At 63.1% G+C, this 55162-nt stretch carries 57 protein-coding genes and 1 tRNA gene (2 of these 58 cut by a window edge); 30 read left to right on the top strand and 28 right to left on the bottom strand.

All coding sequences use genetic code 11. From position 1 onward, the window contains the following. The 5 genes from NLY42_RS12955 to NLY42_RS12975 all read right to left on the bottom strand — a co-directional run. A protein-coding gene (locus tag NLY42_RS12955; RefSeq protein ID WP_031244332.1) for an amino acid ABC transporter permease crosses the window boundary here: on the bottom strand, nucleotides 1-827 show its 5' portion. The gene continues 298 nt to the left of window position 1, outside the view; the window shows 827 of its 1125 coding nt (coding positions 1-827); its start codon is at nucleotides 825-827; the stop codon falls past the left edge of the window. Nucleotides 828-845: 18 nt separating this feature from the next. Continuing rightward, entirely contained in the window at nucleotides 846-1994 is a 1149-nt protein-coding gene (locus NLY42_RS12960) for an amino acid ABC transporter permease (protein ID WP_353623134.1), read from the bottom strand. A gap of 210 nt (nucleotides 1995-2204) precedes the next feature. Beyond that, nucleotides 2205-3218 carry an amino acid ABC transporter substrate-binding protein gene (locus NLY42_RS12965; RefSeq protein ID WP_023671115.1) on the bottom strand — a complete coding sequence of 338 codons (1014 nt, stop codon included), beginning with the start codon at nucleotides 3216-3218 and terminating at the stop codon, nucleotides 2205-2207. A gap of 165 nt (nucleotides 3219-3383) precedes the next feature. Next, nucleotides 3384-4343, bottom strand: coding sequence for a LysR family transcriptional regulator (locus tag NLY42_RS12970; protein ID WP_023671116.1), 960 nt, complete (start codon nucleotides 4341-4343; stop codon nucleotides 3384-3386). A 301-nt stretch (nucleotides 4344-4644) separates the two neighbouring features. After that, a complete protein-coding gene (locus NLY42_RS12975; protein ID WP_023673385.1) occupies nucleotides 4645-4848 on the bottom strand; it encodes a CsbD family protein in 204 nt (67 codons plus the stop codon). Between the two features lie 101 nt (nucleotides 4849-4949). On the opposite strand from NLY42_RS12975, the gene NLY42_RS12980 reads away from it, so the two are divergent. After that, nucleotides 4950-5147 (top strand): hypothetical protein, encoded by a 198-nt coding sequence (locus NLY42_RS12980; protein ID WP_156933714.1) that lies wholly within the window; start codon nucleotides 4950-4952, stop codon nucleotides 5145-5147. Between the two features lie 567 nt (nucleotides 5148-5714). Here the strand turns inward: NLY42_RS12980 and NLY42_RS12985 are convergent. Further along, a complete protein-coding gene (locus NLY42_RS12985; RefSeq protein WP_023755061.1) occupies nucleotides 5715-6113 on the bottom strand; it encodes a hypothetical protein in 399 nt (132 codons plus the stop codon). 508 nt (nucleotides 6114-6621) lie between these two features. Here NLY42_RS12985 and NLY42_RS12990 point away from each other — a divergent pair. Continuing rightward, nucleotides 6622-7074, top strand: a complete 453-nt coding sequence (locus NLY42_RS12990; RefSeq protein ID WP_023683173.1) for a BA14K family protein — start codon at nucleotides 6622-6624, stop codon at nucleotides 7072-7074. A gap of 232 nt (nucleotides 7075-7306) precedes the next feature. Here NLY42_RS12990 and NLY42_RS12995 read toward each other — a convergent pair. After that, nucleotides 7307-7396: transfer RNA gene (locus NLY42_RS12995), tRNA-Ser, on the bottom strand. A gap of 359 nt (nucleotides 7397-7755) precedes the next feature. On the opposite strand from NLY42_RS12995, the gene NLY42_RS13000 reads away from it, so the two are divergent. The 3 genes from NLY42_RS13000 to NLY42_RS13010 all read left to right on the top strand — a co-directional run bounded on the left by NLY42_RS13000 (nucleotide 7756) and on the right by NLY42_RS13010 (nucleotide 10184). Continuing rightward, the gene (locus NLY42_RS13000; protein WP_023755060.1) at nucleotides 7756-8502 is read left to right on the top strand and encodes a hypothetical protein; all 747 of its coding nucleotides are present in this window, start codon (nucleotides 7756-7758) and stop codon (nucleotides 8500-8502) included. 116 nt (nucleotides 8503-8618) lie between these two features. Beyond that, nucleotides 8619-8942 carry a hypothetical protein gene (locus NLY42_RS13005; protein ID WP_023755059.1) on the top strand — a complete coding sequence of 108 codons (324 nt, stop codon included), beginning with the start codon at nucleotides 8619-8621 and terminating at the stop codon, nucleotides 8940-8942. 252 nt (nucleotides 8943-9194) lie between these two features. After that, a complete protein-coding gene (locus NLY42_RS13010) occupies nucleotides 9195-10184 on the top strand; it encodes a BMP family lipoprotein (RefSeq protein ID WP_023683177.1) in 990 nt (329 codons plus the stop codon). Between the two features lie 291 nt (nucleotides 10185-10475). Here NLY42_RS13010 and NLY42_RS13015 read toward each other — a convergent pair whose 3' ends face one another. Together NLY42_RS13015 and NLY42_RS13020 are read right to left on the bottom strand one after the other, a co-directional pair. Continuing rightward, entirely contained in the window at nucleotides 10476-10889 is a 414-nt protein-coding gene (locus tag NLY42_RS13015) for a hypothetical protein (RefSeq protein WP_023755057.1), read from the bottom strand. 13 nt (nucleotides 10890-10902) lie between these two features. Further along, entirely contained in the window at nucleotides 10903-11109 is a 207-nt protein-coding gene (locus tag NLY42_RS13020; protein WP_196813704.1) for a SlyX family protein, read from the bottom strand. A 217-nt stretch (nucleotides 11110-11326) separates the two neighbouring features. Here NLY42_RS13020 and NLY42_RS13025 point away from each other — a divergent pair, with 217 nt between their 5' ends. From NLY42_RS13025 to deoA, 6 genes are all read left to right on the top strand, one after another. After that, nucleotides 11327-12859 (top strand): ABC transporter ATP-binding protein, encoded by a 1533-nt coding sequence (locus NLY42_RS13025; protein ID WP_023755056.1) that lies wholly within the window; start codon nucleotides 11327-11329, stop codon nucleotides 12857-12859. Further along, the gene (locus tag NLY42_RS13030; protein WP_023686470.1) at nucleotides 12856-13995 is read left to right on the top strand and encodes an ABC transporter permease; all 1140 of its coding nucleotides are present in this window, start codon (nucleotides 12856-12858) and stop codon (nucleotides 13993-13995) included. The genes NLY42_RS13025 and NLY42_RS13030 overlap by 4 nt, the downstream gene beginning before the upstream one ends. Before the next feature lies 1 nt (nucleotide 13996). Beyond that, on the top strand, nucleotides 13997-14968 hold the full coding sequence (locus NLY42_RS13035; RefSeq protein ID WP_023683182.1) for an ABC transporter permease: 972 nt from the start codon (nucleotides 13997-13999) through the stop codon (nucleotides 14966-14968). 107 nt (nucleotides 14969-15075) lie between these two features. Beyond that, nucleotides 15076-15468, top strand: a complete 393-nt coding sequence (gene cdd, locus NLY42_RS13040) for a cytidine deaminase (protein ID WP_023683183.1) — start codon at nucleotides 15076-15078, stop codon at nucleotides 15466-15468. Between the two features lie 12 nt (nucleotides 15469-15480). Continuing rightward, entirely contained in the window at nucleotides 15481-16296 is an 816-nt protein-coding gene (locus NLY42_RS13045; protein ID WP_023735052.1) for a purine-nucleoside phosphorylase, read from the top strand. Continuing rightward, nucleotides 16296-17615 carry a thymidine phosphorylase gene (gene deoA / locus NLY42_RS13050; protein ID WP_023733522.1) on the top strand — a complete coding sequence of 440 codons (1320 nt, stop codon included), beginning with the start codon at nucleotides 16296-16298 and terminating at the stop codon, nucleotides 17613-17615. Before NLY42_RS13045 ends, deoA begins: the two co-directional genes overlap by 1 nt. 9 nt (nucleotides 17616-17624) lie before the next feature. Here deoA and NLY42_RS13055 read toward each other — a convergent pair whose 3' ends face one another. From NLY42_RS13055 to NLY42_RS13065, 3 genes are all read right to left on the bottom strand, one after another. Next, nucleotides 17625-18188 (bottom strand): TIGR02281 family clan AA aspartic protease, encoded by a 564-nt coding sequence (locus NLY42_RS13055; protein ID WP_023683186.1) that lies wholly within the window; start codon nucleotides 18186-18188, stop codon nucleotides 17625-17627. 129 nt (nucleotides 18189-18317) lie between these two features. Continuing rightward, the gene (gene upp / locus NLY42_RS13060; protein WP_023671129.1) at nucleotides 18318-18947 is read right to left on the bottom strand and encodes a uracil phosphoribosyltransferase; all 630 of its coding nucleotides are present in this window, start codon (nucleotides 18945-18947) and stop codon (nucleotides 18318-18320) included. Nucleotides 18948-19075: 128 nt separating this feature from the next. Continuing rightward, complete coding sequence (locus tag NLY42_RS13065) at nucleotides 19076-20047, bottom strand: adenosine deaminase (protein WP_023683187.1); 972 nt, start codon at nucleotides 20045-20047, stop codon at nucleotides 19076-19078. A gap of 133 nt (nucleotides 20048-20180) precedes the next feature. Here NLY42_RS13065 and ubiE point away from each other — a divergent pair, with 133 nt between their 5' ends. The 3 genes from ubiE (at nucleotide 20181) to coaBC (ending at nucleotide 24097) form a co-directional block, all read left to right on the top strand. Continuing rightward, nucleotides 20181-20957, top strand: a complete 777-nt coding sequence (gene ubiE, locus NLY42_RS13070) for a bifunctional demethylmenaquinone methyltransferase/2-methoxy-6-polyprenyl-1,4-benzoquinol methylase UbiE (protein WP_023737606.1) — start codon at nucleotides 20181-20183, stop codon at nucleotides 20955-20957. 31 nt (nucleotides 20958-20988) lie between these two features. Further along, a complete protein-coding gene (ubiB, locus tag NLY42_RS13075; RefSeq protein ID WP_023755055.1) occupies nucleotides 20989-22563 on the top strand; it encodes a 2-polyprenylphenol 6-hydroxylase in 1575 nt (524 codons plus the stop codon). Nucleotides 22564-22630: 67 nt separating this feature from the next. Next, nucleotides 22631-24097, top strand: coding sequence for a bifunctional phosphopantothenoylcysteine decarboxylase/phosphopantothenate--cysteine ligase CoaBC (coaBC, locus tag NLY42_RS13080; protein ID WP_023755054.1), 1467 nt, complete (start codon nucleotides 22631-22633; stop codon nucleotides 24095-24097). Between the two features lie 121 nt (nucleotides 24098-24218). On the opposite strand, the gene NLY42_RS13085 is transcribed toward coaBC, so the two are convergent. The 8 genes from NLY42_RS13085 to NLY42_RS13120 all read right to left on the bottom strand — a co-directional run bounded on the left by NLY42_RS13085 (nucleotide 24219) and on the right by NLY42_RS13120 (nucleotide 30416). Further along, nucleotides 24219-25655, bottom strand: coding sequence for an MFS transporter (locus NLY42_RS13085; protein ID WP_023755053.1), 1437 nt, complete (start codon nucleotides 25653-25655; stop codon nucleotides 24219-24221). Between the two features lie 194 nt (nucleotides 25656-25849). Beyond that, nucleotides 25850-26329: a DUF992 domain-containing protein gene (locus NLY42_RS13090; RefSeq protein WP_023671135.1), complete on the bottom strand. Its 480-nt coding sequence runs from the start codon at nucleotides 26327-26329 to the stop codon at nucleotides 25850-25852. Nucleotides 26330-26418: 89 nt separating this feature from the next. After that, complete coding sequence (locus NLY42_RS13095; RefSeq protein WP_023671136.1) at nucleotides 26419-26892, bottom strand: DUF992 domain-containing protein; 474 nt, start codon at nucleotides 26890-26892, stop codon at nucleotides 26419-26421. Between the two features lie 258 nt (nucleotides 26893-27150). Further along, nucleotides 27151-28005, bottom strand: a complete 855-nt coding sequence (locus NLY42_RS13100) for a tetratricopeptide repeat protein (protein WP_023700994.1) — start codon at nucleotides 28003-28005, stop codon at nucleotides 27151-27153. A 203-nt stretch (nucleotides 28006-28208) separates the two neighbouring features. After that, nucleotides 28209-28487, bottom strand: a complete 279-nt coding sequence (rpsU, locus tag NLY42_RS13105) for a 30S ribosomal protein S21 (protein WP_023671138.1) — start codon at nucleotides 28485-28487, stop codon at nucleotides 28209-28211. A gap of 176 nt (nucleotides 28488-28663) precedes the next feature. Further along, nucleotides 28664-29050 carry an SET domain-containing protein gene (locus tag NLY42_RS13110; RefSeq protein WP_023755052.1) on the bottom strand — a complete coding sequence of 129 codons (387 nt, stop codon included), beginning with the start codon at nucleotides 29048-29050 and terminating at the stop codon, nucleotides 28664-28666. 104 nt (nucleotides 29051-29154) lie between these two features. Then, complete coding sequence (locus NLY42_RS13115) at nucleotides 29155-29913, bottom strand: SDR family oxidoreductase (RefSeq protein ID WP_023756309.1); 759 nt, start codon at nucleotides 29911-29913, stop codon at nucleotides 29155-29157. A gap of 134 nt (nucleotides 29914-30047) precedes the next feature. Further along, nucleotides 30048-30416, bottom strand: coding sequence for a YrdB family protein (locus tag NLY42_RS13120; RefSeq protein WP_023671141.1), 369 nt, complete (start codon nucleotides 30414-30416; stop codon nucleotides 30048-30050). A 201-nt stretch (nucleotides 30417-30617) separates the two neighbouring features. Here NLY42_RS13120 and NLY42_RS13125 point away from each other — a divergent pair, with 201 nt between their 5' ends. The 6 genes from NLY42_RS13125 to NLY42_RS13150 are packed head-to-tail and all read left to right on the top strand — an operon-like array spanning nucleotide 30618 to nucleotide 36467. Beyond that, nucleotides 30618-31871 (top strand): sarcosine oxidase subunit beta, encoded by a 1254-nt coding sequence (locus NLY42_RS13125; protein WP_023755050.1) that lies wholly within the window; start codon nucleotides 30618-30620, stop codon nucleotides 31869-31871. Then, on the top strand, nucleotides 31871-32293 hold the full coding sequence (locus NLY42_RS13130) for a hypothetical protein (protein ID WP_023700996.1): 423 nt from the start codon (nucleotides 31871-31873) through the stop codon (nucleotides 32291-32293). The genes NLY42_RS13125 and NLY42_RS13130 overlap by 1 nt, the downstream gene beginning before the upstream one ends. Nucleotides 32294-32305: 12 nt before the next feature. Next, nucleotides 32306-32617 (top strand): sarcosine oxidase subunit delta, encoded by a 312-nt coding sequence (locus NLY42_RS13135; RefSeq protein ID WP_023683197.1) that lies wholly within the window; start codon nucleotides 32306-32308, stop codon nucleotides 32615-32617. Continuing rightward, the gene (locus tag NLY42_RS13140; RefSeq protein ID WP_023755049.1) at nucleotides 32614-35607 is read left to right on the top strand and encodes a sarcosine oxidase subunit alpha; all 2994 of its coding nucleotides are present in this window, start codon (nucleotides 32614-32616) and stop codon (nucleotides 35605-35607) included. Before NLY42_RS13135 ends, NLY42_RS13140 begins: the two co-directional genes overlap by 4 nt. Next, nucleotides 35600-36184, top strand: coding sequence for a sarcosine oxidase subunit gamma (locus tag NLY42_RS13145; protein WP_023755048.1), 585 nt, complete (start codon nucleotides 35600-35602; stop codon nucleotides 36182-36184). Before NLY42_RS13140 ends, NLY42_RS13145 begins: the two co-directional genes overlap by 8 nt. Nucleotides 36185-36236: 52 nt before the next feature. Further along, the gene (locus NLY42_RS13150; RefSeq protein WP_023691851.1) at nucleotides 36237-36467 is read left to right on the top strand and encodes a hypothetical protein; all 231 of its coding nucleotides are present in this window, start codon (nucleotides 36237-36239) and stop codon (nucleotides 36465-36467) included. Between the two features lie 140 nt (nucleotides 36468-36607). Here the strand turns inward: NLY42_RS13150 and NLY42_RS13155 are convergent, their stop codons facing one another. Both NLY42_RS13155 and NLY42_RS13160 read right to left on the bottom strand, forming a co-directional pair. Then, a complete protein-coding gene (locus NLY42_RS13155; protein ID WP_023671148.1) occupies nucleotides 36608-36841 on the bottom strand; it encodes a DUF680 domain-containing protein in 234 nt (77 codons plus the stop codon). 185 nt (nucleotides 36842-37026) lie between these two features. Then, nucleotides 37027-37671 (bottom strand): TetR/AcrR family transcriptional regulator, encoded by a 645-nt coding sequence (locus NLY42_RS13160; protein ID WP_023744166.1) that lies wholly within the window; start codon nucleotides 37669-37671, stop codon nucleotides 37027-37029. 26 nt (nucleotides 37672-37697) lie between these two features. On the opposite strand from NLY42_RS13160, the gene NLY42_RS13165 reads away from it, so the two are divergent. Both NLY42_RS13165 and NLY42_RS13170 read left to right on the top strand, forming a co-directional pair. Then, on the top strand, nucleotides 37698-38276 hold the full coding sequence (locus NLY42_RS13165; protein WP_156933715.1) for a hypothetical protein: 579 nt from the start codon (nucleotides 37698-37700) through the stop codon (nucleotides 38274-38276). Further along, nucleotides 38230-38619, top strand: coding sequence for a hypothetical protein (locus NLY42_RS13170; RefSeq protein ID WP_156933716.1), 390 nt, complete (start codon nucleotides 38230-38232; stop codon nucleotides 38617-38619). Before NLY42_RS13165 ends, NLY42_RS13170 begins: the two co-directional genes overlap by 47 nt. A 251-nt stretch (nucleotides 38620-38870) precedes the next feature. Here the strand turns inward: NLY42_RS13170 and NLY42_RS13175 are convergent, their stop codons facing one another. Genes NLY42_RS13175 through NLY42_RS13185 form a run of 3 tightly spaced genes read right to left on the bottom strand, consistent with a single transcriptional unit; the run spans nucleotide 38871 to nucleotide 41229 of the window. Further along, a complete protein-coding gene (locus NLY42_RS13175; RefSeq protein WP_023755047.1) occupies nucleotides 38871-39905 on the bottom strand; it encodes a phosphotransferase in 1035 nt (344 codons plus the stop codon). Beyond that, nucleotides 39902-40417, bottom strand: coding sequence for a MaoC family dehydratase (locus tag NLY42_RS13180; protein ID WP_280790513.1), 516 nt, complete (start codon nucleotides 40415-40417; stop codon nucleotides 39902-39904). Before NLY42_RS13180 ends, NLY42_RS13175 begins: the two co-directional genes overlap by 4 nt. Next, entirely contained in the window at nucleotides 40414-41229 is an 816-nt protein-coding gene (locus NLY42_RS13185; RefSeq protein WP_023695624.1) for an SDR family oxidoreductase, read from the bottom strand. Before NLY42_RS13185 ends, NLY42_RS13180 begins: the two co-directional genes overlap by 4 nt. 126 nt (nucleotides 41230-41355) lie before the next feature. Here NLY42_RS13185 and NLY42_RS13190 point away from each other — a divergent pair, with 126 nt between their 5' ends. Genes NLY42_RS13190 through NLY42_RS13200 form a run of 3 tightly spaced genes read left to right on the top strand, consistent with a single transcriptional unit; the run spans nucleotide 41356 to nucleotide 43848 of the window. Further along, entirely contained in the window at nucleotides 41356-42594 is a 1239-nt protein-coding gene (locus NLY42_RS13190) for an acyl-CoA dehydrogenase family protein (protein ID WP_023686451.1), read from the top strand. Further along, on the top strand, nucleotides 42497-42799 hold the full coding sequence (locus tag NLY42_RS13195) for a zinc-binding dehydrogenase (protein WP_084558271.1): 303 nt from the start codon (nucleotides 42497-42499) through the stop codon (nucleotides 42797-42799). The genes NLY42_RS13190 and NLY42_RS13195 overlap by 98 nt, the downstream gene beginning before the upstream one ends. Nucleotides 42800-42810: 11 nt before the next feature. Further along, on the top strand, nucleotides 42811-43848 hold the full coding sequence (locus tag NLY42_RS13200; RefSeq protein ID WP_023755046.1) for a zinc-binding dehydrogenase: 1038 nt from the start codon (nucleotides 42811-42813) through the stop codon (nucleotides 43846-43848). A gap of 181 nt (nucleotides 43849-44029) precedes the next feature. On the opposite strand, the gene NLY42_RS13205 is transcribed toward NLY42_RS13200, so the two are convergent. The 3 genes from NLY42_RS13205 to NLY42_RS13215 all read right to left on the bottom strand — a co-directional run bounded on the left by NLY42_RS13205 (nucleotide 44030) and on the right by NLY42_RS13215 (nucleotide 49317). Beyond that, nucleotides 44030-47161, bottom strand: a complete 3132-nt coding sequence (locus tag NLY42_RS13205; protein WP_023755045.1) for an efflux RND transporter permease subunit — start codon at nucleotides 47159-47161, stop codon at nucleotides 44030-44032. Further along, the gene (locus tag NLY42_RS13210) at nucleotides 47158-48321 is read right to left on the bottom strand and encodes an efflux RND transporter periplasmic adaptor subunit (RefSeq protein WP_023691844.1); all 1164 of its coding nucleotides are present in this window, start codon (nucleotides 48319-48321) and stop codon (nucleotides 47158-47160) included. Before NLY42_RS13210 ends, NLY42_RS13205 begins: the two co-directional genes overlap by 4 nt. A 171-nt stretch (nucleotides 48322-48492) precedes the next feature. Beyond that, nucleotides 48493-49317, bottom strand: a complete 825-nt coding sequence (locus tag NLY42_RS13215; protein WP_023671160.1) for a MurR/RpiR family transcriptional regulator — start codon at nucleotides 49315-49317, stop codon at nucleotides 48493-48495. Between the two features lie 147 nt (nucleotides 49318-49464). Here NLY42_RS13215 and NLY42_RS13220 point away from each other — a divergent pair, with 147 nt between their 5' ends. The 5 genes from NLY42_RS13220 to NLY42_RS13240 form a co-directional block, all read left to right on the top strand. Further along, the gene (locus NLY42_RS13220) at nucleotides 49465-50283 is read left to right on the top strand and encodes an N-formylglutamate amidohydrolase (RefSeq protein ID WP_023671161.1); all 819 of its coding nucleotides are present in this window, start codon (nucleotides 49465-49467) and stop codon (nucleotides 50281-50283) included. A 17-nt stretch (nucleotides 50284-50300) separates the two neighbouring features. Then, a complete protein-coding gene (locus NLY42_RS13225; protein ID WP_023691842.1) occupies nucleotides 50301-51845 on the top strand; it encodes an amino acid permease in 1545 nt (514 codons plus the stop codon). A gap of 78 nt (nucleotides 51846-51923) precedes the next feature. Further along, on the top strand, nucleotides 51924-53480 hold the full coding sequence (locus tag NLY42_RS13230; protein WP_023691841.1) for an amino acid permease: 1557 nt from the start codon (nucleotides 51924-51926) through the stop codon (nucleotides 53478-53480). Between the two features lie 79 nt (nucleotides 53481-53559). Then, on the top strand, nucleotides 53560-54930 hold the full coding sequence (locus tag NLY42_RS13235; RefSeq protein WP_023701008.1) for a glutamine synthetase family protein: 1371 nt from the start codon (nucleotides 53560-53562) through the stop codon (nucleotides 54928-54930). Between the two features lie 90 nt (nucleotides 54931-55020). Then, on the top strand, nucleotides 55021-55162 hold the beginning of the coding sequence (locus NLY42_RS13240; RefSeq protein ID WP_023695631.1) for a DUF7662 domain-containing protein. Its footprint extends 314 nt past the window's final position; the window shows 142 of its 456 coding nt (coding positions 1-142); the start codon lies at nucleotides 55021-55023; its stop codon lies off the right edge, out of view.

Raw genomic sequence — 55162 nt, forward strand, 5'->3', positions numbered from 1 at the left:
ATCCCGAGCGCCTTGGCCGCTTCGTGTTGGCCCTTCGGGATCGCCTGAAGGCCGGCTCTCACGACCTCGGCCATATAGGCGGACGAGAACAACGCTATCGCGATGAGCGGGCGCAACAGACGATCAGGTGTCAGATAATCCGGGACGAAGAGCGGCATCATGAAGTTCGCCATGAACAACACTGTGATAAACGGCACGCCGCGGACGACTTCGATGAACGTGACGCAAACCGTCTTGACGAAAGGGAGTTCCGATCTGCGTCCAAGCGCCAGGACAACCCCGATCGGAAGCGAGAAGACGATACCCACGATCGACATCAGCAACGTGATCAAGAGACCGCCCCAGAGCGTCGTATCGATGACAGGCAAATGAAGCCAGGCAACGCCGCGCACGAGAACGAACGCGGCCACGGGGTAGACGAGGAAGAACAGCAACGCCGCCACTTTGCGCCGCGGAGCCTTCGTCCACAGGAGCCAAACGATGAGGATGGCGCCGATCGCCTGCGCAAGGTCCACCCGCCACCGCTCGGAAACCGGATACGCGCCGTATCGCAGGTAGTCGAACTTCTCGGCGATGAAAGGCCAGCAAGCCCCCTGGCTGTTCGTACGGCAAGCTTCGTGGCCGCCGCTCCAGACCGCGTTGAAGATCGCAAAGCTCAGGAAGTGATGCAGCAGCCACGCGGCGAGGAGGACAAAGCATATTGTCAGCGCGCCTGAAGACGGCGTCGAAAACAGGTTCTTTTTCATCCAGCTCACTGGACCCGGTCGAACGTCCGCGGGAGGCGCCATGGCTGGTATGAGCGCGCTGATGTCAACTGGCGAACGCATGGACTGATCGCTCATCCGTCACCTTTCAACAATTGCAAAATGTCGGTTACACGCGTTCATGACCAATGACGTGGCAAGGGAGATGACGAGATAGACCGACAGGGTAATCGCCATGACCTGGACGGCGGCTCCGGTCTGGTTGAGCACCGTGCCGGCAAAGATCTGAACGAGGTCGGGATAGCCGATGAACACGGCAAGCGACGAGTTCTTGATGAGGTTGAGATACTGGCTTGTCAAAGGGGGAATGATGATGCGCAGCGCCTGGGGAACGACGACCAGACGAAGCGTCTTGCCCGGCGCCAGCCCCAGCGCATGCGCAGCCTCGGTCTGGCCCTTTGGCACTGCCTGGATTCCACCTCGCACGATCTCGGCGATGTATGAACCGGTGTAGACCGACAGACCGATCAGGAGAGCGGCAAACTCCGGATAGAGCTGATGCCCGCCTTGAAAATTGAAACCCCGCAGCTGCGGAGCGACGAACGAGACCGGCTCGCCAGCCGCCAGGAAAAGGACCAACGGAAATCCTATCAAGGTCGCCAGACTGACCAGAAGCACCGGCAGCTGCCTGCCCGTCCGTCTCTGGACGCTCCTGGCGCGAAACCAGAATGCAACGCAGCAGGAAATGGCCGCAACGAATGCCAGGCCCACCAGACCCGCTCCCGGATGCAAATGAATCTCCGGAACGATGAGGCCGCGATTGTTGAGGTAGATGCCGCCGGGCATGGCGATGGACGCCTTCGGCGAGGGCAACGGCTTGAGGACGGCGTTGTACCAGAACAGCAGCTGCAGCAATAACGGAACATTTCGCACAAGCTCGACATAGGCGGTCGCCACCTTCGAAACGATCCAGTTCGGCGACAGGCGGGCAACCCCGATGACGAAGCCAAGCAAGGTCGCGAACAGGATTGCGAGGAGACTGACGTAGAGGGTGTTGACCACTCCCACCCAGAACGCCTGACCGTAGCTGGACAATGCATCGTACGGTATCAGGGTTTGATTGATGTCGAAGCCGGCAGACTCATTCCAAAAGTCGAATGAGAGCGGAATCCCCCGGACCCGCATATTCGATGCAGTCTGCATGCCGATGCCCAGGGTCAAGGCCAGCAGGCAGCCGGCGAGCAAGAGCTGGTAGAAGATGCCCCGCACCTTCGTATCGTGCAGCGACAACCTCCTGCGCGACGGCGCGGGAAGCGACAAATGGGACATGGGCTGTTCCTATCGGGTCCGTGCAAGGCGCTGACGGTAACACGCCAGCGCCTTGCAACCATGCCTTTGCCTAAAGCGCGTCGGGTTTGAACGGACTCAGGCGACGCGCTTTAGGGTCTTCGGTATGCATGTCGTTGTCTCAAAACCGGGGCCATTTTTGAGCGACATGCATTAGCGGATCGGCGGAGCGTACTGAACGCCGCCTTTGTTCCAGAGCGCGTTCATGCCGCGCTCCATTTTCAGCGGCGAATCCTTGCCGACATTGCGATCGAACACTTCGCCGTAATTGCCGACCTGTTTGATCACCTCGACCGGCCAGTTATCGCCGAGCCCGATGTCCTTGCCTATGCTGCCTTCCACGCCAAGCAGGCGGCGGATGCTGGGATTGTCCGACGATTTCATGGCATCGACGTTCTTGGAGGTGACCCCGTATTCCTCCGCGGCCACCATGACGTAGAGCGTCCACTTCGCCACATTGAACCACTGGTCGTCACCCTGCCGCACCGCCGGGCCAAGCGGCTCCTTGGAGATCAGCTCGGGAAGAACAATGCTGTCGTCCGGCTTGGCCATGCGAAGCCTCGACGCGTTCAAGGTGGAGGTGTCTGCGGACAAGACGTCGCAACGCCCCTCCTCATAAGCCTTCACCACAGCTTCCTCGTCCGCGAAACCAACCGTCGTGTACTTGATCGACTGCGAGCGAAAATAGTCGGCAAGGTTCAACTCGGTCGTGGTGCCCTGGGTGACGCATATCGATGCGCCGTCGAGCCCCTTGGCCGACGTGATGTTGTCGGCCTTGCGCACCATGAACCCCTGGCCGTCATAGAAATACGTGCCGGCAAACAGTATGCCTAGCGACGTATCGCGGGACGATGTCCAGGTTGCGTTGTGCGCGAGAATGTCGATCTCTCCCGACTGCAAGGCGGTGAAGCGATCCTTTGGCGTCAATGGGATGAACTTGACCTTTTGCGCATCCCCGAGCACGGCAGCGGCCACGGCGCGACAATAATCGACGACAAATCCGGTCCATTTGCCTTCATTGTCGGGGAGGCTGAAGCCAGCCGTGGCCGAATTCGTGCCACAGGTCAGCACGCCATTTTTCTTGACATTGTCGAGGGTTGCGGACCACGCCGAGGAGGCGGTGCACGCGATGGCGAGGGCAAGTAGGCCCTTGAACGTTGATCTCATTTCGGCATTCCCCTGTTATTGTTGAAAGGGAATGTGCTCTCCAGGTAAACTATTCGTCAAATCGATTGTCCTCATGGTCAAAATGAGCGCTCCTCATAATTGCGCAGCACCCGCTCGCAGGTAAAAAGGCGCTCGAGTGTTGAAACAGACGACAGCGCGCGCGACCTATTTTACGGCCGACCCAGGTCTCCGACGGTCGACCCTTGGTCTCTTGGTCCGCGACTCGTTGTAGATGCCCACGATGATTTCCCGGAGCCACCTGGTTCCCGGGTCATTCGCCATCTGGCGGTGAACAATAAGCCAGGCATTCACATTCGATATCGGAATGGGTGGCGGGACCAACGTCACCTCACTCCTCTCGTCCAGCATTTGCAGGATGGCATCACCGCAATGGGTAATCAGTTCAGTGCCGCGAAGCGCCCAGGGCAGCACCGGATAGTTCGAGATGGTCGCAACGACATTGCGGCGAAGACCCATCTGTTTGAGGGCGGCATCCGCGAGGCCTTCCGCCAGGCCATCTGCGGAAATCTGGAGGTGAGAACTGGCCAAATAGGTTTCCAGCGTCATAGCGCTTCTGGCGATCTTGCTTCCACTCCACACCGCGCAAAACAATCGGTCCTGGCCAAGCTCCACCTTCAAGAGACCTGGGTCGTCGCGTATCGCTGCTCCCGTCAGCGCACAGTCAACTTGTCTCAAATAGACCGATGAACCGATTTCGGGTCCGTTTGCGGGAATGACGTTCAGCGTCGCGCCAGGAGCTTGCCTGGAAAATTCTCGAATGAGGCCCGGGATGAAAACCATGGCATGATAATCTGTAAGCCCAACGCGAAAGTTGCGTCGCGTCGTTGCTGGATTGAAGATCTGATGCCGGTCGATCGATGCGCGGATCGTCGCGAGTGCGGCGGAAATATTCGACAGCAGCTCAACTGCCCGGGGAGTTGGCCGCATCTCGCCGCCATCTCTGGTGAACAATTCATCCTGCAATAGATACCGAAGCTTCGACAGGGAGTGGCTTACAGCTGATTGTGTTCTGCCCAATTCGGTAGCCGCCCGCGTCACGCTCCTTTCCCGCATCATCACGTCAAAGACCCGCAATAGATTGAGGTCGATATCGTTATAATTCATGGAATTACCTCATCTGCGACCTGAGACCGCACCAGGCGGCACTACCGCGTTGGTTGCGACGGTGACAGATGGGGCACGAAGAGTGAAGACAGAGGTCCGGGGCTAAGCGCTTGAAACTCTGGCGGAACAGGTGACGACGACCGCCGCATCTCCCATTGTGGAGATCAGCGCGGCTGAAAGCCGACACGTTCCCAAAAATCGCTTGTTCAAGGCCGAGCCGAACGGCACACGGATGCCAAAACGCGAAAAGGGCGCAGTTCGTGACGGCGCCCTTTATTTGATAAGGTTCAACTGTCCTATCCTACGAGTCTTGCCGACCATACCAGTCGTCGACGTCTCGCCGCACTCGATCCTTCTCAATGCCGTAGCGTTCCTGGATCGTACCTTCGAGCTGATCGCGGTTGCCGGCTATGCGGTCGAGATCATCATCGGTGAGCTTGCCCCACTGCTCCTTGACCTTACCTTTGAATTGCTTCCAATTTCCTTCGACGCGATTCCAGTCCATAATGGCGATCTCCTTTCGTTTGTCCTTCGAACAACGGTCGTATGGCCGTTGGGTTCCGCTGCAGGAAAGTGCGCTTGCTGGTGATCTAGCAATGGAACCCGATGTCCGTCGCCCGCTTGTGTGCGCTGGCCCTTTCCGTTTTTGGGAACACAGCGGGCCTTTTGCCGTTGGGTGCGATGGAACAGCTTCGCAAGGAAATGCAGGTATTCGCCGATCCGGGCATGTGCGTCGCCCTGGCGGCAGTGCTGATGCCTTATGCGATCGGTGTCGCACTGCTGCTGCGGATAGCCGGTGGATGAACTTGCCAGCCGAAAGCGTTTGCGCAAGGCAAAACAGCCGGTCGGCCCCGCGCCTCTTTCCCCTACGCAAGAGGTGCGGGCGATGTCGCGGGCTTCAGTCCTTGTGCGGGACGATATAGCGACGGCTCACCGAATCCGCCCCTGTGCCCCGCGTGACGACAATGGTCCTGTATCCCGCGGGAACGGAACCTGTAGCCATCGGATCGATTAAACGGCATCGACCGACAATCTCTCCGTTGGGCGCGTCCGCGAGCCTCCTCGCTAGCGTCAACTGGCATGTGTCAAGGGATCCGAAAACGGCCGGTGATGTATCGAGTGGTTCGCAGACTCCCTGGCCGGGGCTGCAAGAAAGCAAAACTAGCACAGCAGCCGTTACCGGATCCATTTTTGAAGCCCCCTCCGCGAATGAGCCTCAACGCGCTATGTCGCAGTTAAGCCCGGTTGTGCCGAGCCCGGCCAGCAGGGGCAGGAAGCCATGCCCACTATATCGCGCTGCCGGAATCGCAGACGCCGGCAGCAACCAGCGAGATGACCAAGGCGCGGATGTAGAGCGGGACGAAGCTTATATCAGTGGTGGGTCTTTCGATCCGCCAGCGTAACCGCTTCGTCTATTTGTTGGCGCAGGCGGGTGAGGTCGTCCAACCGAAAATCAAGCGGCAGTTCCGCTCCACTCTCCAATCGGAGAAAGATGGCTACAGTGCCGTCCTCTTTCATGGCCAGTTGAGTGCTCGTTATAGAAATGCCCTGCAGTTTTGGTGTCATTTCGGCAGGAAGAGTGGCGACGAGCTTTCCCATCTCGGCCGAGAGGGCAGCAATTGCCAAAGGAACACATTGTGCGGAGAAATCGAGTTGGAATCTCTTTGTGTCGATTGATCCAAATGTGACCGACACCGTGCCTAAGGCGGCGTCGATCCCAGATGCTAAAACTACATCCAGAACCGGAGCTTTCATAACCGTGTCCGCCATGGCGTTCCCCCGCTTTGTTGAATCGCAGCAAATCATCATCCCTGCGCCGGCACAAGGACACGCCCAACGCTCCCCGCCAACCATGGGATCTACGCCTTGTCGACAAGTCGCGTCTTCCGCTTCGGCGCTACGTAGCTCTCCACTAAGCGAGCGTGAAATTCGAACTCGGCGCAATGATAACCCACAAAGACCAAATCTTGCCGTCTATGGTTATGGGACGGGTTAGGACCAGCAAGGTCCGCGGGATTTGCGGCGTGGGATCCTTCATGGACGTGGATCCCAATCGGGATAGATCTTGGCGGACAGCCTAAAGCCGATCGATGACGAGGCATGGGCGGATTGCATTCTGACTCCGGAGATGGTTGCGAAGCTCTCCGCCTAACCGCTCCGCATCGCAAACGACAGAACCCCGCCAAGTGTGGGGTTTTGTTGTGGCAGGCGGGCGGAACCGGAACGCTCTTAAACCGTTTAAAGCCCATAAGGGACGGCAACGGAAAGATAGAAGATCATGAATAAGATTGTATCGGGTATGCTGGCGGCCACGCTGTCAGTTTCGTTCGCGGCCACCGCCGCTGTGCCTGCAGGTGCAGCGCAAATGTTCACGCCGCAGGCGCCTTCGGCGTCGTCCGATGTGCAGGCGGTGGACTACAAGCCGTGGATGAAGCATCGCGGCGATCGCAATTTCTCGCGCTACAACAATGACGGCCCCTACTGGAACGGCCATCGCGGCTCGCGCCATTACCGACACGGCTATCGCCGCCACGGCGATTTCTGGTTCCCCGCCGGAGCATTCATTGCCGGCGCCCTGATTACCGGCGCGCTCAACAACAACCATCGCGTCTACCGGGGTGGCGATTCGCATGTGCAGTGGTGCTACGATCATTACCGCAGCTACCGCGCCTCGGACAACACCTACCAGCCGAACTACGGCCCTCGTCGGGAGTGCAATTCTCCCTACTGAGATTTTTGACCGAAATGAGAACCCCGCTTCGGCGGGGTTTTTCTTTGTGTGAGGCGTGACGGCGAATTAGGGTTACGAGACCCGACATCGCTGTGAGGGACAAACAAATGCTCCGCCGCCACGAGACTCAAGATATCCGGCTGGGCAAGGTTCCGAAGAGTTGCTACCGTCGAGTTTCCCCGGTTATGGCAGATCGATAAATAGTCAAAAAATACAATAAAATCAACGGCGATGGCGGAGAGAGCGGGATTCGAACCCGCGTTACGGTCTCCCGTAAACACACTTTCCAGGCGTGCGCCTTCAACCACTCGGCCACCTCTCCGTCCTTGCATTCGCGCCGGCCGGTTTTGCCACGCGGGTTGGGGAGATGCATCCCTTTGGGATTTGCGGGAAGACCCGCTTGATGGACACCGCCAACCAGCGGATGCCCTTCCCGGCGCCCGTCAATCAAACAGGCGCGGGGCTCATCTAGTCGATCCGGCGCCGAATGCCAAGCCATAACGGCAGTCTATTCGCTTTGCCGGCCATGCATCGTTTCGCGGGGCGTTGAACGGCTCCGCTTGTAAGGCGCTTCGGTTCTGAATGGTGTGCACGGGCAAGGCGGCAGGGCCGGCCGCGCTTGACTTCGCCCCTCGCCACCTGTCGAGTGCGGCGGAGGCTTTGCGGGGGCAACGTCCAGACATGACATCGAGCAATGAACAGCCGGCCAGCGGAATGCCGGCCGGAAGCATGCCAGGCGGGCTGACGCCCGCAGGGCCTCCGGACAGCGGGCTGTCCTTCGTGCCCGTGGTCTGGCTCCTCTTCGTCATGGCATGGTCGGTCTACTGGCTGGTCTCGGCGCGGTGGCTGTTCGAGAGTTCCGGCGTGCCGGACAGGATCTTCTATTTCGTGCTTGGCGGACTGGCCTTCGACATCGTCACCATCGTGTGGGGGCTTTATCTGCTCGGCCTCGCCTTAAGCCGTTCCGCGCGCTTTCCGCGTCATTTCACCATCTGGCAGATCACCACCATCGCCTGGCGGCTGGCCGAGCAGGTCTATGCGCTGACCGTGCCCGATTTCACCGTCTCCGCCAGGGAGCTTGCGATCGCCGCCACCGAAATCGTCATCGGCCTGTTTTGCATTTACCTGCTGCGCCGCCGCGACGAGGCCAAGGCCTTTTATGCAAGGCCGGAAGCGCAGGCACCGTCAGCCTTTAGTTCGATCGTCGCCGCGCTGGCCGGCATCATCCTCGGCGCCGTCGTCGGCACTGTCGCCGGCTTCGCGCTTGGCGCGGGGATCGCCGAAGCCACCGACATCAGCTGTTTCGAAGGCGGCTGCGGCTACTTCGCGGTGTTCATCGGCCTTGCCGGGCTGGTGGTCGGGGCCATTGGCGGTGGCGTCCTCGGCGTCTGGCTCGTCCATCGGCGGAGCCGAAAGGTGGCCATATAGGCGGGCGATAGGCTTCAAATTCGCGTATGGCGATTGCACGCGGGGCGTGCGCATTCTATTCCTCGCCTTTGACCGGAAGGTCCTCGGGAGGAACTTGAGGACCGGGGAAGATTTCGATGTTGCGTTTTTTGTTTCGCCTCGCGGCCATGATCGCACTCTCGGTCGCCGTCATCATGGCCGTGCTCGACGCGACGCGCTCGGTGGCGGCTTCCACATTGGTCATGACGCCGCTGAATTCGAGCTGGCTGGCGGTTTCGCCCGACACCCGCGCGGCCTTCGAGACCTTCGTGCGCGCCAAGGTCAATCCGATGGTATGGGATGGCGGCATCGCCTGGGTGCTTGCCCAGCCGGGGTTTGCCGTGTTCTTGGTGCTTGCCTTCATCCTCTATGCGATCGGCTACCGGCGCCGGCGGCGCGGCGGAGAATTCGCGCCGGGCTGATGGGTTGTCCCAGCGGGCTTGCGACGACAACGCGGCAATCGTCCACAGCTGTCACCGCATTGGGCATGTTTTTCCAACGGGGGGCATGCTTTTCCAAAAGGTCAAAATTCCGCGTGAATTTTGTTTCGGGCCGTGCCAGATTGCCTTGAGCGGGAGGGGAGTACACTCCTGGCTGATGCCGCATGCCTGCCGGAGAACCGGGCAGGCGGACGGCGCGTAACGGAAAAAAATAACCGACAGGGTGTGGATCACATGAAACGTATCGTTCTCGGCCTCCTGGCCGCAACCGCAATGGTTCTTCCGGCTTTCGCCGCGGATGTCCAGCCGGCCATCCTCTACGATCTCGGCGGCAAGTTCGACAAATCCTTCAACGAGGCTGCCTATCACGGCGCCGAAAAGTTCAAGACCGAGACCGGCACCGCCTATGTCGAGTTCGAAGTGTCGAACGCCTCGCAACGCGAGCAGGCGCTGCGCCGCTTCGCCGAGGACGGCCGCAACCCGATCGTCATGGCCGGCTTTGCCTGGGAGGATGCGCTGAAGGTGGTCGCGAAGGAATATCCCGATCTCAACTTCGCCATCATCGACGATGCCGTCGATATGCCCAATGTCCGTTCGCTTGTGTTCAAGGAAAACGAAGGCTCCTATCTCGTCGGCATCCTGGCGGCGATGGCCTCGAAGTCCAAGAAGGTCTCCTTCATCGGCGGCATGGACATTCCGCTGATCCGCAAGTTCGAATGCGGCTATGTCGGCGGCGCCAAGGCGGCCGGTGCGACCGATGTCATCCAGAACATGACCGGTGACACGCCCGCGGCGTGGAACGATCCGGCCAAGGGCGGCGAGATCGCCAAGACACAGATCGACCAGGGCTCCGACGTGGTCTATGCCGCGGCCGGCGGTACCGGCGTCGGCGTGCTGCAGGCGGCGGCGGATGCCGGCAAGCTCGGCATCGGCGTCGATTCCAACCAGAACGGCCTGCAGCCCGGCAAGGTGCTGACCTCAATGCTGAAGCGCGTCGACGTGGCCGTCTACACCGCCTTCATGGACGGCAAGAACGGCACCTTCAAAGGCGGCCTGCAAAATCTCGGCCTCAAGGAAGGCGGTGTCGACTACGCCATGGACGACAACAACAAGGCGCTGGTCACCGACGAGATGAAGGCTGCCGTCGAAAAGGCCAAGGCCGACATCATCGCCGGCACGATCCAGGTGCACGACTACACCGCCGACAACGCCTGCCCGTATTGATTGATAAGAATTCGCTTACGAACCGCCGGGTAAAAGCCCGGCGGTTTTGTTTGAGGGCTTTAAAGGACGTTGAGGATTGGCGGAGGTCTCGGCGACGTCCGATCTCCCCCCTTGCGGGGGAGATGCCTGGCAAGGCAGAGGGGGGGCTGTCCCTCGGCCTAACGGCCAATCAGGTTGGCGATCCTTCACACCCCCTCTGGCCTGCCGGCCATCTCCCCCGCAAGGGGGGAGATCGGCAGTTTCGGCGTTGCGGGTCCTTCTTCGCAAGTCCATATGCGATTGCCTTGGACGTCAGGGCAGAAGCGCACCGCCGGTCGACAACAAGCCCAAGAGATAACCCAGCGCAAACACCACGATCAGCGCGATGGCGATGACGGCGCCGCGTCGGGCACCGAGCGAATGCACGCCGACGCCATAGGGCTTCCGCTCCAGTCTGCCGAGCGCCGGCGTCGCTTCGTCCTGGCCGACCACACGCATCTGCGGCAGTTCGGCGATGCGTTGCGAGATCAGCCGCCAGCGATCGTCGTCGCCCGAGGGCCGCCCCGTGCCGTCGAAGACATGCATGCGCTCGGCCAGCCGCATCACCGTGTCGCGGAAGGCGGGATCGATCGCCAGGTCTCGCTCGGCACGCTCGCGGTCGCGATCGTTCATCAGGCCAAGCACATAGTCGCCCGCCCGCGTAACGCGATCGCTTTCACCGGCCATCGGCTTCTCCTTGCTACCAGTGCGGCGGTTTGGTTATCGGCACGTCGGGTGCCGATTGTTCCTCCAGCGCCATGAAGCGCCCGGTCAGCGCATCCAGCTTGCGCTGCATGCGCTCGATGACCGTCCACTGTTCGGCGATCTGGCCCGACAGTTCCTCGATCGTCTTTTCCTGCTCGGCGGCGCGGATTTCCAGCGTCGTCAGCCGGTCGACAGGCATGATCATTCGAAACTCCCCAGGTCCTGGTGCACGCAGTGCAGCATGATGCGACTGTCGAGCCTTGCATATTAGTGAATGTGAAGGTCTGCGGCCACGTTCGAAATTGACAAGCGCACCGGGATTTGTCGAGAGTGGCCACTGCGCCGCCAATTGGCACGGGTGGGGCATCATGCTAGGCGTTTTGACCAAGCGATAAAAAAATAAGAGTGGGACAGGCTGCATGGCGCAAGCCGCAATCGAACTGATCGGCATCAACAAGAGTTTTGGCGCCGTTCGCGCCAATCGCGACATCAATCTGGAGATCGCACGCGGCACCATCCACGGCATCGTCGGCGAGAACGGCGCCGGCAAGTCGACGCTGATGTCGATCCTCTACGGCTTCTACCAGGCCGACAGCGGCGAGATCCGTGTCGGCGGCAAGGCGGCGTCGATCAAGACCTCCAACGACGCCATCGCGCTCGGCATCGGCATGGTGCACCAGCACTTCATGCTGGTCGACAATTTCACCGTGCTGGAAAACATCATCCTCGGCGCCGAAAGCGATGCGCTGTTGAAAAAGAGCATCGCCAAGGCGCGCTCCGAACTGGAGCGGCTCGAGCGCGAATACGGGCTGGAAGTCGATCCCGACGCCATCATCGAGGAATTGCCGGTCGGCCTGCAGCAGCGTGTCGAAATCCTGAAGGCGCTTTATCGCGGCGCCGAGATCCTGATTCTCGACGAGCCGACGGGCGTGTTGACGCCGGCCGAGGCCGACCATCTGTTTCGCATCCTCAGGCAATTGAAAGACCAGGGGAAAACGGTGGTGCTGATCACCCACAAGCTGCGCGAGATCATGGCCATCACCGACAATGTCTCGGTCATGCGCCAGGGCACGATGGTGGCGACGCGCGAGACCAGCAAGACGACAGTCGGCGAACTGGCCGAACTGATGGTTGGGCGGCGCGTGCTGCTGCGGGTCGAAAAGGGCGAGACGGAGGCCGGCGCGGTCAAGCTGGCCGTCAAGAACCTGACGGTGAAAGACCAGCGCGGCGTCACCATGGTCGACGACATCTCCTTCGATATCCACGCCGGCGAGATCGTCGGCATTGCCGGTGTCGCCGGCAACGGCCAGTCCGAACTGCTCGAGGCGATTTCCGGCATCAGGCGCGCGGTTTCCGGCTCGGTGATGCTCGATGGCAAGCCGATCGACCTGACCGGGGCCGCCGATCCCGGCGAGTTGCGCGACCGTGGGCTCGCCCATGTGCCGGAGGACCGCCATCATGTCGGCCTGGTGCTGGCCTTCGAGGAGAACGAGAATTCGATCCTCGGCTACCATGACGACCCGCGCTACCTGAAAGGGCCGTTCCTCAACATCGACGCCATCATGGCTGATGCCAAGGACAAGATCGAGAAATATGACATCCGGCCCGGCAATCCGCGTCTGAAAACGGCGAATTTCTCCGGCGGCAACCAGCAGAAGATCGTGCTGGCGCGAGAAATGGAGCAGGACCCCGGTGTTCTGATCGTCGGCCAGCCGACACGCGGCGTCGATGTCGGCGCCATAGAATTCATCCACAAGCGGCTGATTGCCATGCGCGACCAGGGCAAGGCGGTGCTGGTGGTGTCGGTCGAGCTCGACGAGATCCGTTCGCTGTCCGACCGCATCCTGGTGATGTTTGCCGGGCGCATCGTCGGCGAACGCGGCCCGGAGGCGACCGAAGGCGAGCTTGGTCTGCTGATGGCAGGCGTCGATCGCCAGGAGGCGGCAGAGTGAGCACGCCTTACGCCAAGCTGCCGGCCTGGGCCGATTATGGGCTGATCCCGCTGATCAATCTGTCAGTGGCCTTCATCGTTGCCGGTTTCGTCGTCATGCTGGTCGGCGAAAACCCGTTTCGTGCCGCCGTCATCCTGGTCGAGGGCGCTTTCGGCAAGGGAACCGGCATTGCCTTCACGCTGTTCTATGCCACCACCTTCATCTTCACCGGCCTGTCTGTGGCGGTGGCCGCGCATTGCGGCCTGTTCAACATCGGGACCGAGGGCCAGGCCTATATTGCCGGCCTTGGCGTGGGCGTGGTCTGCCTCGCCTTCGACACTGTGCTGCCGTGGTGGCTGACCTTTCCGCTGGCGATCGTCGCCGGAGCCGCCGTCGGTGCGCTGTGGGCGCTGATCCCGGCCTATCTGCAGGCCAAGCGCGGGTCGCACATCGTCATCACCACCATCATGTTCAACTTCATCGCGGCCTCGATCATGGTCTACCTCCTGGTTGGGCCGTTGAAGCCGGCGGCGTCGCAGGCGCCGCAGACGCGCAACTTCCTCGCCGGCGCCGAACTGCCCAAACTCAACTGGATCATCGAACTGTTCGGTGCCAAGATCCGCTCGGCGCCGTTCAACATCTGCTTCCTGCTGGCGCTGCTCATGGCATTCCTGGTCTGGCTGCTGATCTGGCGCACCAAGCTCGGCTACGAGATGCGCACCTATGGCCACAGCCCGAAAGCGGCGCGCTATGCCGGCATTTCGGAGACCCGCATCATCATTATCGCGATGATGATTTCGGGCGCGCTGGCCGGCATGATGACGCTGAACCCGGTGATGGGCGACCAGCACAATGTGGCGATCGATTTCGTCTCCGGCGCCGGCTTCGTCGGCATTGCCGTGGCGCTGATGGGCCGTCTGCATCCGGTCGGCATCGTGCTGGCGGCGATCCTGTTTGGCATGCTCTACCAGGGCGGCGCCGAACTTGCCTTCGAAATGCCGGCGATTTCCCGCGACATGATCGTCATCATCCAAGGCCTGGTCATCCTGTTTGCCGGTGCGCTGGAGCACATGTTCCGGCCCTACGTCCAGGCGCTGTTCGCCTCGTTCAGTCCAAGGTCGGTCGGCATCGAAGCGGTCAAAGGGAAGGGCGCCTGAGATGGACGTCTTCATCGCCATCGTGCAGATCCTGGACTCGACCATACGCCTGTCGGTGCCGCTGCTGCTCGCTTGCCTCGCCGGCCTCTATTCGGAACGCGCAGGCGTTTTCGACATCGGGCTGGAAGGCAAGATGCTGGTCGGCGCCTTTGCAGGTGCGGCCGCCGCTTCGGTCTTCCATTCGGCCTTCCTCGGTCTCGGCATGGCGATCGTGATGTCGGTCGCCTTTGCCCTGGTGCACGGCTTCGCCTCGATCACCCATCGCGGCAACCAGATCGTCTCCGGTGTGGCCATCAACTTCGTCGCCGCCGGCTCGACCATCATTCTGGGCCAGGCCTGGTTCCAGCAGGGCGGGCGCACGCCGGCGCTGCAGCCGGGCGAGCGTTTCGAGGCCATCACTCTGCCAGGTGCTGCCGCGATCCATGATGTGCCCATCATCGGGCCGATCTATTCCGAGCTGCTCTCGGGCCATTCGATTCTGGTGTATCTCGCTTTCGCCATGGTGCCGTTCACCTGGTGGGTGTTGTTTCGCACCCGCTTCGGCCTGCGCCTGCGCGCCGTCGGCGAGAACCCGGCCGCCGTCGACACCGCCGGCATCTCGGTCGCCTGGCTGCGCTACCGGGCGCTGATCTGCACCGGTGTGCTGACCGGCATTGCCGGCGCCTACCTCTCGATGGTGCAGAATGGCGGCTTCGTGAAGGACATGACCGCGGGCAAGGGCTACATCGCACTGGCGGCGCTGATCTTTGCCAAATGGCGACCGGTGAACGCCATGTTCGCCTGTCTTCTGTTCGGCTTCCTCGACGCGGCGGCGATCCGCCTACAGGGTTCGCCGCTGCCGTTGATCGGCAAGGTGCCGGTGCAGTTCATGCAGGCGCTGCCCTATGTGCTGACCGTGATCCTGCTTGCCGGCTTCATCGGCAAGGCGATCCCGCCGCGCGCCGGCGGCGTGCCTTATGTCAAGGAACGTTGATCCGGGCGCCCAGGAGCACTGTGTCGAACATGCGGCTGGTGCTCGAAAGGCGCCAGGAAAACGCAAATGGCCGGTTTTTGACCACGATCGTCGGAGAGAACGTCTAGATGTCGCATGATCTGTTCGAAGCCGCGCAGGAGGCCATGGCCAAGGCCTACGCGCCCTATTCGAAGTTTCCGGTGGGTGCGGCGTTGCGCACCGAAGACGGCCGTGTCTTCACCGGCGCCAACATCGAGGTCGCGTCCTATCCGGAAGGCTGGTGCGCCGAGACCACGGCGCTCGGCCATTACATCATGGGCGGCGGCGGCAAGATTGTGGAAATCGCCGTCATTGCCTCGCGCATGGCCAAATGCTCGCCCTGTGGCGGCTGCCGGCAAAGGCTGGCGGAATTCTGCCGGCCGGACACAAAGCTCTATCTTTGCGACAACACCGGCGTGGTCGAGACCGTGACCATGGGCGACATGCTGCCCTACGGGTTTCGTGGCGACATTTTGAAGTGAGAGTTGGCTGATATGAAGGAAGCTCTGGACCACCTCGTTGAAAGGCTGGACGGGTTGGCGCCGACAACGGCGATGGTGCTGGGGTCGGGCCTTGGCGGGCTTGTCGACCAGGTCGAAAATGCCGTGCGCATCTCTTATGCCGACCTGCCGGGTTTCCCCCGCAGCGGGGTGACTGGCCATGCCGGCGAGGTGGTCGCGGGGCTTTTCGCCGGCACGCCGGTGCTGATGCTGTCCGGCCGCGCCCATTATTACGAGCACGGCGTTGCTGCGGCGATGCGGCCGGCGCTGGAGGTGCTTGCCGGCATCGGCATCACCAAGCTGATCCTTACCAATGCCGCCGGCTCGGTCGATCCCGACATGCTGCCTGGATCGGTGATGCTGATCACCGACCACATCAATTTCTCCGGCTCCAACCCGCTGATCGGCGAGCCTAGCGACCGCCGCTTCGTCGGCCTGACCGAAGCCTATGATGCCGGCCTGCGCGCGGCGATCGAACGGGCGGCGAAGGCGACAGGGACGGCGCTGCACAAGGGCGTCTATATGTGGTTTTCCGGTCCGTGTTTCGAAACCCCTGCTGAAATCCGCATGGCCCGCGTCATGGGCGCCAAAGCGGTAGGGATGTCGACCGTACCGGAGGTCATTCTCGCCCGCTTCTTTGGGCTTCGCGTAGCCGCCTGTTCGGTGATCACCAATCTCGCCGCCGGGATGACCGGGGCGGAACTGTCGCACCAGGAGACCAAGGACATGGCGCCGATCGGCGGCGCACGGCTGGCGACGATCCTTGCGCATGTGTTCCAGGATGGGTTGCCGGAGCCAAAGGGCACCTGATGCTTCCGCAGGAAATCATCCGCCGCAAGCGCGACGGCCAGAAACTGTCCGCGCAGGAGATTTCGGCCTTTGTCGCCGGCGTCACTTCGGGCAGCGTCTCGGACGGCCAGGTCGGCGCCTTTGCCATGGCGGTGTTCTTCAACGGCATGAACCGCGACGAGGCGGTGGCGCTGACGCTCGCCATGCGCGATTCCGGCGATGTGCTCGACTGGTCGGACCTGCCGGGTCCGGTCACCGACAAACATTCGACCGGCGGCGTCGGCGACAATGTCTCGCTGATGCTGGCGCCGATCGTCGCCGCTTGCGGCGCCTATGTGCCGATGATCTCCGGCAGGGGCCTTGGGCATACCGGCGGCACGCTGGACAAGATGGACGCCATCCCGGGCTATATCAGCCAGCCGGATATCGCGCGCTTCCGCAAGACGGTGCTCGAGACCGGCTGTGCCATCATCGGACAGACCGCCGATCTCGCGCCCGCCGACCGTCGCCTCTATGCGATCCGCGATGTGACCGGAACGGTGGAATCGGTGCCGCTGATCACTGCCTCTATCCTGTCGAAGAAACTCGCGGCCGGCCTGCGGTCGCTGGTGCTCGACGTCAAGGTCGGCAATGGCGCCTTCATGGAGAAGTCGCGCGACGCGACAGCACTGGCCAACAGCCTGGTCGAGATCGCCAACGGCGCCGGCCTGAAGGCCTCGGCGCTGGTCACCGGTATGAACGAGCCGCTGGCGTCGGCGGCCGGCAACGCGGTCGAGGTGCGCAACGCCGTCGATTTCCTCACCGGAAGGTTCCGCGACAAGCGACTGGAGGATGTGACGCTGGCGCTGGCCGCCGAGATGCTGCAATCGGCAGGGCTGGCGTCGTCCAATCAGGACGGTCTCAGGCGCGCGGCCGAGACGCTGGCCGGCGGCCGCGCGGCAGCCGCCTTCGCGCGTATGGTCGCAGCCCTTGGCGGTCCCGCCGATTTCGTCGAGAAGCCGGAAAAATACCTGCCGAAAGCGGCGGTGGAGTTTGCGGTCAAGGCGACAGGCAACGGTTTTGCCACTGCTATTGCCACCCGCGATATCGGCCTTGCCGTGGTCGGGCTCGGTGGCGGGCGCACGCGGCCGGACGACAGGATCGACCATGCGGTCGGCATCACCAGGCTGCTGCCGCTCGGCGCCGAGGTGCGGGCCGGCGAGCCGCTGGCGCTGGTCCACGCCCGCACGCAAGTGGAGGCCGAAGCGGCCGCAGCCGCCGTGCTTTCGGCCTATACGATCGGGGCGTCGAAACCAGCCGCCGACAAGACTGTCATCCGGCGCGTGCTGCCGCGCGGGTAGCGGAACGCGCTACTGCACCAGCAACAGTGTGCCGTTTTCGACCTGGTATTTTGCCAGCCGCTGCAAAAAGCTCATGCCAATGAGGTTGGTGCGCAGAGCCTTGTCGTCGAGCACTACCGCCTGGACGTTGTCGACGCTGATCTTGCCGATCTGCAGGCGATCGATGTTGACCACGGCGGCCCTGATCGCGCCATTGGCGGTGTTGACCTGCTGGTTGAAGTCCGACGGGTTGAGCGAGATGCCGATGCGGCGCGCCGTCGAGGTGTTGATGGCGACCAAAGTGGCGCCGGTGTCGATCATGCCGTCGACCTGGCGGCCGTTGAGCTTGAAGGCGGAGGTGAAATGGCCGCGCTCGTCAGCCGCCACCAATACTTTGCGCCCAGTGGGCAGCGGTGCGGCCGGCTTGCCGGGAACCGAGGCCATGTTCAGTTCGGGCTGAGGCTGCGCGGACGGCTTGCCGGCGACGGTCGACTTCAACAGGTTGTCGAGAATCTGCGGATTCGACTGATAGACGATCGGGATCGATGCCGACGTTCCGGCGAACACGCCCAGAATGAGAAGCTTGCGCAGCATGAACGGACCTTCGTGAAGGCCCATTCTCGTGCGCACATGGTGTTTGCCGCTTTAACGCCAACCCGAAACCGCGGCTTTGCGTAAACGGGCGGTAAACGACTGGATGCCAGCTGGCCTTGCCAGCCGCCGTCATTTGGTTCCGTACATGCGGTCGCCGGCATCGCCGAGGCCGGGCATGATGTAGCCCTTCTCGTTGAGCTGGCGGTCGATGGAAGCGGTAAAGACCGGGACATCCGGATGCGCCTTGGTGAAGCGCTCGATGCCTTCTGGCGCCGCCAGCAGGCAAAGGAAGCGGATGTTGGTGGCTCCGCGCTCCTTCAGCTTGTCGATGGCCGCGATGGCCGAGTTCGCGGTCGCCAGCATCGGATCGACGACGATCACCAGCCGGTCGGCGAGATCGCTCGGCGCCTTGAAGAAATATTCCACCGCCTCCAGCGTTTCGTGATCGCGGTAGAGGCCGACATGGGCGACGCGGGCCGCCGGGACCAGGTCGAGCAGGCCTTCGAGCAGGCCATTGCCGGCGCGCAGCACCGAGGCGAAGACCAGCTTCTTGCCTTCCAGCGTCGGCGCTTCCATGGTTTCCATCGGGGTTTCGATGGTCGTCGTCGTCAGTTCGAGGTTGCGGGTGACCTCGTAGCCGAGCAGCAGCGAGATCTCGCGCAGCAGTCGCCGGAAGCCGGCGGTCGACGTCTCCTTCTTGCGCATGATGGTCAGCTTGTGCTGGACAAGCGGGTGGTCGACGACGGTGACGCCCTGCATGGGTTGCTCCAGTGAATGGTGAATAGTGAATAGTGAATAGTGAGCAGGTTTGCGAGTCCCGATGGATCGATCATTGCCGTTGACAGGCCGAACCGCCGGCAAACCAATCACCAGTCACCAGTCACCAGTCACCTCTTCGCATCGAGCCGGGCAAGCAGCGCGCTTTTCGTCTTCCTGTCGACGAAAGCCGCTTCGATCGCCGTCCTGGTGACGGCGGTCAAAGCTTTTTCATTCATGGAGAAATGCTCGGCGGCGATGTCGTATTCGCGCTTCAGCGAGGTCCAGAAATAGGGTGGGTCGTCGGAGTTCAGCGTCACCTTGCAGCCGGCCGCCTGCAGGGCAGGCAAAGGGTGATCGGCGAAACTGTCGTAGACTTTGAGCGCGATGTTGGAGCCGGGGCAGCATTCGAGCACGATGCCCTCATCGGCGATGCGGCGCACCAGGTCGGGATTTTCGATGGCGCGCACGCCATGGCCGATGCGCGAGGGGCGGATGTGGTCGAGTGCGGCCTGCACCGTCTCCCAGCCGGTCAACTCGCCGGCATGGATGGTGATACCAAGACCCGCTTCACGGGCGATCTCGAAGGCCCTGACATAATCCTCCATCTCGCCCATGCGTTCATCGCCGGCGACGCCGAAGCCGGTGACCAGCGGATTTCCGCAGCGCGCCGCAAAACGCGCCGCCTGCTCGATCGATTCGACGCCGACATGGCGTACGCCGGTGACGATCATGCGGCCCTCTATGCCGGTCTTGGCTTTGGCGCGCAGCATGCCTTCGCCGAGCGCATCGGTGTAGGCCTTGGGCGACAGGCCGGCCCTGACGGCATGGTCGGGCGAGGTGAAGACTTCGGAATAGATGGCGCCGTCGCGGGCAAGGCTGGTCAGATAATGGTCGGCGAGGCGGGCATAATCCTCCTCGGAGCGGAACAGGTCGGCGGAAAAGTCGTAAGCCGCGAGGAAAGAGGTGAAGTCGTGCCAGACGAACGAGCCGTTCTGGATATAAAGCGAGGTGTCCTTGCCGTATTTCTGCGCCTGGCGGACGACGAGTTCGGGCGCCGCTGCCCCCTCGATGTGGCAGTGCAGTTCCGCTTTCAAAGGCATGCAGTTATCCCGTCTCATCAGTCCAGGCCGTAAGCCCACCACCTGGAAGCGCGGCCGAACACCGCGCCTTAAACAATAGCGCCCGCACCATCGATCGGCTATGGTCCCGCCGGTTTTATGACGGATCAAAATAATGTCAGTTGAGAGAACCACGGCCGCGGGCGGCATGGAAACCTCCTATGGTTTCAAGAAGGTAGGGCCAGGCGACAAGCAGCCTCTGGTCAATGAGGTTTTCCACAAGGTGGCGAACCGCTACGACCTGATGAACGACCTGATGTCGGCCGGGCTGCACCGGCTGTGGAAGGATGCCATGGTGACATGGCTCAATCCGCCGAAACGTCCGGGCTGGAAAGTGCTCGACGTGGCGGGCGGCACCGGCGACATCGCCTTCCGCATCGTCGACGCCAGCCATGGCAACACGCATGCCACGGTGCTCGACGTCAACGGCTCGATGCTCAGCGTCGGCCGCGACCGGGCGGAAAAGAAGGGCCTGTCCGGGAATACCGATTTCGTCGAGGCCAATGCCGAGGAACTGCCTTTCACCGATAGCACCTTCGACGCCTACACCATCGCATTCGGCATCCGCAACGTGCCGCGCATCGATGTCGCGCTGACGGAAGCCTTTCGCGTGCTGAAGCCCGGCGGACGGTTCCTGTGCCTGGAGTTTTCCGAGGTCGAGATGCCGCTGCTCGACAAGGTCTACGAAGCCTGGTCGTTCAACGCCATTCCGCAGATCGGCAAGATGGTGACGGGCGACGGCGAGCCCTATTCCTACCTGGTCGAATCGATCCGCAAATTTCCCAACCAACAGAATTTTGCTGCCATGATCACCCGCGCCGGCTTCGAGCGCGTGTCGTTCCGCAACTATTCCGGCGGCATCGCAGCGCTTCATTCGGGCTGGAAGCTTTGAGGCCGGACAGTTTGCAGCAGCAGGGTAGACGATGAGCAGCGTCGGCGCCGCCTTTCGGCTCGCGCGGGCCGGCTGGGTGCTGGTCCGCGAGGGCGTGATCGCAGCACTGCCGGGGGACGAACTCAGCGGCCTGCCGAAATTCGGCTGGCGCATGGCCCGGCTGTTCACCCGCCGCCGCGCGCTCGCTTATGAGCGCAGCGACCGGCTGGCCAAGGCGGTGGTCCGGCTCGGACCCTCTTATGTCAAGCTCGGCCAGTTCCTGGCGACGCGGCCCGATGTCGTCGGCAACGACATGGCGCTCGACCTCGCCATGCTGCAGGACAAGATGCACACTTTTTCGCAGGCGGAAGCGGTGGCGGCGATCGAGGGCTCGCTCGGGCGCAAGATCGGCGAACTCTATACGCAGTTCGGCGGGCCGGTCGCGGCGGCCTCCATCGCCCAGGTCCATCCCGCGCAGGCCATGCATGACGGTGTCGATACCAAGGTGGCGGTGAAGGTGATCCGGCCTGGCGTGCGCCGCCGCTTCTTTCAGGATCTCGAAAGCTATTTCCTCGCCGCCCGGCTGCAGGAGAAATACATCCCGTCGTCGCGCCGGCTGCGGCCGGTCGAGGTGACCGAGACGCTGGCGCAGACCACCAAGATCGAGATGGATCTTCGCCTCGAGGCGGCCGCACTTTCGGAACTGGGCGAAAACACCAAGGACGATCCGGGCTTCCGCGTGCCGTCCGTCGACTGGGAGCGCACCGGGCGCGATGTGCTGACCATGGAATGGGTCGACGGCGTCAAGATGAACGACATCGCCGGCCTCGCTGCGGCGGGGCACGATCTGAAGGCGATCGCCACCAACCTGATCCAGTCGTTCCTGCGTCACACGCTGCGGGACGGCTTCTTCCATGCCGACATGCATCCAGGCAATCTGTTCGTCGAGGCCAATGGCAATATCGTCGCCGTCGATCTCGGCATTGCCGGACGGCTCGGCAAGAAGGAGCGCCGGTTCCTCGCCGAAATCCTCTACGGCTTCATCACCCGCGACTATTTGCGCGTCGCCGAGGTGCATTTCGAGGCCGGCTACGTGCCGCGCCAGCACAATGTCGCGGCTTTCGCGCAGGCGATCCGCGCCATCGGCGAGCCGATCCACGGCCAGCCGGCCGAGACCATTTCGATGGCCAAGCTTTTGACGCTGCTCTTCGAGGTCACCGAACTGTTCGATATGGCCACGCGGTCGGAACTGATCCTGTTGCAGAAGACCATGGTGGTGGTGGAGGGCGTCGCGCGTACGCTCGACCCGGCCTTCAACATGTGGAAGACGGCCGAGCCGGTGGTCGGCCAGTGGATCGCCGGCAATCTCGGGCCGAGCGGCCTGCTGATGGACGCGCGCGACGGCGCCAAGGCGCTGCTGGCGCTCGCCCGCCAAGCGCCGGACCTTGCCGCTCGCACCGAGCGGCTGTCACGCGAGATCGATTTTATGGCGGAGCACGGCCTCCGCTTCGACGAGGCGACATCGCGCGCCATCGGCAAGGCCGAAGCCCGCTACACCCGCTCGGGCCGGCTGGCGTTATGGGTGATCGCGCTGACGCTGGTTTACATCGCGTGGAAGCTGCTCTGATCGCTTGCAACGCTAGCAATTGTGGTGCTAGCGTTGCAGTCGCGCTATTGATGTCGCGGAGCAAGTCATGGGCACCATTACTGTCCGCAATCTAGCTGACGACGTGAAGCAGAAATTGCGTGAGCGCGCTGCGGCGCGCGGGGTGTCGATGGAGGAAGAGGCGCGTGATGCGCTTGCCAAAAGCGTGCTGTCGGCGGAAGCCGGCATGCCCGAGAGCGAAACCCTCTATGCAACAATCCGCCGCCTGGTTGAGCCTCATGGAGGTTTTGACAACGATCTGTCCCAGCGAGGTCAATCCACAAAAACGCACAGCACCCTCGACGGCAAGCGCATCCTGCTGATCATCGGCGGCGGCATCGCCGCCTACAAGGCGCTGGACCTGATCCGCCGGCTGCGCGAGCGCGGTGCGGCGGTGCGCGTCGTGATGACATCGGCGGCGCAGGAGTTCGTCACCACGCTTTCGGTCGGCGCGCTTTCGGCCGACCATGTCTTCACCGAACTGTTCGACCGCAGTGACGAGCACGATGTCGGCCATATCCGCCTGTCGCGCGAGGCCGACCTCTTGGTGGTGGCGCCGGCCACCGCCGACCTGATGGCCAAGCTCGCCAACGGCCATGCCAACGATCTGGCCTCGACGGTGCTGCTCGCCACCGACAAGAAGGTGCTGATGGCGCCGGCGATGAACCCGAAAATGTGGTCGCATGCCGCGACGAGCCGCAACCGGGCGACGCTCGCCAAGGATGGCATCGCCTTCGTCGGCCCGGCCAAGGGCGAGATGGCGGAAAGCAACGAGGCGGGCGAGGGCCGCATGGCCGAGCCGCTGGAGATCGTGGCAGTGATCGAGGCACTGCTCGACAGCAGGCCGAAGCCGCTGGCCGGCCGCAGGATCATCGTCACCTCGGGGCCGACGCATGAGCCGATCGACCCGGTGCGCTACATCGCCAACCGCTCTTCGGGCAAGCAGGGCCATGCGATTGCGGCAGCGCTGGCAAGACTGGGCGCGGATGTACGCCTGGTCTCCGGTCCGGTTGGCATTGCCGATCCGGCCGGCGTTGTGACGACGCATGTGGAGACCGCGGCCGAGATGAAAGCGGCCGTCGAACAGTTGTTGCCGGCGAACGCCGCGGTCTTCGTAGCTGCCGTCGCCGACTGGCGCACCGCTGGCACGGCCGGCGAGAAGATCAAGAAGGTGGCGGGCCAGGGCCCACCGGCGCTGCAAATGGTCGAAAACCCCGACATTCTCGCCGGCGTCGGTCATCACGGGCAACGGCCGGGGCTGGTTGTCGGCTTCGCCGCCGAGACGCAGGACCTGATTGCCAATGCCGAGGCCAAGCTGAAGAAGAAGGGCGCCGATTTCATTGTCGCCAACGATGTCTCGCATGAAAGCGGCGTCGGCCCCACCGGCGTCATGGGCGGCGACCGCAACAAGGTGCGCATCGTCTCGGAGGACGGCGTCGAGGAATGGCCTGAGATGGGCAAGGACGAGGTGGCGGCGCGGCTCGCCGCGCTCATCGCCGAGCGTTTGCAAGCCTGAGCGGCCGCCGGTCCGCAATCAGGCACGGGTCATGGTCTTGCAAGCAGCCTTGTGGTCGAGGGCATTTGACGCCAACAGCGCCGGCGGAATGCTGTCGCCAAATTCTCCATCCGCCGTGCCCTCAGCCTGTCGCCAATTGCGGCCGGCGTGCCGCCAAAGCCATCTTCAACGCCGCCAGGCAACCGACAATGCCAAGTGGCACGAAGGCCAGGTACAGCCAGCCGGCGACGTGCGCTGCTGCCTCGCGGTTCAGCCCGTCCGAAAAGCCGCTGGCATTGGCGATGATGCCGGCCATGGCGGCGCCCACGGCGTAGCCGATGCGCTGCATGGTCGGCACGGCGGCCGAGGCGATCGTCTGCTCGCCGTCGCGGGCCGAGGCGACGATGATGCGGGTCAGGAAGGGCCATGACACGCCGAAGCCACCGCCTTGCAACAAAGCGCAGAGCAGGATCACCGGGATCGAGCCGGTGGGGATGGCATAGGCGAAACCGGCGAGGCCGGCTGCAATCATCAGCGCGCCGATGACGAGGATCTGCCGTTCGCGCTGCAGCGGCGCATTGGCGACGGCGATCGACAGGATCGACCAGGCGATCGATTCGGCGGCGATGATGTAGCCTGTGGTCAGGATCGGGATGCCGTGCAGCGTGGTAAGCAGAAGCGGCCCGTAGATGGAAAAAGAGACTGTCGCCACCGAGAAGGCGGCAACCATGCTCATGCCGCTGCCGACCGGCGAGCGCCATGAGAACAGGCCCGACGGGAACAGTCGCGATTGCGGCTTCATGGCGTCGACGAAAACGAACAGCGCCAGGCCGGCGAGGCCGAGGACCAGCAGCAGCGACGATCGAAGCAAGGCGACGTCGACGCCTGCGGTGGCGATCAGCACGACGGCGATGGCGAGGCAGCCAAGTGCTGCAAAGGGGAAGGGCGGCGAGGTGCCGGCGGCGGCTTGCGGCTTCGTCGCTTCCGGCGTGTTCAGGACGATGAAGCTTGCCGATGCCATGGCGATGCCACCCAGCACGAAGACGCCGAAGGCCCAGCGCCAGGACAGGAGCTCGACCATGATCGCGCCGAGCATCGGGCCGCTGAAGGCGGCGACGCCCCAGATCGCCGACATGATGCCGAACAGCTGTGGCCAGATGCTGCGGTTAAACAGCCGCTCGACCGAGACGAAGGCCAGCGACACCAGCGCACCACCGCCGAGACCCTCGACCAGACGGCCGCCAAGAAACACCGGCATGGACGGCGCGGTGGCGCAGATCAGTGCGCCCACGGCATAGAGCAGGGCGGCGACCGTGACGTTGGAGCGTAGAGCGACATAGCTGACCAGCCGCCCGGCCGCTGCGCCGGCGACAATGGCGCCGAGCTCGTAGACGGCCAGCGACCAGCCGACGAACTGCACACCGGCGAGGTCCCCGACCATGGCCGGCATGACCGTCGCCACCATCGTCTCGTTGGTGGCGTGCAGCAGGATGCCGAGGCTGATGAAGCAGAAGCGCGCGAGGTCGCCGCTTGCCCACAATGCCCGCCAGTCGACCTTGTTGCTGGTGATTTCAGTCATTCTTTTACCCTGCCTTTGCATATCTCGATGCCGGCGCATGGCGCCAGAAGCCAGTGGGGGCTTTCCGGCGGGGCCATGCGCGCTGTTTCAGTCAGGCGAGTTGTAAAACCTCAAGAGCAGTTGAGCTCAAGTGGCTTTTTATCGAAGTGCAGACGGTCGAGATTGGCCGGAAACCTCTCCGCTTGATGCGCCGGTCAGTTCTCAATGCTGCGCAGCTGAAACTGGCTGACGCCGATGGCAATGTTGATACCGGTCTGCGTCTGCAGGCTGAGCGGCTGCAGAGTGAAGGCCTGCGAGGAGCCGCCGACCAGGAGATTGGCGCCGGCGCCGACCGCCGCGGTCACTTCGGCGCTGGCGCCGATATAGTCGCCGGCCAACGCGCCGGGCGCATAGATGTTCCTCAGCGGCGTCAGCACCAGCCATTGCATGACGGTCTGCTTGGTGGTGCCGATGTCGAGCCCGTATTTGTTGACGGCGCCGAAATAGGCTTCCGGCGAAAAGCTCTTGTCGGCCGGCGTGAAGGTGCAGCTCAGATCCTTGCTGGAGCCGAAGATGAAGCCGGTGCCGCCGCCGATGGCGCAATCGAGCACACCGAGTTCGATACCCTGGCCTTGCGCTTGGGCCTGGGCGGTACAGATGATGGTGATAGCGGCGGCGATGGCTGGTTTCAGCACGGCGGATCCCCCAAAAAGCATGCGGCGCGAAACAGTAACCTGTTCCGCGCCGCGCGTAGAGGGATCAGTCGATCCTTATTTGCCGATGCTTATTTGAACGAGTGGATCAGCTCCAGGGAGGTCACGGCGACCGCTACATTGACGCCGGTCTGCGCCTGGACGCTGAGCGGCTCCAGCACAAAGGCGCCGTCCAGCCCGCCGACCAGCAGATTGGCGCCGCCGCCGGTCACCACGCTCGCCTCGGCGTTGACGCCGTAATAATGGCCGGCAAGGTCGCCCTCGTCATGGCCGCGGGTGGCGGCCAGAACCGCCCACACCAGCTGGCCCTGATGCGTCTGGCCGAGATCGACGCCGAGCTTGGAGATCATCCCCGTGTATTTCTCGGACGGCCCATGGTGATAAGGACGGAACGTGCAGTCGACGCCCTTGTTCGACGTGATGACGTAACCGACGCCGCCGTCGATGGTGCAATCGAGCGTGCCGAGCTGAAGCTTGCCGGCGCTGGCGGGAACGGCAAGCAGCGTCGTGGCAAGTGCCGCGGCACAGATGATTTTCTTGATCATGGGTCAGTCCTTTCGAAAAATGCCTTCAACAACGGTTGAATGGCCCGGAGCGTTCCGCTGAAAACTTGGCGCGATCAAGGCAGGGGTTAACGCTTTGCCCCCGGTGGTTAAGATTGGGTGATAGTGGGGTTTTCTGGATACGCATCCCTAGCGGAAGCGCTCTGCGCTTTCCCGGGGAGAAACCGCTCAAGCGGGGCACTGCATCAGGAATGGAACGTTGTTATAAAAGGCCGCGGATGGCGGCGCGCCGGCTGCATCTCAGCCGGCGGTGGCGCCCGATGTGCGCGACAGGCCGTCCTTGGCCGGCTGGTAGGTCGGGTCGAGATGGACGGCTTCGCGGTAGGCCTTCGAGGCCTTGACCTTGTCGCCGCGGCGCTCGTAGATCAGCGCCTGGTTGGACCAGGCTTCGGCGTTCTTGCCGTCGAGCTTGATGGCCATGTTGAAGTCGGAGAAGGCGTTGTCCTCGTCATTCATGGCGAGATAGGAGAGGCCGCGGCCGTTGTAGGGTTCGGCGGCGTCCGGCGCCAGCGAGATGGCGGTCGAGAAATCCTCGATGGCAAACTTGTGCTGGCCCTGGCTTTGATAGATCAGGCCGCGATTGTGGTAGGCGCGGGCATCCGTGGTGTCGAGCTGGATCGCCTTCTGGAAATCGTTGAAGGCCTGCTGGGTCTGGCCTGCCTTGCGATAAAGGTTGCCGCGGCCGATATAGGCGGCGTCATAATTTGCATTGATCTGGATCGAGCGGTTGTAGTCGGCAAGGGCGGCCGCCTGGTTGCCGAGGAAGCGCTGGATCAGCGCCCGGTTCGAATAGGCTTGGTAGAAATTCGGGTTGAGCTGGATGGCGGTGTCGAAATCCTTCAGCGCCGCCTGATACTGGCCGCCACGGCCATAGGCCGAGCCGCGCACATTGTAGCCTTCCGGATCCTGCGGATTGCGCTGGATCACCGCCGACAGCGAGGAGATGTTCTCGCTCGAGCCTTGCGCCTTGTCGATGTTGTTGAATTCGCCGGTCGGAACGCTCTGGCAACTGGCAAGCACCAGGCCGGACATCAGGGCTGCCGCCAGGGCCAAACCGCGCATTGTGGTTCTGCGCTCTACGCCGATTGCGTTCATGTCTGCCCTGTCCTCACTTCAGCCGCGCCGTCCAGGTCCCCCTCCGGGCCGGGTCACAGATTGTCGTAACAAAATCTAGAACGCCGTTTGCGCGTTCAAGGGAACGGCCTCCAACAGAATGGCGGCGCTCCAAACAAAAAGGTGGCGGCGATTCCGCATCGCGCCACCTCAGAGTATCCTTCGAAAAGGACGAAAAATTGGCGTCAGAACCGCGGCGGACGCGGAGCACCACCAGGACCACCGGCGGCGCCGGCAGCAACCGGGCGCGGCGTCATCGGCAGCAGGCCTTCGCGCTGGGCGCGCTTGCGCGCCAGCTTGCGGGCGCGGCGAACGGCTTCGGCCTTTTCACGGGCGCGCTTCTCGGAAGGCTTCTCGTAATGGCCGCGCATCTTCATTTCGCGGAAAATGCCTTCGCGCTGCATCTTCTTCTTGAGAGCGCGAAGCGCCTGATCAACGTTATTGTCGCGGACGAGTACCTGCACGGGCAATCCTGTCTTTCGGGTTTGATATCAACAGGCAAGTGGCCATAGCCACATGCCTCCGCGGCGCTTTACACCACGAATTGTGGCGGCTGATAGCAGAATCAGGCCGCGCTGTCCACACTGGAAATGAAGGACAACCGCCAATTTGCCACGGCAGCCCCGAGATAGGGCGCCAACTAGGCGCTGGCCAGATGGAGCTGTGCGAAATCCTCGAAGAATTCGCCGTAATCGCAGGTGATTTCCTCGCCGGCTGATATATCTCGGGTGGCCGTGGCGCCGCCATATTGCGAAAAATCCGTGTTCGGCCGCTCGGCGTGGTTCATGAAGCGGCCATTGTCGACTTCATAGACCATGAAGCCCGGACGGTCGGGGCTCGGATAGGCATAGCGGTCGAGCAATTCCTTGAGGTGCGGCGGCGCCGCCTCGTATTTGTCCATCGGGATCAGCCGGTCGAAATCCGGATCGAGCCGCCAGATCGAGGCGCCCTTCCTGATCGGCTCGGCGGCGAACACGCCGACGCCTTCGATTGCGCTCTGGGCGACATAGGTCCTGATCAGCAGCATGTGCGTCCTCCTCACCCGAAACCGAATCGCCAAATCGCGTGGAAAAAGCAAGTCCGGTTTCGGGTTCTGTGGCTGATCGCGCGGGCGATGACCCGCGAAATGCTTCACGTCCGGGTGATCGAGACGCCGCCATCGGCAAACAGCGCCGATCCTGTGGTGAAGCTCGACGCATCCGATGCCAGGAAGAGCGCAGCGCGGGCGATCTCTTCAGGCACAGCGACACGTTTCAAGGCATGCAGGTTTTCCACGAAAGCGCGTGATTCCGGCGTCTTGAATGTTGCCGACGGCGTGTCGGTGCCACCCGGCATCAGCGCGTTGACCCGCACGCCCCTGGGGCCGTATTCGGCGGCCAGCACCTGCGTCAGGCCGATCAGTCCGGCCTTGCTCGCGGCATAGCTGGTCATGCCCGGCATGCCGACTGTGTGACCGACGAAGGTCGAGGTGAAGATCAGCGATCCGCCGCCGCGTTCGACCATCGCCGGCACCTGGTATTTCGCGCCGAGAAAGGCGCTGGTCAGATTGGCGTCGAGCGTCTCGCGCCATCCGTCCAGCGACAGTTCCGAAATCGGACCCATCGCTCCGACCGAGCCGACATTGTTGAAGGCGATATCGAGCCCGCCGAATTTTTCGACGGCGAGATCGACGAGGGCTTTTGCATAGGCTTCGTCGCGGACATCGCCGGCAAGCGCGACTGCCGAGCCGTCGGCATCCTCGATTTCAGCGACCAGCGCATCGAGTTCGGCCTGGCGGCGGGCGGCGATGACGACCCTGGCACCTTCTTCGGCGAAGAGTTTTGCGGTGGCGCGCCCGATGCCGGAACTGGCGCCGGTGACGATCGCTATTTTATTGGTGAGTACGAACATTTTCTTACATCCTTTCATGGCACCGGCTGTGCCGGCAACCGGGATGTTGATCGCAGTTCGGGACGGTGCTAGCCACCCGATACGTGCTCGACTTGCTGAATGGCTTCGCAGCGGCACAAGCGCCGCGCGCCGGACTATTGCTTCAGCAGCCAGCCGAGGCGGTCGAGCGAAAATGCGTAGCTGATGGCGATGAGCAGCGTGATGACAACGCCCGTGGTCGTGTGACCGGCTGCATAGAATCCGGCTGCACCGCCAAACAGGATGGCCAGTTCAAGCACCAGCCTGACTGCGCCTGGTACAGGAACCGGCGCGCGTCCGGACCGGCTCGGATCGCCGCGCACCGCGAAGGTTCCCCACAGCGCAGCTGCAATGAACGGCAAGGCCAAGGCGAAGAGCCAGCGCCACCAGCCGCCGGAGAGGCTCCAGCCGGCAAAGCCGAGGCCAAGCAAGGCGGCAAGTTCCAGCAGGAAACGCAACGTCAGATTCCACCAGGCGTTGCCCATATTCGTCCTCCAGAGTCTCGCGATCGCCAGTGTGTCCGAACGCAGCCATGCCTGCCAGCCCGGGCAGGTCTTTTCCACCGCGGCGCAAAACGGCAAGCGCCGTCGCAAACAGCGCAAGGGTGGAAGCGCCGTTTCGCTAGTGATACACCTCGCGCGCCGGGGCTGAGTAAAATACCCACCGCCATTTGCGAGGCTGGAACGTTGAAAAAATATTCGGTATTCGCCATCGCCCGCGAGGCCATGCGCGGCCACAAGGGCTGGGAGGAACAATGGTCCTCGCCGGAGCCGAAGAAGGAATATGACGTCATCGTCGTCGGCGCCGGCGGTCATGGCCTGGCCACCGCCTACTATCTCGCCACCGTACACGGCATCACCAATGTCGCGGTGCTGGAAAAGGGGTGGCTGGGCGGCGGCAACACCGGTCGCAACACCACCATCATCCGCTCCAACTATCTCTATGACGAGAGCGCCGGCATTTACGACCACGCGCTGAAGCTGTGGGATGGGCTCTCCCAGGAGCTCAACTACAACGTCATGTATTCGGCGCGCGGCGTCATGATGCTGGCGCACAATGTGCACGACATCCAGGTGCTGAAGCGCCATGTCCACGCCAATCGCCTCAACGGCATCGACAATGAATGGCTGACGCCTGAGCAGGCGAAGGAATTCTGCCCGCCGCTCAACATTTCCAGGCAGGCGCGCTATCCCGTCGTCGGCGCCGCCTTGCAGCGCCGAGGCGGCACGGCGCGTCACGATGCGGTGGCCTGGGGCTATGCGCGCGGCGCTTCGGCCCGCGGCGTCCACATCATCCAGAATTGCGAGGTCACCGGCGTCAAGCGGGCGGCCAATGGCGCGGTCATGGGCGTCGACACGACGCGCGGCTTCATCGGCGCCAAGAAGGTCGGTGTGGTGGCTGCAGGCCATTCCTCGGTGATCATGAACATGGCCGGCGTGCGCATGCCGCTGGAAAGCTATCCGCTGCAGGCGCTGGTGTCGGAGCCGGTTAAGCCGGTGGTGCCTTGCGTGGTGATGTCGAACACGGTGCACGCCTACATCTCGCAGTCCGACAAGGGCGAACTGGTGATCGGCGCCGGTACCGACCAGTATGTCTCCTATTCGCAGACCGGCGGCCTGCACATTTTGCAGCATACGCTGGACGCCATCTGCGAGATGTTCCCGATCTTCACCCGCATGAAGATGCTGCGCTCGTGGGGCGGCATCGTCGACGTGACGCCCGACCGTTCGCCGATCCTGGCCAAGACGCCGGTATCAGGCCTCTATGTCAATTGCGGCTGGGGCACGGGCGGCTTCAAGGCAACGCCCGGCTCAGGCCATGTCTTTGCCCACACGATTGCCAAGGACGATCCGCATCCGATCAACGCGCCCTTCACCATCGAGCGCTTCCGCACCGGGCGCCTCATCGACGAGGCAGCAGCGGCGGCGGTGGCGCACTGATGATGGTGGAACTGGCTGTAGCGGTGCCGCTGGTGCTGGCGGGGGAGCAGGACCTGTTCCATTTTCCGTCACCGGACGAGGTGCGGACGCAGCCGATCAGCCGCGCCGGCAACGAAGCCGATTGGCCGTTTTCGATCGACGCCGGCATTCTGGCATGCGTGTGGAGCGGTGGCCAGAAGGTGGTCATCTTCATGGAGAACAGGCCCTCCGATCTCGGCGAGGACGACACATTCGATGCGCGCAGCGTCATCGTGACGACCGATCCGTTTCAGCTCACGATCGGCAACATGGCGTATCGCGAGCTGTTTCGCCCCGCCGCAAGTGTAGAGGAGCGCATTCGGCTCGTCGCGCCTTTTGCTGCGATGGGCCAGAGGCTTTGCAACCAACCGGCCGGCGCGCATGTCGGCCACGGCGAATTGTAGGAACGAACGATAATGCTTCTCATCCGCTGCCCCTATTGCGAGGAAGAGCGCCCGGAGCTCGAGTTCCGTAACGCCGGCGAGGCGCATATTGCGCGTTCGGCCAACATGGCGGGCGAGAGCGACGACGATTTTGAAAAGTTCTTCTTCATCCGCTCGAACCCCAAGGGCATCATCTATGAGCGCTGGCGCCACATCCATGGCTGCGCACGCTTCTTCAATGCGGTGCGCGACACCGTCACCGACAAGTTCGTCATGACTTACAAAGCCGGCGAGCCGAAACCGTCCAAGCTGCCCAAAAACTCCAACGAAATGGCTTCCAAATGAGCGGCGCGTTCCGCATTCCGAGCGCCGGCCGTCTCAGCCAGGCGAAGACCGCGCGGTTCTCTTTCGACGGCCAGTCTTACACCGGCATCGAAGGCGACACGCTGGCCTCGGCGCTGCTTGCCAATGGCGTGCATTTGGTGGGACGTTCGTTCAAGTATCACCGTCCGCGCGGCTTCCTGTCGGCCGGAGCGGAAGAGCCCAACGCGCTGGTCGAGGTCAAGCGCGACGCGGCACGCAAGGCGCCCAACATCCGCGCCACGGTGCAGGAGCTCTATGACGGGCTCGTCGCCAACTCGCAAAACCGCTGGCCGTCGCTCGCCTTCGACGTCGGCGCGGTCAACGACATTGCATCGCCGCTGTTTTCGGCCGGTTTCTACTACAAGACCTTCATGTGGCCGAAGGCGGCCTGGAAGAGCCTCTACGAGCCGAAGATCCGCGCCGCGGCCGGCCTCGGCGTTTCGCCTGACAAGCCAGATCCCGACCATTATTCGTCGCGCTATGCGCATTGCGACGTACTGGTGCTAGGCGGCGGTGCGGCCGGCATTGCGGCAGCGCTCGCCGCTGCCGAAACCGGCGCGCGTGTCATCCTCGCCGATGAACAGGCCAGCTTCGGCGGCAGCCTGCGCTTCGAGAGCGGGGCGAAGATCGACGGCCAGGACGGTTATGCCTGGGCGCAAGGCGCGGTGGCCAAGCTCACCGCCCTGGACAATGTCCGCGTTTTGTCGCGGACGACGGCGTTCGGCTACTACGCGCAGAACTTCGTCGGCCTGGTCGAGCGGGTCAGCGACCATCTGCAAAACCCCGGCCACGATTTGCCGCGCGAGCGCCTATGGCAGGTACGCGCCAAGCGCGTGGTGCTGGCGACCGGCGCCATCGAACGCCATATGGTGTTTGCCGACAATGACCGGCCCGGCATCATGCTGGCCTCGGCGGCGCGGACTTATCTCAACCAGTACGGTGTCGCGGTCGGCAAAAATGTCGGCGTCTACACCGCAAATGACTCGGCCTACTCCGCCGCGATCGACCTGAAGAAGGCCGGCGTCAACGTGGCGGCGATCGTCGACCTGCGCGACCATCCGACCGGACCTGTGATCGACGAGGCGAGGGCGCTCGGGATCGAGGTCAATTTCGGCCGCGCGGTGATCCGCGCCGGCGGCAAGTTGCGCGTGACCTCGATGACGGTGCAGCCGAAGAATGGGGGCGGCGAGCGCACCATTCCGGTCGACGCCATCCTGATGTCGGCCGGCTGGACGCCGTCGGTGCATCTGTTCTCACAGTCGCGCGGCAAGGTCGCCTTCAATGACGAGACCAAGCGCTTCGTGCCGGGCATCTATGCGCAGGACTGCGTTTCGGTCGGCGCCTGCAACGGTACGGATGGGCTCTCGGCGTCGATCGATGAGGCCTATGCGGCCGGCGCAAAGGCGGCGAAGGATGCGGGCGGCAAAGTGGCCAAGGGCGTAAAGCCGAAGGTCGACGCGTCGGAAAGCTGGTCGCGCGGCATGCTGGGCGCGGCGCCCGGCGCCGGGCCGGACAAGACGGTCAAGGCCTTCGTCGATTTTCAGAACGACGTCACCGCCAAGGACATCCGCCAGGCGGTGCATGAAGGCATGCGCTCGATCGAGCACGTCAAGCGCTTCACCACCAACGGCATGGCGACCGACCAGGGCAAGACGTCCAACATGCACGGCCTTGCGATTGCCGCCGAGACGCTTGGCAAGCCGATCCCCGAGGTCGGGCTGACCACATTCCGCGCGCCCTATACGCCTGTCACTTTCGGCGCGATCGTCAGCCATTCGCGCGGTCCGCTGTTCGACCCGACACGCAAGACCGCGATCCATCCCTGGGCGCAAGCGCAAGGCGCGGTGTTCGAGGATGTCGGCCAGTGGAAGCGCGCCTGGTATTTCCCCAAACCCGGCGAGGACATGCACAAGGCGGTCGACCGCGAATGCGTCGCTGTGCGCACCAATGCCGGCCTGTTCGATGCCTCGACGCTGGGCAAGATCGAAGTGGTCGGGCCGGATGCGGCCAGGTTCATGGAACTGCTCTACACCAATCCGTGGGAGAAGCTTGAGCCCGGCCGCTGCCGCTATGGCATCATGCTGCGCGAGGATGGTTTCATCTATGATGACGGCGTCGTCGGCAGGCTGGCGCCGGACCGTTTTCATGTGACGACCACGACGGGTGGCGCGCCGCGCGTCATGAACCATATGGAGGACTATCTCCAGACCGAGTTCCCGCATCTGAATGTCTGGCTGACCTCGATAACCGAGCAATGGGCGGTCATCGCCGTGCAGGGGCCGAAGTCGCGAGACATCATTGCACCGCTGGTCGAAGGCATCGACATGTCGGACGAGGCGCTGCCGCATATGTCGGTGCGCGAAGGCAAGATCTGCGGCGTGCCGACCAGGCTGTTTCGCATGTCGTTCACCGGCGAGCGCGGTTTTGAAGTCAACGTGCCGGCTGATCACGGCCAGGCGGTCTGGGAAGCGCTGTGGGCCGAAGGCCAGAAGCATGGCGCTACTGCCTACGGCACCGAGGCCATGCACGTGCTGCGCGCCGAAAAGGGCTACATCATCGTCGGCCAGGACACGGACGGCACGGTGACGCCGAACGATGCCGGGCTCGACTGGGCGGTCGGCAAGAAGAAGACCGATTTCGTCGGCATCCGCGGCCTGACGCGGCCCGACCTTGTCGCCAAGGGCCGCAAGCAGCTGGTCGGCTTGAAGACCAAGGACCCGAAAGTGGTGCTTGAGGAGGGCGCGCAGATCGTCGCTGACCCGAAGCAGGCGATCCCGATGAAGATGATCGGTCACGTCACATCCAGCTACTGGTCGGAAAATTGCGGTCGCTCGATCGCGCTGGCGCTGGTTGCCGGCGGCCGCGACCGGATGGGCGCCACGCTCTATGTGCCGATGCCGAACGGCGTGATCGAAGTGGAGGTTACCGGCATGGTGTTCTTCGACGAGACGGGAGGGCGCCTCAATGGCTAAGGCTGCTGCAAAGAAGACGGCCCCAGCTGCAGCGGCGTCGGTCGAGCGCCGCCCGGCCCTGGCTGGACGCGTCGTTTCCGCAACGGATGTCAAGGTCGAGGTGCTGCCGCCGGCGGAGCGCATGTCGCTGCGCGGGCCGGAGGCTTCCGTCGCGGCGCTGTCGAAGGCGCTCGGCCTGACCTTGCCGAAGCAGCCGAAAACTTCGGCGGCCAAGGCTGGCCGCACGGCGCTGTGGCTCGGCCCTGACGAGTGGCTGGTCATCGACGAGGCCGGCAAGGATCCGCTGGCCGATTGTGCTGGGGTTGCCGCATTGCATTCGGCGGTCGGCATCTCGCACCGCAACGTCGCCTTCGCCGTCACCGGCCCGGCGGCGGCCGCCGCGATCAATGCAGGCTGCCCGCAGGATTTGTCGCTCGAGGCTTTTCCGGTGGGCGCGGCGTCGCGCACCATTCTCGGCAAGTGCGAAATCCTGCTGTTGCGCACGGCAGCCGACGCTTTCCGGGTCGAGTGCTGGCGTTCCTTCTCGGACTATGTCTTTACTTTCCTGTCGGAAGCAGCCAGCGACGCGGCGGCGTAGGAACGTTTGACGGGTCAAGCCGTTCTGCTTCCCCCATCAGGGAGAACATACGATGCCGTCGAAAGCGCCGCCGAAGTCAGCTGGCAAGACGTCCGCCGTGCGCTCACTCGAACATGAGCAGCATCACGAGGTGACTGCCGAAGAAGAGGAACTCGAGGAAGGCCTCGAGGACACGTTTCCGGCCAGCGATCCGGTGTCGATCACCTCGACCGCCATCCCAGGCGCGCCGGCAAGACCCGGCAAGGCCAAGACGGTGCCGGGTCGCAAACCGCGCAAGAAATAACCCGTTCGGCTACGCCAGGTTTGAACTCAGGAAAGGCCGGCTTGCGCTGAGGAAATGGGGGCGCTGAGGAAAAAACGGGCGGCCGGGATTATCCTGCCGCCCTTAAATTAATCGTTGTGCTGTGGTCGAGCCCGATCAACTTAGAACGTGCTCGGCACGATCCATGGGTTGATCTCGATGCCGAGACGCGGGCTCTTGGCCTTGACGTCGGACTTTTCGACCGAGCCGGTCACGGCGCAATCGAGCTTGGCATTGGTCGTGGTGTCGACGCAGGTGGCGGCGGGGGCCTGCTTGGTCGAGTGTGTGTTGTTGGCGGCGAAAGCCGAGCCGGAGAGAGCCAGCACGGTGGCGAGAGCGAGAAGGGTCTTGTTCATGTCTGTCTCCATCGGTTAAATTCTTTTCGTACATGTACGATACAACGTACACATACGCCCACCGAGATGGGTTTTCAAGTCGGAAACGGACGCGTACGAAAAATCTTTTTGAACGCCGAAAATTGCGGCGCACTGACACAGCCGAAGCTGTCAGGCCGGACGTTGAATTGGAGGGGCGGGGATGCTCAGCAGTCGACCGGGGTCTCGGTCAGCGGCGGCACATTCTGAGTGCTGAGCGTGGCGAGTGTGAAATCGCACATCCGCGTCACGAAAGCCTGCGGATCCCCGAAGGGGTAGAACGGGAACGTGATCAAAAGCGAGATGGTGCCGTGGCCGACTGCCCAAAGCATGGTGGCGAGGGCGCGCGGATCGCCCTGCAGCTTGCCTGCGGCAACGCAGGCCTCGACCCTGGATATCAGCGCTTTCATCGCCGGGTTGGCCTCTTCCATGTCCTCATAGCTTCTGCCTTCCGGCAGCTTGGTCTTTTCGGTCATGAACACGGTGCGGTATTCGTTGGGATTGCCGAGCCCGAAGGCAGCATATTCGGTCATCACCGCACGCAAGGCCTCGATCGGATCGTCGGAAGGGTGCTCCTCGATGCGGCGGGCAAGTGTTTCGAAGGCATCCTCGGCCAGCGCAAACAGGATGTCTTGCTTGTCGGCGAAGTAGGAATAGACCGACATCGGAGCATAGCCGACCCGCTTGGCCAACTTTCGGATGGTCAGGCCTTCATAGCCCTCTTCCTTGACGAGCTTGTGGGCTGCGTCGAGCAGTTCGGAACGCAGTTCGGCCTTTTGTTTCTCGCGGCGTTTCTGGACGCTCAGTGGCAAGATCCGGTGCCTTTGGTTGGTTGTGCATGACTAAATATATACGCTGTACGGAAACGGGCAAGGGCGCTGTCAGGGACATCAAAAAGCGACCTCAAGCTTTCTCTCGAATAGTCGTGCCCGTTCTGGTCAATTTCGCCAGCATCTATGTCACAGCATGTGTAACCTGGGCGCACGCAGGCAACATCGGACTGTTACAAACAAAGCCTATTTGGCGGCTCTGCAAGAAATTTCGGTTTTGGGGGGCCTCTATGGCTGCGATAGAGCTTTCGTCCGGGCTGCCGGGCGCACATCCACTTTCTCATGGCGCAAGGCTGGCGCTCAGGCGGGTCGTGATAGTCGCATGGCTGGCGATCGCAATCGGCTTCGCCATGGAAGCGCTTATCTTGACTGCCGGATTTGCGGCAGGTTCGCACCCGGCCCCGACCCAGGTTCTGATAGACTTGGCGCAAGGCGTGACCTGGTCATTCTTCGTCTGCGCCGGCGTCAGCCTCGGCACGGCGATCACCAAGGCGAGCCTCGCTTGGCGGCCTGATCGCCATGATCTCGGGGCCGCTGGCCATGGGCATCGCCAAAGGTACGCAAAAGGTGATGGTGAGCGCGCTTGATGTATCGGCAAAGCCCGTGATCCTGTCGCTCACTACGCTCGGTATGTTGCGGGCGATCGAGTATGGTTTGCTGGGCTGGATGCTGGCTTCGCTGGCATCCAAGGAAGAACCTCGCTCGCTGCATTTCATGCTGGCGGGTGCCTTGGCCGGCGCGGTGTTCGGCGGCGGGATCACGGCGCTGACGATCGAGACTGCCGCAGCCAAGGACATTGCGCTGGCATTGCCGCAGGCTGTCGCCACCGGCCTCATTGAGATCGTGTTTCCGATCGGATGCTCGCTGGTCGTCTACATCGCCCTGCAAGTCAGCCGGCACATGAAGTTCATTTCCAGCGATGCGCGCTAGAGCCGGATGATTTCCCGTCGAATTGACCTGAAATCAGAATCCGGCTCTAAATCAAATAGATAGAGCATGATGTCGTCCGAAAACCGCTTCACACTTTTCGGCATCATGCTCTGTCTACAGACGGTGATCGGTTTGCGTCCTGTTTCCAGGCCGGTTGCCACCACCTCCGTGTGGGCTTGCTCCCCGGTCGGGGAACGGAACTGATCCGATCTGTCATCAAATTGCGTCGACCACAATATCTCATTGTCGACTCAGGTTCGGTCGATCAGCTTGGCGGCAAGGTGCGACAGCAGCTTCACCGCTTCGCCATAGGTTTTTGCCTTCTCCGGATTGGAGGCGTTGCCGTCGAGCGCCCGCTTGTAGACACCCTGGCAGATGGCAGCCAAACGGAAGAAGGAGAAGGCGAGGAAGAAGCTCCAATTGTCGATGCCGGCCAGCCCGCGCCGACGGCAATACGCCGCGACATAGGCTTCCTCCAAGGGCAGGCCGAGGGCGGCGCGGTCGACGCCGCCAAGACCGCGAAAGCCCGAGGCGTGCGGCAGGCGCCATTGCATGCATTGATAGGCGATGTCGGCGAAGGGATCGCCGAGTGTCGACAGTTCCCAGTCGAGCACCGCCAGCACTTTCGGCTCACTGGCTGCGAAGATCATGTTGTCCAGCCGGTAGTCGCCATGCACGAGGGATATCCGGCCGTCATCGGCCGGCATATGCGTCTCCAGCCAGGCGATCAGCCGGTCCATGTCGGCGACCGTGCCGGTCTCCGAGGTGCGGTACTGGCTGGTCCAGCGTGCCAGCTGGCGTTCGAAGTAATTGCCGGGTTTGCCGAAATCGCCGAGCCCGACCGCCTCGACATCGACATCGTGCAGGGCCGCCAGCGTGGCGTTCATAGCATCGTAGAGGGCGGCGCGCTCATCGTTGCCAGCGGCCTCCGGCACTGCCGGATCCCAGAAGATGCGGCCGTCGAGAAAATCCATGACGTAGAACATGCGGCCGATCGGCGTCGCCTCCGCCGACAGATGCAGCATCGCCGGCACCGGCACGGCGGTGCCGGCCAGCGCCTTCATGACCGTGAATTCGCGGTCGACCTGATGCGCCGATTTCAGCAACTGGCCCGGCGGCTTGGCGCGCAGGACATAGCGGCCGCTGGCCGCGGTCAGCAGATAGGTCGGGTTCGACTGGCCGGATTTGAATTTTTCGATGGAATGAAGCCCGGCAAAACCCGGGATGTGCGCCCCGAGATAGGGCGCTAGTGCCGTCTGGTCCAGCGCGTTGGCGTCGCCGCTCATGCGGTCTCCGGCTCACGCTCGATCAGCGTCAGCGTCAGCCAGCGCGCCGTCAGCGCCGGCTTCTTCGAGCCTTCGATCTCGATGGTCACGTCATGCGCCGTCTGCACCCAGCCCGACGGCCTGACCTTGACGTCGGCCAGCACGAAGCGGGTGCGGATGCGCGCGCCGGTCTTCACCGGCGCCAGGAAGCGCAGCGAATCGAAACCGTGGTTGACGCCCATCTTGCCCTTTTCCAGCGGCGGCATGGTCTCGAAGGTCATCGCCGAGAGCAGCGACAGCGACAGGAAGCCATGCGCGATGGTGCCGCCGAACGGCGTCTCGTTTTTGGCCCGCTCGGGGTCGCAATGGATGAACTGGTGGTCGTCGGTGGCGTCGGCGAACTGGTCGATCATGGTCTGTGTGACCTCGCGCCATGGCGAGACGCCGACTTCCTTGCCGACGCTGGCCAGAAGCACATCGAGACTGATCGGTTCCACTGCGGTGTCCTCCCCTTGCCGCCGACCGCGGCTCATTCCTTGAACAATGTCAGCCCATGCTGCACCGACTGCCCGCCGTCGATCGGCAGGATGGCGCCGGTGACATAGGAACCGGCACGGCTGCACAAATAGAGCGTTGCGCCGCCGATGTCATCCGCCACGCCGATACGGCCGATGGGGACATGGCTGCCGACATGTCTGGCCTTTTCTTCGGTGCCGGTGGCAAAGGCGGTCATCCGGCTCTGGAAGGGGCCGGGGGCGAAGGCGTTGACGGTGATGCGCCGCGCCGCGAGTTCGATCGCCAGCGTGCGCGTCAGGTGGTGAACGGCGCCCTTGGACGCGGTGTAGGAATAGGCGTCGTCGGCCAGCGGCTGCGTGCCCATCACCGAGCCCAGGTTGATGACGCGGGCCGGATCGGCATCGCTCGCGGCGGCTTCCAGCAGCGGCAGCAATTCGCGCGTCAGATGGAAGACGGCGGTGACGTTGACGGCGAACACCTTGGCCCAGCCGCTATAGGGAAAATCCTCCAGGGAGGCACCCCAGGATATGCCGGCATTGTTGACCAGAATATGCAGCTTCTCGGTGCGCGCCTTGACCTCGCTGACCAGCGCGGCAATGCCGGCTTCGCTCGAGACGTCACCGGCGAAACCTTCGGCACTGCCGGAGCCGCCGAGCCCGTTCAACTCAGCGGCGACCTTGATGCAATCCTTGCCCTTGCGCGAGGCGATCATCACGGTAGCGCCGGCCTGGACCAAAGCGGTCGCAACCATGCGGCCGATGCCGGTCGCGGCTCCCGTTACCAGCGCGGTCTTACCCGCGACTGAGAACAGTTCTTCCAGATAGCTCATCGCAATTCCTCCGCGCCTTTCTGCTCACGGTCCGGGGCGAAAGGGCTCGCGTTGACAAGGCTAACCGAAGTACGGTCATCCTTGCCACGGGTAAAGTGCCTGGATGCGTGAAAGGGTTGGAGACCGATGGCGGACATCAATCTCGGCATGACCGAGCGGCTGAAGCCGATCCACGCCCGCGTCGCCGCTATGGTGCGCGACGAGATCATGCCGCTCGATCATGAGTTTTTGAGCGAGGTCGGCAAGGGCGGCGACCGCTGGGTCTATACCGCGCGGCAGACCGAAATCCTCGAAGGGTTGAAGAAAACGGCCAAGGATCGCGGCCTGTGGAATTTCTGGCTGACCGGCTCCGAGCGCGGCTATGGGCTGTCAACCGTCGAATATGCCTATCTGGCCGAGGAGATGGGCAAGGCGCATCTCGGCGCGGAGACCTTCAATTGCTCAGCGCCCGACACCGGCAATATGGAGGTGCTGGAGCGCTATGGCTCGGAGGACCACAAGCAGGCATGGCTGGCGCCGCTGCTCGAGGGGAAAATCCGCTCGGCCTATCTGATGACGGAGCCGGATGTCGCCTCCTCCGACGCCACCAACATCGCCATGCGCTGCGAAAAGCAAGGCGGCGACTATGTACTCAACGGCGAGAAATGGTGGGCGTCGGGGGCCGGGGACCCGCGCTGCGCCATCTACATTGTCATGGTTCGCACCGGCGAAGCCGAGACGCAGCACCGCCGCCATTCGATGATCCTGGTGCCGTCCGGCACCAAGGGCGTGACCAAGCTGCGGCCGATGCAGGTCTATGGCGACGACGACGCGCCGCATGGCCACATGCATCTTCGCTTCGACAATGTCAGGGTGCCGGCCGGAAACCTGATCCTCGGCGAGGGCAGGGGGTTCGAGATCGCCCAGGGGCGGCTTGGCCCCGGCCGCATCCACCATTGCATGCGCGCCATCGGCCAGGCCGAAATGGCGCTGGAGCTGCTGTGCCAGCGCTCGGTGCGCCGCGAGGCCTTCGGCCAGCCCTTGGCCAAGCTCGGCGCCAATTTCGACATCATCGCCGAATGCCGCATGGAGATCGAGATGGCGCGGCTGCTCTGCCTCAAGGCGGCGTGGATGATCGACCAAGGCGATGCGCGCGCAGCCGCGCCCTGGATCAGCCAGATCAAGGTCATCGCACCGCGCGTCGCGCTCAAGGTCACCGACGAGGCCGTGCAGATGTTCGGGGCGCAAGGCATCAGCCAGGACACGCCGCTGGCACGCTCATGGACGCATCTGCGAACCCTGCGCCTCGCCGACGGGCCGGACGCCGTGCACCGCCGGCAGGTGGCGCGTACGGAGCTCAGGAAATACACGCAGGAAAAGGTCTGAGCGGATGAAGGCCATTATCGCCCGCGATTTCGCGCCGCTCGGCCAGCTCGTCCATGCCGACAATCTGAAGGAACTGGTCGGCTGGCATCTCGCCGGCAAGGTTTGGCCGGTCATCGAAGGCACTTATCCGCTGGCCGATGCCGCCGCCGTGCTGACGCGCGTGCTTGGCCGTGGCGCATCCGGCAAGCTCATCCTCAAACGTTAAGGAGCCCCGCCATGGCGATACCTTCAGACATGAGAGCACTGCTGCTGATCGGCGACGGCTACACCAGGACGCCCTCCGGCAGCGTGCTGGAGGCGATGGAGCCGTATCTCACGCTGGGCAGCATCGGCGTGCCGACGCCCGGACCGAGCCAGGTGCTGATCAAGGTCAGCCTCGCCTCGATCAACCCGTCCGACGTCATGTTCATCAAGGGCCAGTACGGTCAGCCGCGCGCCAAGGGCCAGCCGGCCGGCTTCGAGGGTGTCGGCACGGTCGTTGCCAGCGGCGACGAGCCCTATGCGAAAAGCCTGATCGGCAAGCGCATCGCCTTCACCACCGGCGTCACCAATTGGGGCGCGTGGGCGGACTATGCAGTTGCCGAAGCTGCCGGCTGCATTCCGCTGCTCGACACGGTCCGCGACGAGGATGGCGCGGCGATGATCGTCAACCCGCTCACGGCGCTCGCCATGTTCGACATCGTCAAGCAGACGGGCGAAAAAGCCTTCATCATGACCGCCGGCGCCAGCCAGCTTTGCAAGCTGATCGCGGGTCTCGCCAAGGAGGCTGGGTTCCGGCCGATCGTCACCGTGCGCCGCGACGAGCAGATTCCGCTGTTGAAGGAGATCGGGGCTGCCCATGTGCTCAACGAGAAGGCGCCGGATTTCAAGGCAGCACTACGCGATGTGGTCAAGGCCGAGCAGCCGCGCATCTTCCTCGATGCCGTGACCGGGCCGCTGGCCTCGGCGATCTTCGACGCCATGCCGAAGCGCTCGCGCTGGATCATCTATGGACGGCTCGATCCGGACACCACTGTCATCCGTGAGCCCGGCCAGATGATCTTCCAACACAAGCACATTGAAGGCTTCTGGCTGGTCGAATGGATGCGCCAGTTCCGCGACAAGCGCGGCCCGGCGATCATGGAAGCACAGAAGCGCTTTTCGGATGGGCGCTGGTCAACCGACGTGACGGCGGTGCTACCGCTGGATGAGGCGATGGCGAAGGTCCCGGCGGAGCTGGCCAAGCCGAACGGGAAGGTGTTTATCAGGCCGTGACTTTCTACCCTCCCCCTTGTGGGGAGGGTCGACGAAGAGCAATTTTGCTCTTTCGTCGGGGTGGGGGTCTTGGCTCCTACCTCTGTTATTCGCGGGAGCGCTGGACCGACGTTAGTTGGCGCTGCACCCCCACCCCGGACCTGCGGTCCGACCCTCCCCACAAGGGGGAGGGTAAGCGGAGCTACTCCGCCGGCTCGACATTGGCGTACGCCGCTTCCTCAAGCTCCCGCTTCAGCCTCGCTTCCTCATGCGTCTTCGGCGTGACGAAGCGGCCGAGCAGGAGGTAGGCGACCGGGGTCAGGAAAAGCGTCGAGACGGTGGCGAGACCCAGCCCGCCGACGATGACCCAGCCGAGCGCGATGCGCGCTTCGGCACCGGCGCCGGCGGCCAGCACCAGCGGGACCCCGCCGAGGATGGTGCAGATCATCGTCATCATCACCGGCCGCAGGCGGATGATCGAGGCCTGCTCGATCGCCTCGCGCACGCCGAGGCCGCGGTCGCGCAGCTGGTTGGCGAATTCGACGATGAGGATGCCGTTCTTGGCCATGACGCCGACCAGAAGCACGAGGCCGATCTGGCTGTAGGCATTGAGGCTGGTGCCTGACAAAAGCAGCGCAAAGATTGCGCAGGCAAGGCCGAGCGGGACCGTCGCCATGATGATGACGGCGCTGACGAAGCTTTCGAACTGGGCGGCAAGCACCAGGAGGATGATGACCAGCGCGAAGCCGAAAATGGTGATCATGGCGCTGTTGGTCTCGCCGAGCGTCGCGGCTTCGGCCAGCGGCAGGACGCGGCTGCCCGGCGGCAGCAGCGGGGCGGCGATCTGCTCGGCAACGCCGAGCGCGTCACCCAGTGCGAAATTGCCGTTCAGGTTCGAGGTGATCGCCACCGAAGGCTGCTGCTGTTCGCGGGTCAGCGACGGCGGCACGGCGCGCTCGGTCAGCGTGGCGATGGTCGACATTGGCACGAAGCGGCCGTCGGCGGTCTTCAGGAAGATGTTTTCCAGATCGGTCGGATCATTGATCGGGTTGGTGGTCGAGACCAGCTTCACGCCATAGCTGCGGTCGGCGATGTAGACATCGACGACATCGTTGCCGTCGAGCATCGCCTGCAAGGTGTTGGCGAGCCCTGATATGTCGATGCCGAGATCGGAGGCGCGCTCGCGGTCTATGGCCACCGCCAGCTGCGGCTGCGTCGGGTCGATGGAAAGCCGCGGCGTCTGGAAGCGCGGATCGGCCTGCATCCGGGCGATGATCTTGACCGCCGCGTCGCCGAGCGCCTTGCGGTCGTTGCCGACCAGCGCGAATTGCAGGCCGTTGCCGGCGCCGCGAATGCCGAGGCTATTGGCCTGCACCGGGAAGATGCGCACGGATGGCACCTGCCGGGTCAGCTGGCTTATCTGCGCCATGATCTCCTGCTGGCTGCGCGTGCGCTCGTCCCACGGCGCCAGCGTCATCACCATGAAGCCGGAATTGTAGGCGCCGTTCTGGCCGGCGTTTTCGAAGGTCGAGACGATCTCGCCGGAATCGCGCAGCGGCTGGATCAGCCGCTCGATCTTCTGCATCTGCTGCGTGGTGTAATCGAGGCTGACGCCTTGCGGCGCGTTGATGCGCAACAGCACGACGGTGCGGTCCTCGCTCGGCGTCAGTTCCTGGCGGATGGTGCCGAACAGGCTGAAGGCGACGCCCGCAAACAGCACCGCAACCAGCAGCACGATCCACGGCGCGCCGAGGCAGGCATGCAAGGCGCGCTTGTAGGCCGCGTTCAGCGCGCCACCGACGCGCGCGCCAATGCCGTGACCGCCTTCATGGTGGAGCGATGCGCCGGTCAACATGCGCGAGGCCAGCATCGGGCACAGCGTCAGCGCCACCACGCAGGAGAGCAGCACCGACATGGCGAGGACGAAGCCGAATTCGCGAAACAGGCCGCCGGTCTGTCCCGGCAGGAAGGAGATCGGCACGAAAACGGCAACGAGCGTCAGCGTCGTGGCGATGACTGCGAAGAACACTTCCTGGGCGCCGAGCACGGCGGCGGCACGAGGCCCCATGCCTTCGTTGCGCCGTCGCACGATGTTTTCCAAAACGACGATGGCGTCGTCGACGACAAGGCCGGTCGCCAGCACCAGCGCCAGAAGCGTCAGAATGTTGATGGAGAAGCCTGCGAGATAGATGGCGGCGATGGTGCCGATCATGGCGACCGGCATTGACAGACCAGGGATCAGCGTCGCGCGCCAGTCGAGCAGGAAGATGTAGATGACGATCAGCACCATGGAGATCGACAGGCCGAGCGCGATCTCGACCTCGTGCACGGCGCCGTTGACGAAGACTGCGTCGTCGCTGGTGATCTTGATCGACATGCCCTTGGGCAGGTTTTCCTGCAGCTTGGCGACGGCTGCTTTCACTCCGGTGGAAATATCCAGCGTGTTCGATTCCGCCTGACGGATGATGCCAAGGCCAATGCCGGTCTTGCCGTCGGAGCGCAACGAGGTCTGGCCGATGTCGGGACCGAGCGTGACGGTGGCGACGTCGCGGATGCGCGTCGTGCCGCCGATGATGATGTTTTCGAATTCTTCCGGCGTCGTCACATCGGCCGTGGTGCGGACGATGAGATCCTGGTTGGTGGTGGTGATCGAACCGGCTGGTGAATCGAAAGCGACCGAGGCAAGCGCTGCCCTCAGATCGGCGACAGTGAAGCCGAGGCTGGCGAGCTTGTTCTGGTCGACATCGATGCGGAAGATCTTGTCGCGGTCGCCATAGACCTGAACGTCGGCGACGCCAGGCACGGCAGCCAGTTCGTCCTCGATCTGGTCCTGGACGATCACCGTCATGTCCTGCACCGACATGGTGTCGGAGGTGACGGCCAGTCGCATCACGGCATCGGAATTGGCATCGGCCTTGACGATGCGCGGCGGGTCGGCGGTCTCCGGTATCATGTTGGCGACACGGCCGACCGCGTCGCGCACGTCGGAGGCGGCGACGTTCAAATCGACGCCGTCGTTGAACTCGATGGTGACGCGGCTCTGGCCGAAGGAAGAGGTCGACGAGATCGACTTGACGCCGGAGACGCGGGCGACCGCGCCCTCGATGGTGTCGGTCAGTTCACGGTCGACGGTTTCGGCGGCGGCACCCTCGAAGGCCGTCGACACGGTGACCACGGCGCGGTCGACATCGGGCAGTTCGCGGATTTCGACGCCATAGAAAGCGGCAAGGCCGGCCACTGCGATCAGCGTGTTCAGCACGAAGGCCATAACCGGCCTGCGGATGAAGAGTGCGGTGAAGCCGGTTTCGCTGGCGGTGCTGACGGGTGCAGTCATGAGCCTTCGGCAGCTTCCGCGGCGCGCTGATCCTGGCCGGCGATGCGGACCGCGCCGCCTTCGCTGACGCTCTGGGTGCCTTCGGTGACGACCATGTCGCCATCCTCGATCTCAGCGTCGATCAGCACCGTCTCAGTGTTGCGCTGGATGATGCGCACGGGAACGCGCCTGGCCTTGCCGTCCTCGACCTGCCAGACATAGGCGCCGTCGGAACCCCACAGGATTGCCAGCGGGCTGACGGCCGGATAGGTGTCGCCGGGGAAGCGCATGGTGATGCCGAACGACATGCCGGCGCGCAGCGAATCCGCCGGATTGGCGATTGCAGCCTTGACCAGCAGGGTGCGGCTCTTTTCGTCGATGTGGTTGTCGATGGCCGACACAGTGCCGGTATAGGCCTTGCTCGGATTGGCGATCGGCGTCGCCGACAGTTGCGCGCCGACCTTGACGGCGGCGGCGAAGCGCTCGGGCACCAGGAAATCGACCAGGATGGAGGAGCGGTCGTCAAGCGTGGCGATCGCCGACTGGCTGGTGACGTAATTGCCGGCCGATATCGGCAGGATGCCGACCGTGCCGGCGATAGGGGCGACGATCGAACGACGCTGCAAGGCGAGTTCGGCATCCTGCAGCGCCAGTTTGGCGCCGGCCAGCACCACTTGGGCATCGGCGACGGCGACCGGGGTCGCGGCGTTGGAGGCCCTCAATGATTTCACCCGCTCGAGCTTGTCCTGGGCATCCTGCAAGGCAAGCTTGGCACGATCTTGCGAGATCACCTCGGTCTCGGAATCGAGAACAGCGATGATCTGCCCCTTGTCGACGCGGGTGCCGGATTGGACGAGAAATTCAACGAGGCGCCCAGAGCTGTATGGGTTGACCGTCACCGAGGCGTTGGCGCGGCCGGTGCCGATCGCCTGCAGGCGATCGTTGATGGTGGCGGTGGTCGCCGGCAAGGCGACGACATTTGCCGGGCGGCCGGCAGCGTTGCGGCCGCCTGCCTGTTTTGTCGTGTCGACCGCACCGGTTGTGGCGGGCGCCGAAGCATAGGTCCAGTCGATGCCCCAGCGTGCCAGAACCTCCGGCGCGCCCGGGAAGAATCGCGCCCAGGCGAGGACAGCCGCGACCAGGATCACAAGCGCAAAAACGATCTGTTTCCAGGCGGCCATCGACACTCCGGTTGGCAAAACGTCTACCGGTTTCGCCAAGCAAAAAAACGCGCAGCGACGCACCCGGTATGTGCGAAGCCGCCGCAATATCATGGCTTTATGGCAATTCTGCCGCTTCCATGCACATTAAATCTGCGTAATTTTGCGCACTTGCGGCGGGGATTGAGCGTGTCAGCGCAGGCTTTCGAGGTCGCGGATGCGCCTGGCGCTGTCGGCCTCGAGCTGCCTGGTGACGGCGCCGATCAGCGTCTCGGCGACAACGAACAGAGCGGCGGAAGAGTCCCACGCCGAAGGCACGGCGGTGCGTCCGGCAATGACATGGCGGGCGAAGCGGGCGATCGGCGATAGCCACTGGTCGGTGAACAGCACGATCTGAACGCCGCGCTGATGCGCGGTCTGGGCAAAGCGGACCAGACTGTCCTGATAGCGCCTGATGTCGAAGATCACCAGCACGTCGCGCTTGCCCATGTCGATCAGCCGGTCGCGCCAGATGCTCTCCTGGCCGGCAAGGTGATAGACATCGGGCTGGATGATGGCGAGATGGGCGGCCATGTAGCGTGCCAACGGATCGGTGAAGCGGCCGCCGATCAGGAATGTCTTGCCGCGCCGGTCGGCAAGCCTTGCGGCGATGTCGGCAAGCTGTCTGTCGGAGAGATGCCTGAAGGTCTCGCGCATATTGTCCAGCGTCGCCTCCAGCATTGGCGATACTGCACCGCTTGGGGAGGCCGGGTTGAGCGTGCGCGATGCCGGCGACTGCAATTGCGCCGCCAGTTCGTCCTGCAGCGCCGACTGGAATTCGGGATAGTTCTGGAACCCCAGCCTGGAGACAAAGCGCAGGATGGTCGGCGACGATACGCCGGCGGCGGTCGAGAACTCGGCGACCGTCTTCAGCCCGATCAGCGGATAGTTCGCAATCAGTGTCTGCGCGGCGCGGCGCTCGCCGGCCGGCATCGTGCCGATGCGGTCCGAAATCAGTTCGGCAATGCTGGAAATCATCGTTTTCCCCACCCCTGAGCCCGTCCAGACCGCTTCCCCGAAATCGCATTTGACAAAGCCGGACAAACTGTATGAAATCATCCACAGGGACGCAATGAGGCAAAATACGTAACATAAGATACAGCGCTCCCCAGGGGACGGCAGACTATGGAGAGAGCACGGCCCGCCAGCCTTGCATCGTCTGATACCGTAGGGGTGACGAACCCCGGCGGGTCCAGCCCTTTCGTGCTGACCTGCGACCACGCTTCCAACTTCCTGCCGTCCGAATTCGGCACGCTTGGCCTGCCGGCCGAGGACCTCTCCCGCCACATCGCCTGGGACCCCGGCGCGCTGCCGGTGGCGCGCCGCATCGCGACCGCCCTCGATGCGACGCTCATCGAAACCCGCATCTCGCGCCTGATAATCGACTGCAACCGTCCGCTCGACGCACCGGACCTGGTGCCGCCGGTCAGCGAGACGACGGCCATTCCGGGCAATGCCGGCCTGTCGGACAGTGAGCGCGCCGAGCGCATCGCTTTGTCGTGGCGGCCGTTCCACGACACGATCGCATCGATCATCGACGACCGGCAGGCGCGTGGGCAGGACACCCGGCTGGTGTCGGTGCATTCCTTCACGCCGGTCTACAAGGGCAAGAACCGGCCCTGGCATATCGGCATCATCCATGATGACGACCGCCGGCTGGCGTCGCCGCTGATAGCGGCGCTGCAGCGGCTCTCCGGCGTCACTGTCGGCATCAACGAGCCCTATTCGCCGGCCGACCGCGTATATTTCACTTTGGAGCGCCATGCACGCTCGCGCGGCCTTGCCTGCGCAATGATCGAAATCCGCAACGACGAGATCTCCGGCGAGACCGGGCAGCGGAAATGGGCGGATCTGCTCACGGGCATTTTTTCTGACCTGGAACCCGAGGAGGCCAAGGGTTCCCGGCGACACGCAATGGGAAAGTCAGTTCAATCGGCCAGCTAGAAAAACAGGGGACGAAAATGGCAGGACCGGACAAATCAGACGCTGAAAGATCGGAGGATGTAAAAACCCTCCATAGCATGGGCTATGCCCAGGAGTTGGCTCGCCGCATGAGCGGCTTCTCGAATTTCGCAATTTCCTTTTCGATCATTTGTATTCTGGCGGGCGGCATCACGTCCTTCCCGCTGGCCATGGCGACCGGCAGCGGCTTCGAGGCGACTGTCGGCTGGGTCATCGGCGGCGTCTTTGCACTTGTCGTTGCCGCGTCCCTTGGCCAGATCGGCTCGGCCTACCCAACGGCCGGCGGTCTCTACCACTGGTCGTCAATTCTCGGCGGGCGCGGCTGGGGCTGGGCCACGGCCTGGATCAACTTGCTCGGCCTGGTCTTCGTCGTCGCCTCGGTCAATGTCGGCGTCTACGCGCTGTTCAAGGACCTTGTCTGGTCCGGCGTGTTCGGCAACGACGTCTCCGCGTGGGGCTATCAGGAGCAGGTGATCGGCGTTGTGATCATCACGGTCGCACAGGCGCTGATCAACCATTTCGGTATCAGGCTCACCACCATGCTGACGGATTTCTCGGGCTACCTCATTCTGGTCGTCGCCGTCGTGTTGACCGCGATGTTCCTGATCTGGGGCGCAAGCTGGGATTTCTCGCGGCTCACCACCTTCGTCAACAACACCGGTGATCCAGGCGCAGGCTACGTTCCGACCGCACGGACGGCACTCGTCGCCTTCCTGATCGGCCTGCTCTACCCACTCTACACCATCACCGGCTTCGACGCTTCGGCCCACACGTCCGAAGAGACCCACAATGCCCGCGTGGCGGTGCCGCGCGGCATGATCCATTCGGTCCTGTGGTCGCTGGTGTTCGGCTTCGTCATGGCCGTTTCGTTCGTACTGGCCAGCCCCGATCTGGCAGCGACGGCCAAGGATGGCGCTAATGCCTGGTTCAATCTCTTCAACAACCTGCCGGCACCATTCCTGCTGAAGAGCATCATTGCCATCGCAATCGTGCTGGCGAACTTCATCTGCGCTCTCGCCGGACTGACGTCGACCTCGCGCATGATCTTTGCCTTCGCGCGTGACGGCGGCCTGCCCGGTTCGTCGGTGTGGAAAACCGTCAGCCCGACATGGCGCACGCCGGTGGCGGCAATCTGGCTCGGAGCGGTGCTCGCGGTCGCAGCGACATTGTACTCGCCGGCTTTTGCCGCACTGGCGGCCGGCTGTGCATTGTTCCTCTACGTGTCCTACGCCATGCCCGTGGCCGCCGGCCTGCTTGCCGAGGGCAAGAGCTGGACCGAATTCGGCCCGTTCCGCCTCGGCATCTGGTCCAAGCCGTTCGCCGTCATCACGGTGCTTGGCGTTCTGGTGCTGATGTATGCCGGCATCCAGCCGCCCTTCGACATCCTGATCAACTATGCCATCGGCCTGATCGTTCTGCTCGTGGTGCTGTGGTTCGGCATCGAATCGCGCCGCTTCAAGGGCCCGCCGATCGGCGCCGACATTGCTCGCCGCGCTTCGGAGATCGCGGCCGCGGAAGCAGCCGTCGGCCAGACGGCAGGCTAACAGCAAAGACTAGATGCTCCGGCCGGCGAAAGCCGACCGGGGCAGGGCCGGCCAGTTAAGAATGCAAAGGGGACTACAATGGCAGCACCGGGTTATTCAGACACAGACAAGGCGGAAGACGTAAAGCACCTCCATTCCATGGGCTACGCCCAGGAACTTGAGCGGCGGCTAAGCCGCTTCTCCAACTTCGCCGTTTCCTTCTCCATCATCTGCATCCTGTCGGGCGGCATCAATTCGCTGGCGCAGGCAACGTCGGGCGCCGGTGGCATCGGCATCGGCATCGGCTGGCTGGTCGGCTGCTTCGTCTCGCTCACCTTCGCGGTCGCCATGTCGCAGATCAGCTCGGCCTATCCGACGGCCGGCGGCCTCTATCACTGGGGTTCGATCCTCGGCAATCGCGGCACCGGCTGGGTGACGGCCTGGCTCAACCTGCTCGGCCTGATCACCGTGCTCGGCGCCATCAATGTCGGCACCTGGACGTTCTTCATCGGCGCCTTCGGGCCGACGCTCGGCATCGAGGGTACGCTGACCAATCAGATGATCTTCCTGGTCATCATCACCGGCGCCCAGGCCCTGATCAACCATCTCGGCATCAAGCTGACTGCGAAGTTGACCGACTTTTCGGGCTACCTGATCTTCTTCGGCTCGATCCTGATTGCTGTCGTCTGCCTGTTCTCCGCCGAGACCTGGGATTTCAGCCGGCTCTTCACCTTCCACAACTACTCGGGTGAGGCCGGCGCCAGCGTCTGGCCGTCCGTCTCGAACGCCTGGGTGTTCGCTCTCGGCCTTCTGCTGCCGATCTACACCATCACCGGCTACGATGCTTCGGCACACACTTCCGAGGAAACCATCAAGGCGGCCTCATCGGTGCCGCGTGCGATGGTGATGTCGGTTATCTGGTCGGCGGTCTTCGGCTATTTGTTCCTGGCCGCCTTCGTACTGATGATCCCCAACATGGACGACGCCGCCAAGCAGGGTTGGAACGTGTTCTTCTGGGCCTTCGACCAGCGCGTCAGTCCCGGCCTCAAGGAGTTCGTCTACCTCGTCGTGTTCATCGCCCAGCTGTTGTGCGGCCTCGCAACCGTCACCTCGGCTTCGCGCATGATCTTTGCCTTCTCGCGTGACGGCGGCCTGCCGGGCTCGTCTGCACTGGCCAAGGTCAGCCCGACCTATCGCACGCCGGTGGCGGCGATCTGGACGGCGTCGGTCCTGTCGGTGCTGTTCGTCTGGGGTTCGACGCTGGTTTCGGTCGCCGGTACCTCGGCCTACACCATCGTCGTGTCCTGCACCGTCATCTTCCTGTTCCTGTCCTTCACCGTGCCGATCGTGCTCGGCATGGTGGCCTGGGGAACGCCGAAGTGGGACAAGATGGGACCGTGGAACCTGGGCCGTGGCATCTTCATGCTGTTCGGCGTTCTCTCGATCGTGTCGATGATCCTGATCTTCATCATCGGCATCCAGCCGCCGAACGACTGGGCGCTGTACATCACCGTCGGCTTCTTCATCCTGACGGCGATTGTCTGGTTCGCCTTCGAGCGCAATCGCTTCCAGGGCCCGCCGCTGGGGGACATCATCGCGGCACGTCAGGCAGCGATTAAGGCCGCCGAACAGGCGGTCGGCGAAACCGGCCACTGACGTCACCATCATGGCCATGGCCGGCGTGCAGCCGGCTATGGTTTCGTCCTCAACGACCAAGCACTGGAGTGCCAAAGGAATGGCCGGAAATTTCTCGTTCGATCAGTTGAAGAAAGCGGTCTCCAGTGGCGAGATCGACACGGTGCTGGCCTGCATCGTCGACATGCAGGGGCGGCTCGCGGGAAAGCGTTTCCTGGCGCAGTACTTTGTGGATTCTGCTCATGACGAGACGCATGGCTGCAACTATCTGCTCGCCGCCGACATCGATATGGAGCCGGTGCCGGGCTACAAGGCGGCAAGCTGGTCGAAGGGCTATGGCGACTTCGTCATGAAGCCGGACCTTGCGACGCTGCGGCGGATTCCGTGGCTGGAAAAGACCGCGCTGGTGATCTGCGACGTGCTCGACCACCACACCCATGACGACCTTCCGCATTCGCCGCGCGCGATGCTGAAAAAGCAGGTCAAGCGGCTCACCGAACGCGGCTATATCGGCTACTTCGCCTCCGAGCTCGAATTCTACCTGTTCAACGAGACCTACGATTCCGCCCGCAAGAAGCACTGGCAGGGGCTCGACACCGCGTCGCCTTATATCGGCGACTACCAGATCGGCATCACCACCAAGGAAGAAGGCGTCATGCGCCGGCTTCGCAACGAGATGGAAGCGGCGGGCATCCCGATCGAAAACTCCAAGGGCGAATGGGGCCCGGGCCAGGAAGAGATCAATGTGCGCTATGCCGAGGCGCTCGACATGGCGGACCGCCACGTCATCCTGAAGAACGGCGCCAAGGAGATTGCCGAGTCCGAAGGCAAGTCGATTTCCTTCATGTCGAAATACAATTACGGGCTCGCGGGCAACTCCAGCCACATCCACAATTCGCTGTGGAGCGCCGATGGCAAGACACCATTGTTCTTCGACAAGAAGGCTGACTGGACTTTGTCCACCCTCGGCCAGCAATGGGCGGCGGGACAGCTCAAATACGCCAGGGAGTTTACCTGGTTCCTGGCGCCCTACATCAACTCCTACAAGCGCTTCCAGGCCGGCACCTTCGCACCGACCAAGATCATGTGGAGCGAGGACAACCGCACCGCCGGCTTCCGCCTGTGCGGTGAGGGCACCAAGGGCATCCGCATGGAATGCCGCATCGGCGGCGCCGACCTGAACCCCTATCTCGCTTTCGCGGCGCTGATCGCCGCCGGCCTTGCCGGCATCGACGAGAAGCTCGAACTGCAGAAGCCGTTCGTCGGCGATGCCTACCAGGCCTCGCGCCTGCCAGAGATCCCGAAGACGCTTCGCGACGCCACCGAGACGCTGGCCAAGTCGAAGATGCTGAAGCAGGCACTCGGCGATGACGTGCTCGAACATTATGTCCACACCGCAAAGTGGGAGCAGTTCGAATACGACCGCCGGATTACGGATTGGGAACTGCACAGGGGGTTCGAGCGGTATTAAAACTTTTTACAGCTTTAATGTTGACAATGTAGTGAAGTTAGTACCATATGGTACCTGTAAACTGCAGTGCGCTACATTGAGGAGTTTGCAATGTCCAAATATGCGCCGCTCAAGGACTTTCTCATTGCCCAAAATGTCGATCGCGTTCCGATGTCATTCGCCGAAATCGAGAGAGTGCTCAATCTGCCGCTGCCCGCATCGAAGCAATACCCTGCATGGTGGAGCAACAATC

Origin of the sequence: Mesorhizobium sp. C372A (assembly GCF_030323245.1) — a bacterium.
Classification (GTDB): domain Bacteria; phylum Pseudomonadota; class Alphaproteobacteria; order Rhizobiales; family Rhizobiaceae; genus Mesorhizobium.

Excerpts from the sequence above, each read along its gene's own strand:
- NLY42_RS13170 (WP_156933716.1), top strand. The coding sequence starts at position 38,230 with ATGGGCATCGCCAAAGGTACGCAAAAGGTGATGGTGAGCGCGCTTGAT.
- NLY42_RS13145 (WP_023755048.1), top strand. The coding sequence starts at position 35,600 with ATGGCTAAGGCTGCTGCAAAGAAGACGGCCCCAGCTGCAGCGGCGTCG.
- NLY42_RS13085 (WP_023755053.1), bottom strand. The coding sequence starts at position 25,655 with ATGACTGAAATCACCAGCAACAAGGTCGACTGGCGGGCATTGTGGGCA.
- NLY42_RS12990 (WP_023683173.1), top strand. The coding sequence starts at position 6,622 with ATGAATAAGATTGTATCGGGTATGCTGGCGGCCACGCTGTCAGTTTCG.
- NLY42_RS13225 (WP_023691842.1), top strand. The coding sequence starts at position 50,301 with ATGGCAGGACCGGACAAATCAGACGCTGAAAGATCGGAGGATGTAAAA.
- ubiB (WP_023755055.1), top strand. The coding sequence starts at position 20,989 with ATGAGCAGCGTCGGCGCCGCCTTTCGGCTCGCGCGGGCCGGCTGGGTG.
- NLY42_RS13180 (WP_280790513.1), bottom strand. The coding sequence starts at position 40,417 with ATGAGCCGCGGTCGGCGGCAAGGGGAGGACACCGCAGTGGAACCGATC.
- NLY42_RS13140 (WP_023755049.1), top strand. The coding sequence starts at position 32,614 with ATGAGCGGCGCGTTCCGCATTCCGAGCGCCGGCCGTCTCAGCCAGGCG.
- NLY42_RS13235 (WP_023701008.1), top strand. The coding sequence starts at position 53,560 with ATGGCCGGAAATTTCTCGTTCGATCAGTTGAAGAAAGCGGTCTCCAGT.
- NLY42_RS13175 (WP_023755047.1), bottom strand. The coding sequence starts at position 39,905 with ATGAGCGGCGACGCCAACGCGCTGGACCAGACGGCACTAGCGCCCTAT.
- deoA (WP_023733522.1), top strand. The coding sequence starts at position 16,296 with ATGCTTCCGCAGGAAATCATCCGCCGCAAGCGCGACGGCCAGAAACTG.
- NLY42_RS13165 (WP_156933715.1), top strand. The coding sequence starts at position 37,698 with ATGACTAAATATATACGCTGTACGGAAACGGGCAAGGGCGCTGTCAGG.
- NLY42_RS13015 (WP_023755057.1), bottom strand. The coding sequence starts at position 10,889 with ATGGCCGGTGAAAGCGATCGCGTTACGCGGGCGGGCGACTATGTGCTT.
- NLY42_RS12975 (WP_023673385.1), bottom strand. The coding sequence starts at position 4,848 with ATGGACTGGAATCGCGTCGAAGGAAATTGGAAGCAATTCAAAGGTAAG.
- NLY42_RS13185 (WP_023695624.1), bottom strand. The coding sequence starts at position 41,229 with ATGAGCTATCTGGAAGAACTGTTCTCAGTCGCGGGTAAGACCGCGCTG.
- NLY42_RS13205 (WP_023755045.1), bottom strand. The coding sequence starts at position 47,161 with ATGACTGCACCCGTCAGCACCGCCAGCGAAACCGGCTTCACCGCACTC.
- upp (WP_023671129.1), bottom strand. The coding sequence starts at position 18,947 with ATGCAGGGCGTCACCGTCGTCGACCACCCGCTTGTCCAGCACAAGCTG.
- NLY42_RS13110 (WP_023755052.1), bottom strand. The coding sequence starts at position 29,050 with ATGCTGCTGATCAGGACCTATGTCGCCCAGAGCGCAATCGAAGGCGTC.
- NLY42_RS13035 (WP_023683182.1), top strand. The coding sequence starts at position 13,997 with ATGGACGTCTTCATCGCCATCGTGCAGATCCTGGACTCGACCATACGC.
- NLY42_RS12980 (WP_156933714.1), top strand. The coding sequence starts at position 4,950 with ATGTCCGTCGCCCGCTTGTGTGCGCTGGCCCTTTCCGTTTTTGGGAAC.
- NLY42_RS12985 (WP_023755061.1), bottom strand. The coding sequence starts at position 6,113 with ATGGCGGACACGGTTATGAAAGCTCCGGTTCTGGATGTAGTTTTAGCA.
- NLY42_RS13130 (WP_023700996.1), top strand. The coding sequence starts at position 31,871 with ATGATGGTGGAACTGGCTGTAGCGGTGCCGCTGGTGCTGGCGGGGGAG.
- NLY42_RS13025 (WP_023755056.1), top strand. The coding sequence starts at position 11,327 with ATGGCGCAAGCCGCAATCGAACTGATCGGCATCAACAAGAGTTTTGGC.
- NLY42_RS13065 (WP_023683187.1), bottom strand. The coding sequence starts at position 20,047 with ATGCCTTTGAAAGCGGAACTGCACTGCCACATCGAGGGGGCAGCGGCG.
- NLY42_RS12970 (WP_023671116.1), bottom strand. The coding sequence starts at position 4,343 with ATGAATTATAACGATATCGACCTCAATCTATTGCGGGTCTTTGACGTG.
- NLY42_RS13220 (WP_023671161.1), top strand. The coding sequence starts at position 49,465 with ATGGAGAGAGCACGGCCCGCCAGCCTTGCATCGTCTGATACCGTAGGG.
- NLY42_RS13000 (WP_023755060.1), top strand. The coding sequence starts at position 7,756 with ATGACATCGAGCAATGAACAGCCGGCCAGCGGAATGCCGGCCGGAAGC.
- NLY42_RS13155 (WP_023671148.1), bottom strand. The coding sequence starts at position 36,841 with ATGAACAAGACCCTTCTCGCTCTCGCCACCGTGCTGGCTCTCTCCGGC.
- NLY42_RS13150 (WP_023691851.1), top strand. The coding sequence starts at position 36,237 with ATGCCGTCGAAAGCGCCGCCGAAGTCAGCTGGCAAGACGTCCGCCGTG.
- NLY42_RS13215 (WP_023671160.1), bottom strand. The coding sequence starts at position 49,317 with ATGATTTCCAGCATTGCCGAACTGATTTCGGACCGCATCGGCACGATG.
- NLY42_RS13190 (WP_023686451.1), top strand. The coding sequence starts at position 41,356 with ATGGCGGACATCAATCTCGGCATGACCGAGCGGCTGAAGCCGATCCAC.
- NLY42_RS13045 (WP_023735052.1), top strand. The coding sequence starts at position 15,481 with ATGAAGGAAGCTCTGGACCACCTCGTTGAAAGGCTGGACGGGTTGGCG.
- NLY42_RS13055 (WP_023683186.1), bottom strand. The coding sequence starts at position 18,188 with ATGCTGCGCAAGCTTCTCATTCTGGGCGTGTTCGCCGGAACGTCGGCA.
- NLY42_RS12965 (WP_023671115.1), bottom strand. The coding sequence starts at position 3,218 with ATGAGATCAACGTTCAAGGGCCTACTTGCCCTCGCCATCGCGTGCACC.
- NLY42_RS13135 (WP_023683197.1), top strand. The coding sequence starts at position 32,306 with ATGCTTCTCATCCGCTGCCCCTATTGCGAGGAAGAGCGCCCGGAGCTC.
- NLY42_RS13115 (WP_023756309.1), bottom strand. The coding sequence starts at position 29,913 with ATGTTCGTACTCACCAATAAAATAGCGATCGTCACCGGCGCCAGTTCC.
- NLY42_RS13100 (WP_023700994.1), bottom strand. The coding sequence starts at position 28,005 with ATGAACGCAATCGGCGTAGAGCGCAGAACCACAATGCGCGGTTTGGCC.
- NLY42_RS13095 (WP_023671136.1), bottom strand. The coding sequence starts at position 26,892 with ATGATCAAGAAAATCATCTGTGCCGCGGCACTTGCCACGACGCTGCTT.
- NLY42_RS13230 (WP_023691841.1), top strand. The coding sequence starts at position 51,924 with ATGGCAGCACCGGGTTATTCAGACACAGACAAGGCGGAAGACGTAAAG.
- coaBC (WP_023755054.1), top strand. The coding sequence starts at position 22,631 with ATGGGCACCATTACTGTCCGCAATCTAGCTGACGACGTGAAGCAGAAA.
- NLY42_RS13200 (WP_023755046.1), top strand. The coding sequence starts at position 42,811 with ATGGCGATACCTTCAGACATGAGAGCACTGCTGCTGATCGGCGACGGC.
- NLY42_RS13120 (WP_023671141.1), bottom strand. The coding sequence starts at position 30,416 with ATGGGCAACGCCTGGTGGAATCTGACGTTGCGTTTCCTGCTGGAACTT.
- NLY42_RS13010 (WP_023683177.1), top strand. The coding sequence starts at position 9,195 with ATGAAACGTATCGTTCTCGGCCTCCTGGCCGCAACCGCAATGGTTCTT.
- NLY42_RS13005 (WP_023755059.1), top strand. The coding sequence starts at position 8,619 with ATGTTGCGTTTTTTGTTTCGCCTCGCGGCCATGATCGCACTCTCGGTC.
- cdd (WP_023683183.1), top strand. The coding sequence starts at position 15,076 with ATGTCGCATGATCTGTTCGAAGCCGCGCAGGAGGCCATGGCCAAGGCC.
- ubiE (WP_023737606.1), top strand. The coding sequence starts at position 20,181 with ATGTCAGTTGAGAGAACCACGGCCGCGGGCGGCATGGAAACCTCCTAT.
- NLY42_RS13210 (WP_023691844.1), bottom strand. The coding sequence starts at position 48,321 with ATGGCCGCCTGGAAACAGATCGTTTTTGCGCTTGTGATCCTGGTCGCG.